General features: G+C 69.8%; 54 protein-coding genes and 1 riboswitch (1 of these 55 running past the window's edge). Of the genes, 39 read left to right on the forward strand and 15 right to left on the reverse strand.

Annotation, left to right across the window (positions count from 1 at the left end):
• Positions 1 to 89 precede the first annotated feature (89 nt).
• The 14 genes from ACHWVH_RS10975 (at position 90) to ACHWVH_RS11040 (ending at position 11102) form a co-directional block, all read left to right on the forward strand.
• A complete protein-coding gene (locus ACHWVH_RS10975) occupies positions 90 to 602 on the forward strand; it encodes a cytochrome b/b6 domain-containing protein (RefSeq protein ID WP_343229593.1) in 513 nt (170 codons plus the stop codon).
• Between the two features lie 65 nt (positions 603 to 667).
• A complete protein-coding gene (locus ACHWVH_RS10980; RefSeq protein ID WP_295925758.1) occupies positions 668 to 2032 on the forward strand; it encodes a cytochrome C in 1365 nt (454 codons plus the stop codon).
• Between the two features lie 23 nt (positions 2033 to 2055).
• Entirely contained in the window at positions 2056 to 2451 is a 396-nt protein-coding gene (locus tag ACHWVH_RS10985; RefSeq protein ID WP_017909882.1) for a cytochrome c family protein, read from the forward strand.
• A gap of 184 nt (positions 2452 to 2635) precedes the next feature.
• Positions 2636 to 3337, forward strand: a complete 702-nt coding sequence (locus ACHWVH_RS10990; protein ID WP_295925761.1) for a hypothetical protein — start codon at positions 2636 to 2638, stop codon at positions 3335 to 3337.
• A gap of 63 nt (positions 3338 to 3400) precedes the next feature.
• The gene (locus ACHWVH_RS10995; RefSeq protein WP_017913785.1) at positions 3401 to 3982 is read left to right on the forward strand and encodes an RNA polymerase sigma factor; all 582 of its coding nucleotides are present in this window, start codon (positions 3401 to 3403) and stop codon (positions 3980 to 3982) included.
• Entirely contained in the window at positions 3982 to 4623 is a 642-nt protein-coding gene (locus ACHWVH_RS11000; RefSeq protein ID WP_150409100.1) for a zf-HC2 domain-containing protein, read from the forward strand. Before ACHWVH_RS10995 ends, ACHWVH_RS11000 begins: the two co-directional genes overlap by 1 nt.
• Entirely contained in the window at positions 4620 to 5948 is a 1329-nt protein-coding gene (locus tag ACHWVH_RS11005) for a S8 family serine peptidase (RefSeq protein WP_295925764.1), read from the forward strand. Before ACHWVH_RS11000 ends, ACHWVH_RS11005 begins: the two co-directional genes overlap by 4 nt.
• 8 nt (positions 5949 to 5956) lie before the next feature.
• On the forward strand, positions 5957 to 6763 hold the full coding sequence (locus ACHWVH_RS11010; RefSeq protein WP_295925767.1) for a heme ABC transporter permease: 807 nt from the start codon (positions 5957 to 5959) through the stop codon (positions 6761 to 6763).
• On the forward strand, positions 6760 to 6972 hold the full coding sequence (gene ccmD / locus ACHWVH_RS11015; RefSeq protein ID WP_267085309.1) for a heme exporter protein CcmD: 213 nt from the start codon (positions 6760 to 6762) through the stop codon (positions 6970 to 6972). Before ACHWVH_RS11010 ends, ccmD begins: the two co-directional genes overlap by 4 nt.
• Positions 6956 to 7438, forward strand: a complete 483-nt coding sequence (gene ccmE, locus ACHWVH_RS11020; RefSeq protein ID WP_295925773.1) for a cytochrome c maturation protein CcmE — start codon at positions 6956 to 6958, stop codon at positions 7436 to 7438. The genes ccmD and ccmE overlap by 17 nt, the downstream gene beginning before the upstream one ends.
• A 37-nt stretch (positions 7439 to 7475) precedes the next feature.
• Positions 7476 to 9446 (forward strand): heme lyase CcmF/NrfE family subunit, encoded by a 1971-nt coding sequence (locus ACHWVH_RS11025; RefSeq protein WP_394687154.1) that lies wholly within the window; start codon positions 7476 to 7478, stop codon positions 9444 to 9446.
• Positions 9443 to 9985, forward strand: a complete 543-nt coding sequence (locus tag ACHWVH_RS11030) for a DsbE family thiol:disulfide interchange protein (RefSeq protein ID WP_394687155.1) — start codon at positions 9443 to 9445, stop codon at positions 9983 to 9985. The genes ACHWVH_RS11025 and ACHWVH_RS11030 overlap by 4 nt, the downstream gene beginning before the upstream one ends.
• Positions 9982 to 10452: a cytochrome c-type biogenesis protein gene (locus tag ACHWVH_RS11035; protein ID WP_267118165.1), complete on the forward strand. Its 471-nt coding sequence runs from the start codon at positions 9982 to 9984 to the stop codon at positions 10450 to 10452. Before ACHWVH_RS11030 ends, ACHWVH_RS11035 begins: the two co-directional genes overlap by 4 nt.
• The gene (locus ACHWVH_RS11040) at positions 10449 to 11102 is read left to right on the forward strand and encodes a tetratricopeptide repeat protein (RefSeq protein WP_295907252.1); all 654 of its coding nucleotides are present in this window, start codon (positions 10449 to 10451) and stop codon (positions 11100 to 11102) included. The genes ACHWVH_RS11035 and ACHWVH_RS11040 overlap by 4 nt, the downstream gene beginning before the upstream one ends.
• Positions 11103 to 11139: 37 nt before the next feature.
• Here ACHWVH_RS11040 and ACHWVH_RS11045 read toward each other — a convergent pair whose 3' ends face one another.
• Entirely contained in the window at positions 11140 to 11499 is a 360-nt protein-coding gene (locus ACHWVH_RS11045) for a response regulator (RefSeq protein WP_152181338.1), read from the reverse strand.
• Positions 11500 to 11814: 315 nt separating this feature from the next.
• Between ACHWVH_RS11045 and ACHWVH_RS11050 the strand changes: the two genes are divergently transcribed.
• Genes ACHWVH_RS11050 through ACHWVH_RS11060 form a run of 3 tightly spaced genes read left to right on the forward strand, consistent with a single transcriptional unit; the run spans position 11815 to position 14092 of the window.
• Positions 11815 to 12150, forward strand: a complete 336-nt coding sequence (locus tag ACHWVH_RS11050; protein ID WP_267085304.1) for a DUF3649 domain-containing protein — start codon at positions 11815 to 11817, stop codon at positions 12148 to 12150.
• Positions 12147 to 13763, forward strand: a complete 1617-nt coding sequence (locus ACHWVH_RS11055) for a PepSY-associated TM helix domain-containing protein (protein ID WP_394687156.1) — start codon at positions 12147 to 12149, stop codon at positions 13761 to 13763. The genes ACHWVH_RS11050 and ACHWVH_RS11055 overlap by 4 nt, the downstream gene beginning before the upstream one ends.
• On the forward strand, positions 13760 to 14092 hold the full coding sequence (locus tag ACHWVH_RS11060; protein WP_043091995.1) for a DUF3325 domain-containing protein: 333 nt from the start codon (positions 13760 to 13762) through the stop codon (positions 14090 to 14092). The genes ACHWVH_RS11055 and ACHWVH_RS11060 overlap by 4 nt, the downstream gene beginning before the upstream one ends.
• Positions 14093 to 14108: 16 nt before the next feature.
• Here the strand turns inward: ACHWVH_RS11060 and crcB are convergent, their stop codons facing one another.
• Both crcB and ACHWVH_RS11070 read right to left on the reverse strand, forming a co-directional pair.
• On the reverse strand, positions 14109 to 14528 hold the full coding sequence (gene crcB / locus ACHWVH_RS11065; RefSeq protein WP_017909551.1) for a fluoride efflux transporter CrcB: 420 nt from the start codon (positions 14526 to 14528) through the stop codon (positions 14109 to 14111).
• A gap of 110 nt (positions 14529 to 14638) precedes the next feature.
• Positions 14639 to 14708, reverse strand: a riboswitch (Fluoride riboswitch).
• Position 14709: 1 nt separating this feature from the next.
• The gene (locus ACHWVH_RS11070; RefSeq protein WP_150409089.1) at positions 14710 to 16083 is read right to left on the reverse strand and encodes a replication-associated recombination protein A; all 1374 of its coding nucleotides are present in this window, start codon (positions 16081 to 16083) and stop codon (positions 14710 to 14712) included.
• A gap of 104 nt (positions 16084 to 16187) precedes the next feature.
• On the opposite strand from ACHWVH_RS11070, the gene dmeF reads away from it, so the two are divergent.
• Positions 16188 to 17291, forward strand: a complete 1104-nt coding sequence (dmeF, locus tag ACHWVH_RS11075; protein ID WP_394687157.1) for a CDF family Co(II)/Ni(II) efflux transporter DmeF — start codon at positions 16188 to 16190, stop codon at positions 17289 to 17291.
• 51 nt (positions 17292 to 17342) lie between these two features.
• On the opposite strand, the gene lolA is transcribed toward dmeF, so the two are convergent.
• The 3 genes from lolA to ACHWVH_RS11090 form a co-directional block, all read right to left on the reverse strand.
• Positions 17343 to 17969 carry an outer membrane lipoprotein chaperone LolA gene (gene lolA, locus ACHWVH_RS11080; protein WP_394687158.1) on the reverse strand — a complete coding sequence of 209 codons (627 nt, stop codon included), beginning with the start codon at positions 17967 to 17969 and terminating at the stop codon, positions 17343 to 17345.
• 84 nt (positions 17970 to 18053) lie between these two features.
• A complete protein-coding gene (locus ACHWVH_RS11085; RefSeq protein ID WP_394687179.1) occupies positions 18054 to 19982 on the reverse strand; it encodes a DUF3857 domain-containing transglutaminase family protein in 1929 nt (642 codons plus the stop codon).
• 71 nt (positions 19983 to 20053) lie between these two features.
• Positions 20054 to 22411, reverse strand: a complete 2358-nt coding sequence (locus tag ACHWVH_RS11090; protein ID WP_017913921.1) for a DNA translocase FtsK — start codon at positions 22409 to 22411, stop codon at positions 20054 to 20056.
• A 287-nt stretch (positions 22412 to 22698) separates the two neighbouring features.
• On the opposite strand from ACHWVH_RS11090, the gene trxB reads away from it, so the two are divergent.
• The 4 genes from trxB to infA all read left to right on the forward strand — a co-directional run bounded on the left by trxB (position 22699) and on the right by infA (position 25977).
• Positions 22699 to 23667, forward strand: a complete 969-nt coding sequence (gene trxB, locus ACHWVH_RS11095) for a thioredoxin-disulfide reductase (protein WP_010341722.1) — start codon at positions 22699 to 22701, stop codon at positions 23665 to 23667.
• A gap of 114 nt (positions 23668 to 23781) precedes the next feature.
• The gene (locus ACHWVH_RS11100; protein WP_394687159.1) at positions 23782 to 24906 is read left to right on the forward strand and encodes a GNAT family N-acetyltransferase; all 1125 of its coding nucleotides are present in this window, start codon (positions 23782 to 23784) and stop codon (positions 24904 to 24906) included.
• A 22-nt stretch (positions 24907 to 24928) separates the two neighbouring features.
• Positions 24929 to 25666 carry a leucyl/phenylalanyl-tRNA--protein transferase gene (gene aat, locus ACHWVH_RS11105; RefSeq protein ID WP_152236882.1) on the forward strand — a complete coding sequence of 246 codons (738 nt, stop codon included), beginning with the start codon at positions 24929 to 24931 and terminating at the stop codon, positions 25664 to 25666.
• Between the two features lie 92 nt (positions 25667 to 25758).
• The gene (gene infA, locus ACHWVH_RS11110) at positions 25759 to 25977 is read left to right on the forward strand and encodes a translation initiation factor IF-1 (protein WP_004425677.1); all 219 of its coding nucleotides are present in this window, start codon (positions 25759 to 25761) and stop codon (positions 25975 to 25977) included.
• A gap of 130 nt (positions 25978 to 26107) precedes the next feature.
• Here the strand turns inward: infA and clpA are convergent, their stop codons facing one another.
• The gene (clpA, locus tag ACHWVH_RS11115; RefSeq protein WP_017908259.1) at positions 26108 to 28390 is read right to left on the reverse strand and encodes an ATP-dependent Clp protease ATP-binding subunit ClpA; all 2283 of its coding nucleotides are present in this window, start codon (positions 28388 to 28390) and stop codon (positions 26108 to 26110) included.
• Positions 28391 to 28513: 123 nt separating this feature from the next.
• Entirely contained in the window at positions 28514 to 28834 is a 321-nt protein-coding gene (gene clpS / locus ACHWVH_RS11120; RefSeq protein WP_010341728.1) for an ATP-dependent Clp protease adapter ClpS, read from the reverse strand.
• A gap of 76 nt (positions 28835 to 28910) precedes the next feature.
• Here clpS and ACHWVH_RS11125 point away from each other — a divergent pair, with 76 nt between their 5' ends.
• The 6 genes from ACHWVH_RS11125 (at position 28911) to ACHWVH_RS11150 (ending at position 33404) form a co-directional block, all read left to right on the forward strand.
• Positions 28911 to 29414, forward strand: coding sequence for a hypothetical protein (locus ACHWVH_RS11125; RefSeq protein WP_394687160.1), 504 nt, complete (start codon positions 28911 to 28913; stop codon positions 29412 to 29414).
• Positions 29414 to 29872 (forward strand): NUDIX hydrolase, encoded by a 459-nt coding sequence (locus ACHWVH_RS11130; RefSeq protein ID WP_394687161.1) that lies wholly within the window; start codon positions 29414 to 29416, stop codon positions 29870 to 29872. The genes ACHWVH_RS11125 and ACHWVH_RS11130 overlap by 1 nt, the downstream gene beginning before the upstream one ends.
• Positions 29869 to 31011: a tRNA 2-thiouridine(34) synthase MnmA gene (gene mnmA, locus ACHWVH_RS11135; protein WP_394687162.1), complete on the forward strand. Its 1143-nt coding sequence runs from the start codon at positions 29869 to 29871 to the stop codon at positions 31009 to 31011. The genes ACHWVH_RS11130 and mnmA overlap by 4 nt, the downstream gene beginning before the upstream one ends.
• Positions 31008 to 31622: a high frequency lysogenization protein HflD gene (gene hflD / locus ACHWVH_RS11140; RefSeq protein ID WP_017908264.1), complete on the forward strand. Its 615-nt coding sequence runs from the start codon at positions 31008 to 31010 to the stop codon at positions 31620 to 31622. Before mnmA ends, hflD begins: the two co-directional genes overlap by 4 nt.
• Before the next feature lie 161 nt (positions 31623 to 31783).
• On the forward strand, positions 31784 to 32974 hold the full coding sequence (locus ACHWVH_RS11145) for a methyl-accepting chemotaxis protein (RefSeq protein ID WP_017908265.1): 1191 nt from the start codon (positions 31784 to 31786) through the stop codon (positions 32972 to 32974).
• Between the two features lie 130 nt (positions 32975 to 33104).
• On the forward strand, positions 33105 to 33404 hold the full coding sequence (locus tag ACHWVH_RS11150; protein ID WP_295925802.1) for a hypothetical protein: 300 nt from the start codon (positions 33105 to 33107) through the stop codon (positions 33402 to 33404).
• A gap of 609 nt (positions 33405 to 34013) precedes the next feature.
• On the opposite strand, the gene ACHWVH_RS11155 is transcribed toward ACHWVH_RS11150, so the two are convergent.
• The 3 genes from ACHWVH_RS11155 to ACHWVH_RS11165 all read right to left on the reverse strand — a co-directional run bounded on the left by ACHWVH_RS11155 (position 34014) and on the right by ACHWVH_RS11165 (position 40419).
• Positions 34014 to 35333, reverse strand: coding sequence for an AAA-associated domain-containing protein (locus ACHWVH_RS11155; RefSeq protein WP_010341738.1), 1320 nt, complete (start codon positions 35331 to 35333; stop codon positions 34014 to 34016).
• Positions 35334 to 35349: 16 nt separating this feature from the next.
• Positions 35350 to 37107 (reverse strand): ABC transporter permease, encoded by a 1758-nt coding sequence (locus ACHWVH_RS11160; RefSeq protein WP_394687163.1) that lies wholly within the window; start codon positions 37105 to 37107, stop codon positions 35350 to 35352.
• A gap of 522 nt (positions 37108 to 37629) precedes the next feature.
• Positions 37630 to 40419, reverse strand: coding sequence for a bifunctional diguanylate cyclase/phosphodiesterase (locus ACHWVH_RS11165; RefSeq protein WP_026143349.1), 2790 nt, complete (start codon positions 40417 to 40419; stop codon positions 37630 to 37632).
• A gap of 163 nt (positions 40420 to 40582) precedes the next feature.
• Here ACHWVH_RS11165 and ACHWVH_RS11170 point away from each other — a divergent pair, with 163 nt between their 5' ends.
• Both ACHWVH_RS11170 and ACHWVH_RS11175 read left to right on the forward strand, forming a co-directional pair.
• Positions 40583 to 42685 carry a PAS domain S-box protein gene (locus ACHWVH_RS11170; RefSeq protein ID WP_394687164.1) on the forward strand — a complete coding sequence of 701 codons (2103 nt, stop codon included), beginning with the start codon at positions 40583 to 40585 and terminating at the stop codon, positions 42683 to 42685.
• Between the two features lie 4 nt (positions 42686 to 42689).
• Complete coding sequence (locus ACHWVH_RS11175; RefSeq protein WP_010341742.1) at positions 42690 to 44414, forward strand: EAL domain-containing protein; 1725 nt, start codon at positions 42690 to 42692, stop codon at positions 44412 to 44414.
• Positions 44415 to 44813: 399 nt separating this feature from the next.
• On the opposite strand, the gene ACHWVH_RS11180 is transcribed toward ACHWVH_RS11175, so the two are convergent.
• From ACHWVH_RS11180 to flgA, 4 genes are all read right to left on the reverse strand, one after another.
• On the reverse strand, positions 44814 to 45998 hold the full coding sequence (locus ACHWVH_RS11180; protein ID WP_153752804.1) for an ATP-binding protein: 1185 nt from the start codon (positions 45996 to 45998) through the stop codon (positions 44814 to 44816).
• A 124-nt stretch (positions 45999 to 46122) separates the two neighbouring features.
• Positions 46123 to 46461, reverse strand: coding sequence for a flagella protein (locus ACHWVH_RS11185; protein WP_026143350.1), 339 nt, complete (start codon positions 46459 to 46461; stop codon positions 46123 to 46125).
• 2 nt (positions 46462 to 46463) lie between these two features.
• Positions 46464 to 46781: a flagellar biosynthesis anti-sigma factor FlgM gene (gene flgM / locus ACHWVH_RS11190; protein ID WP_026143351.1), complete on the reverse strand. Its 318-nt coding sequence runs from the start codon at positions 46779 to 46781 to the stop codon at positions 46464 to 46466.
• Positions 46782 to 46847: 66 nt separating this feature from the next.
• Positions 46848 to 47492 (reverse strand): flagellar basal body P-ring formation chaperone FlgA, encoded by a 645-nt coding sequence (flgA, locus tag ACHWVH_RS11195; RefSeq protein ID WP_295925810.1) that lies wholly within the window; start codon positions 47490 to 47492, stop codon positions 46848 to 46850.
• A gap of 113 nt (positions 47493 to 47605) precedes the next feature.
• Here flgA and ACHWVH_RS11200 point away from each other — a divergent pair, with 113 nt between their 5' ends.
• The 9 genes from ACHWVH_RS11200 to ACHWVH_RS11240 form a co-directional block, all read left to right on the forward strand.
• Positions 47606 to 48556, forward strand: coding sequence for a chemotaxis protein (locus tag ACHWVH_RS11200; protein ID WP_026143352.1), 951 nt, complete (start codon positions 47606 to 47608; stop codon positions 48554 to 48556).
• A 156-nt stretch (positions 48557 to 48712) separates the two neighbouring features.
• The gene (gene flgB / locus ACHWVH_RS11205; RefSeq protein WP_152236878.1) at positions 48713 to 49111 is read left to right on the forward strand and encodes a flagellar basal body rod protein FlgB; all 399 of its coding nucleotides are present in this window, start codon (positions 48713 to 48715) and stop codon (positions 49109 to 49111) included.
• Positions 49112 to 49113: 2 nt separating this feature from the next.
• Entirely contained in the window at positions 49114 to 49521 is a 408-nt protein-coding gene (gene flgC, locus ACHWVH_RS11210) for a flagellar basal body rod protein FlgC (RefSeq protein WP_017908570.1), read from the forward strand.
• A 41-nt stretch (positions 49522 to 49562) separates the two neighbouring features.
• A complete protein-coding gene (locus tag ACHWVH_RS11215; protein WP_017908571.1) occupies positions 49563 to 50237 on the forward strand; it encodes a flagellar hook capping FlgD N-terminal domain-containing protein in 675 nt (224 codons plus the stop codon).
• A gap of 30 nt (positions 50238 to 50267) precedes the next feature.
• Positions 50268 to 51491 carry a flagellar hook protein FlgE gene (gene flgE, locus ACHWVH_RS11220; protein WP_043091976.1) on the forward strand — a complete coding sequence of 408 codons (1224 nt, stop codon included), beginning with the start codon at positions 50268 to 50270 and terminating at the stop codon, positions 51489 to 51491.
• 106 nt (positions 51492 to 51597) lie between these two features.
• Positions 51598 to 52353, forward strand: a complete 756-nt coding sequence (locus tag ACHWVH_RS11225; protein WP_394687165.1) for a flagellar basal body rod protein FlgF — start codon at positions 51598 to 51600, stop codon at positions 52351 to 52353.
• A gap of 102 nt (positions 52354 to 52455) precedes the next feature.
• The gene (flgG, locus tag ACHWVH_RS11230; RefSeq protein WP_017908574.1) at positions 52456 to 53241 is read left to right on the forward strand and encodes a flagellar basal-body rod protein FlgG; all 786 of its coding nucleotides are present in this window, start codon (positions 52456 to 52458) and stop codon (positions 53239 to 53241) included.
• A gap of 23 nt (positions 53242 to 53264) precedes the next feature.
• Complete coding sequence (flgH, locus tag ACHWVH_RS11235) at positions 53265 to 53966, forward strand: flagellar basal body L-ring protein FlgH (RefSeq protein ID WP_017908575.1); 702 nt, start codon at positions 53265 to 53267, stop codon at positions 53964 to 53966.
• A gap of 8 nt (positions 53967 to 53974) precedes the next feature.
• On the forward strand, positions 53975 to 54853 hold the 5' portion of the coding sequence (locus ACHWVH_RS11240; protein WP_295840868.1) for a flagellar basal body P-ring protein FlgI. The gene runs 240 nt beyond the window's last position; the window shows 879 of its 1119 coding nt (coding positions 1-879); its start codon is at positions 53975 to 53977; its stop codon lies off the right edge, out of view.

Raw genomic sequence — 54853 nt, forward strand, 5'->3', positions numbered from 1 at the left:
CACCGCGTACCGCCATGACCTCGCCCACGCCGGCCGCTCCGAAACCCCCTGTGTCCCCTGCCGCCGCGCAGGCCGCCTTGCCGCGGCCGATGGTGTGGCTGCACTGGCTCACCGTGCTGTGCCTGGTGCTGGCGGCGGGGCTGATCCTGCTGCGCGAAGAGGTCGAAGGCCGCATGTGGCGGCAGTGGCTGCTGGAAGGCCACCGCCACTTCGGTCTGTTCGTGCTCGGCCTGTTCTGCCTGCGCGTCGTGCTGCGGATGCGCCTGGGCAAGCGCCACGACCCGGAGGCCGGTTCGGCGCTGATGCGCCTGCTGGCCGGCGCCACCCACGTGGTGATGTACGCGCTGCTGCTGACCCTGCCGGTGCTGGGCTGGGCGCTCAGCCAAACGATGGGCAAGCCGGTGCATCTGTTCGGCGCGACGCTGCCGGAGCTGGTCGCGCCCGATCCCGATCTCGCCGACACCCTTGGCGCCTGGCACGTGGACGCGGCCTGGCTGCTGCTCGGCCTGATCCTGCTGCACATCGGCGCGGCGCTGTGGCACCACCTCGTCCGCCGCGACGCGGTGCTGCAACGGATGCTGCCGTTCCTGCGCCGCCGCTGAGCCGCGTCTTCCTTCCCCGTTTGCGTCCGTCGCCGCCCCCACCCGCCCGCCAAAGGACTTTCCGCATGCACCAGGCCCCGTCGTCCCCCTCCACCTTCTCCCGCAGCGACAGGACGCGCGGCGCCGAGCAGGCGCTGCTGTGGTCGGCGCTCGGTTCGCTGCTGCTGGTGCTGAGCCCGCGCGCGGCCGCGGTGCCGGCATTCGCGCGGCAGACCGGCTCGTCCTGCGCCGACTGCCACATCGGCGCCTACGGCCCGGCGCTGACTCCGTACGGCATGCGCTTCAAGCTCGGCGGCTACACCGACAGCGACGGCAACGGCACCAAGATCCCGGTCTCCGCACAGCTCACCGCCACCCGCAGCGTGCCGGCGCGCGGCGAGAGCCGCACCCGCTTCAGCGAAGCCGACCTGTACCTGGCCGGACGCATCACCGACAACGTCGGCGGCTACGTCAAGGTCGCCAGGACCAACAACGGCAAGAACGACTACACCACGCGCCTGGACAACGTGGACCTGCGCGCGGTGGTCAAGAGCTTCCAGCTCGGCGGCAAGGACACCCTGCTCGGCGTCAGCGTCAACAACAATCCCGGCAGCCAGGATCCGATCGGCATGCTGCCCAACGCCTCCGGCCTGGGTCCGGCCTCGGCCTATGCCAGTTCGACCACCCTGCTCAACCAGTCGTCGCTGTCCAACCGGGTGATCGGCACCAGCGTCTACGGCCTGTACGACCGCAACTGGTACGGCGAACTCGGCACCTACACCGCACTGCCGCTCTCGACCCAGGACGACCTGGGCTACGCCATCGGCGGCGATCCCGGCAAGCTCAGCGACACCGGCTACCTGCGGCTGAGCTACATGAAGGACCTCAAGCGGCAGTTCTTCTCCGCCGGCGTGGTTGCGCTGACCACGCGCCGGCAGCTGCCGCGCAGCACCGGCCCGCGCGACGACTTCACCGACCTCGGCTACGACCTCAACTACCAGTTCCTGGGCACCCGCGAGCACATCCTCAAGCTCGGCTACCTCAACATCTACGAGCGCCGCCGCTACGGCAGCGCACTGATCGACCCGACCAACCCGGCCCTGGCCGGCCCGCGCCGGGCCAGCGTGCGCGACCAGTCGATCAGCCTCAACTACACCTACAAGCAGAGCTACAGCCTGCTGCTGGCGCACTTCATCAACACCGGCTCGGACGATCCGTTCCGTTACCGCCCGTACGGCGCGCCGGACACCACCAGCAACCTGATCAGCGCCTCGTGGGCACCGTTCGGCAAGGACGACAGTTACTCGTCGATCTCCAACCTGCGCCTGTCCGCGACCTGGTTCCGTTTCAGCAAGTTCAACGGCAGCACCGACAACGTGTTCGGGGCCACCCCGGTCACCCGCCCGCGCGACCTCAACCAGTTCGCGCTGAGCCTGAGCCTCGCTTTCTGATTCCCCCGCACGGAGCTTCCCCCATGAAACGCACCCATGCCCTCCCCCTGTGCACCCTGCTGGCCGGCCTGCTGCCGCTGGCCGCCGTGGTGGCGCCGTCCGCACGGGCCGCCGGCGGCATGCCCGGCGCCGGCGTGTTCGCCAGCGAATGCGCCGAATGCCACAGCGCCGCGCCGGCCAAGAACAAGAAGGGCCCGACCCTGTTCGGCGTGGCCGGGCGCCGCGCCGGCAGCGTGCCGGACTACGCCTACTCCGACGCGATGAAGCAGAGCCAGTGGACCTGGAGCGACGACAAGCTGCGCAGCTACCTCTCGCAACCGGCGTCCAAGGCCCTGCCCGGCGGCAAGATGAAGTACGACGGCCTGGACGATGCCAAGCAGTTGCAGGACCTGATCGCCTACCTGCACAGCCTGCATTGAACTCGCTGCCCGATCCGGTCATATTCGGCGCCCGACGGGCCGGCCAGCGTGCCGCGCCCGTGCCCGATTCCTGACCTGCGAGCATCGAGTCACCGTGCGTTTTTTGCCTGCCGTCCGCGGTGCCTCGTCCCGGCCACCCGCCGTCGCCCAGCGTTGCAGGACGGGCACCGCGGCCCGGCGGTCAGTGCATCCGTGCGCCGGCGCCGCGCTGGCCCTGGCGCTGGCCGCCCTGCATGCACCGGCGGCGATGGCCGGCGATGTCGGCGGCGCCGCCGGGATCAGCTCGCAACTGGTCGACCGCGGCATCGCCGTGACCCGCGCTACCCCGACCTTGCAGGGCGCGCTGTTCTGGCTGCCGGCGCCGGGCTGGTCGCTGAGCGGCTCGGCCAGCGTGGCGCTGGACGCGCCGGGCACGGTGCTGATGAGCAGCCTCGGCCTGTCGCGCAGCTGGACCGTGTCCGACAGCTGGCAACTGCAGGCCGAGGCGCTGCTGTACCGCTACCCCGGCGCGCGCGCCAACCGCCTGTTCAACCGCGACGAGGTCAGCCTGGGCTGGAGCTACCGCGACCGCCTGAGCCTGTCGCTGGCCGCCTTCCGCATGCCCGACAGCGGCCTGCAGCAGCGCTGGTACGGGGCGCTGGACCTGACCGCGCACCAGCCACTGACCGGCCCGCTGTCGCTGTCGGCCGGGGTCGGCGTCAGCCAGGCACCGCCGGCGCTGTACGGACTGGAGTACACGGCGCACTATCGCTACGGCCACGCCGGACTGATCTGGAACGCCGGGCGCTGGAGCCTGGAGGTGGACCGTGTGTTCAGCAACGCCCGCACCGGCTATGCCGACCGCGGCCTGTGGCCGTGGGTGGCCAGCGTCTCCCGCAGCTTCTGAGGCGAGCGCAACCTTTCCGTGCCGCCCCGGCACATACCGGTGCCCGTTGCCACACCTGCCCCCATGAACGACACCGACCTGCTCGGCGATGCCACCGACCGCATGCTGCTCCGGCGCATGGCCGCCAGCGACCGCGAGGCGCTGACCCGCCTGTACCGCGCCTACCACGGGCGCCTGTGCCGGTTCCTGTCGCGGCTGACCCGGCGCCCGGACATCATCGAGGAAGCGATCAACGACTGCTTCTGGATCGTCTGGCAGAAGGCCGGCGACTTCCGCGGCGATTCGCAGGTCTCGACCTGGATCATGGGCATCGCCTACCGCTGCGGGCTCAAGGCGATCCGCCACCACAGCGACGACGCCATCGACGACGGCGTGGCCGCCGAGGACCACGCCGCGGCGGCCGACCCGGACGAGGACCGCGAGCTGCGCGACTGGCTGGGCAAGGGCCTGGAACGCCTGTCGGCCGACCAGCGCCTGGTGGTGGAACTGGTCTACGGCCTCGGCCACAAGCTGGAAGAGGTCGCCGCGATCATGCAGTGCCCGGTGGGCACCATCAAAGCCCGGTTGTTCCATGCCCGGGTCAAACTTCGCAACGTGTTGCCGGGATTGGCCGGCGATGCGTCCACGCTGACGGAGAGCGCGTGATGAAAACGGGCTTCAACGAGCCGGGCAACGAGTGCGCGCATGCCTGGGACCTGATGCCGTGGGTGCTGCAGGACAGCGCCACGGAAGCCGAAAACGAGTGGCTGGTCGCGCACCTGGCCAAATGCCGGCACTGCAGCGCCGAGTTCGCCCAGCAGAGCCGCCTGCGCATGGCCATGACCCTGCCCAGCGACGTGCCGGTGGACGCCGAGGCCGGGCTGCAGCGCCTGCTGCAGCGCCTGGACGCGCCGGTTCCGCAGGCGCCGCCGCAGCGCGGCCGCGCCAGCTGGACTACGCGGGCGCTGGTCGCCGCCGCGCTGCTGCAGGCGGTGGGCCTGGGCGTGCTGGGCATGCGCCTGTCCGCCGAGCACGAACGCAGCACCGCCTACCGCACCCTTAGCGATGCCGCGCAGCCGCTGGCGGCCGACGCGATCCGGGTGGTGCCGGACGCGCGTATGACCCTGGCCGACTGGGACGCACTCTTGCGCAAGCTGCAGCTGCGGGTGATCGGCGGCCCCAACGCGGCCGGCGCCTACACCGTGGTGCCGACCCAGGCCGGGTCGCCGGCGCAGCCGCAGCGCAGCGTGCAGCAGTTGCGCGCCACCGCCGGCATCCGCCTGGCGGAGCCGATCGCCGCGCCATGAAGCTGCATCTCGCCAGCCTGCTCCTCGCCTGCCTGGGCCTGGGCGCCTGCGCCCATGCCGCGCCGGCGGCCGTCGCCGATCCGGCGCCCGCCACGCACGCCAAGGCGCCCAGCCTGGATCCGTCGCCGGCGCTGGACAGCCAGCGCCAGATCGTCCTCGCCGTGGCCAACCCGATGGCCGCGCCGAGCCGCCACGCCGGCTCCAACCTGCTCGGCTACGCCTCCGCCCGCTACTACGGCGCCGGCACCCAGGCGGTGGCCACCCTGGACGCGCTGAACAAGCGCTACGGCCTGCGCCAGGTCGCCGGCTGGCCGATCAAGGCGCTGGGGCTGTACTGCGTGGTGCTGGAGCCGGCGCCGGGCAGCGACCGCGCCGCGCTGCTGGCGCAACTGGCCAAGGACGACCGGGTGGCGCTGTCGCAGCCGCTGCAGGACTTCGGCACCTATTCGACCGACAGCCAGGCTGCGGCCGCACCGGCGCAGCCGCTGCGCTACAACGATCCCTACGTGGACATGCAGCGCGGCTTCGCCGCGACCAACGCGGCCACCGCGCAGGCGCTGAGCCAGGGCCAGGGCGTGGACGTGGCGATCGTCGACACCGGCGTGGACACCGCGCACCCGGACCTGCGCGGGCGCCTGCGCAACACCCGCGACCTGGTCGCCGCCGACCCGGGCGCGTTCAACCGCGACCACCACGGCACCGAGGTCGCCGGCATCATCGCCGCCGGCAGCAACAACCACCTGGGCATCGTCGGCATCGCGCCGAAGGCGATGCTCGACGTGTACAAGGCCTGCTGGTATCCGCAGCGCCCCGGCGCCGGCGCCGGCTGCAACTCCTTCACCCTGGCCAAGGCGCTGGCGGCGATCGGCGACACCCGCACCCGCATCATCAATCTCAGCCTCGGCGGCCCGGCCGACCCGCTGCTGCGCAAGCTGCTGGAACAGCTGCTGCGCGATGGCCGCATCGTGGTCGCGGCAATGCCGCCCAACGGCCGCCTGGACGGGTTTCCCGACGGCATTCCCGGGGTGATCGTGGTGCGCAGCAGCGCCACCGCCCCGGCGCCGGCGGGCGTGCTCAGCGCGCCGGGCGAGGACATCCTCACCACCCAGCCCAACGGCGGCTACGACTTCACTTCCGGCTCGTCGATGGCCACTGCCCACGTCAGCGGCGTGGTCGCGCTATTGCTGGCGCTGGCGCCGCAACTGGATGCGCGCAGCGTGCACGAGCTGCTGCTGCGCACCAGCCGCACGCGCGACGGCCTATTGCAGGTCGACGCCGCCGCCGCGGTACAGGCGTTGCCGCGCAGCGCTCCCCTCGCCCGCTGAAGGCCCCCATGCGTTCCTGGATTCCGCTCTGGTTGCACCGGCTCGGCGCGCCGCCGACCTTCTACCGCGTGGCCGGCGCGGTGCGCCCGTGGAGTCTGGCCGCGGCCGTGCTGCTCGGCGCCGTGGCCTGTTACGGCGGGCTGGTGCTGGCGCCGCCGGATTACCAGCAGCATGACGCCTACCGCATCATGTTCGTGCACGTGCCATGCGCGTGGATGAGCCTGTTCGTCTACGCCGCGATGGGGGTGGCCGGCCTGGTCGCGCTGGTGTGGCGGGTGAAACTGGCCGAAATCGCCTGCATGGCCTCGGCGCCGATCGGCGCGGCCTTCACCTTCGTCACCCTGTGCACCGGCTCGCTGTGGGGCCGGCCGATGTGGGGCACCTGGTGGACCTGGGACGCGCGGCTGACCTCGGAACTGGTGCTGCTGTTCCTGTATCTGGGCGTGATCGGCCTGCACCGTGCCATCGACGATCCGCGCCAGGGCGCGCGCGCCGCCGCGCTGCTGGCGCTGGTCGGACTGATCAACCTGCCGATCGTGCATTACTCGGTGGTGTGGTGGAACACCCTGCACCAGGGCTCCACGGTGCGCGTGCTGGGCCCGTCGACGATGCCGCTGTCGATGCTATGGCCGCTGCTGACCGGCGTGGTCGCCAGCAAGTGCTACTACGTCGCCAGCCTGTGCGGGCGCATGCGCAGCGACCTGCTGGCGCTGGAGCGCGGCAAGGCCTGGGTGCGTGCGATCGCGCTGCAGGCCGCGCCGGTGCCGGCGACGCCCGCCGATGTCGTGCCGCTGCCCGCGGAACACGCGGCATGAACGCGTTCTGGGCGATGGGCGGCTACGCCGTCTACGTATGGAGCGCGTACGCGCTGGCCTTGCTGGTGCTGATTCTGGACAGCCTGCTGCCGCGCCGCCGCCAGCGCCGCCTGCTCGCCGACATCCGTGCGCAAGTGGCGCGCGAACAGGCACGCCGTGCCCGCGGCAACGTTGCGACCAATGGAGCGCACGATGCATCCCACCCGTAAGCGCCGCCTGCTGCTGGTGCTGCTGTTGCTCGGCGCCGCGGCGCTGGCCACCGGCCTGTTCGTGCTGGCCCTGCAGCACAACGTCAGCTACCTGTTCACCCCCAGCCAGGTGCAGGCCGGCGCGGCCCGGGACTACCGGGTGTTCCGGCTCGGCGGCATGGTCAAGGCCGGCTCGATCACGCGCAGCGCCGATGCGCTACAGGTGCAGTTCACCGTGATCGACAAGGCCGGTGCCACCGCGGTCGCCTACACCGGCATCCTGCCCGACCTGTTCCGCGACAACCAGGCGGTGATCGCCACCGGCTCGATGCAGGGCGCGCGCTTCGTCGCCACCGAAGTGCTGGCCAAGCACGACGAGACCTACATGCCGCAGGAACTGAAGGACGCGATGGCGCAGGCGCATGCCGATCGCGCCCACGTCGGCAGCAACACCGCGGCGGCCGCTGCGGCGACGGCACGGCCATGAGGCCGATCGCGCCCCACCGCGCCGGGAACGACGCGCGATGAGCGCCGAACTCGGCCAGTGCGCGCTGATCCTGGCCCTGCTGCTGGCATTGGTGCAGGCCGTATTGCCGCTGCTCGGCGCCTGGCGCGGCCAGCGCGCCTGGATGGCGGTGGCGCGGCCGGCCGCCTACGCCCAGGCCGGCTTCGCCTGGCTGGCCTTCGGCCTGCTCGGCAACGTGTTGCTGCAACTGGATTTCTCGGTGCGCTACGTCGCCGCCAACGCCAACCTGGCGCAGCCCTGGTACTACCGGCTGGCCGCGGTGTGGGGCGCGCACGAAGGCTCGCTGCTGCTGTGGATCGCCATCCTCAACCTGTGGACGGTGGCGCTGGCACGCAGCGGCCGGCATCTGCCCGAGGCCTTCGCCGCGCGCGTGCTCGGCGTGCTCGGGCTGATCTCCAGCGGCTTCCTGGCCTTCGTCCTGTTCACCTCCAACCCGTTCGTACGGCTGTCGCCGATGCCGCGCGACGGCAGCGAGCTCAATCCGGTGCTGCAGGATCCGGGCATGGTGCTGCATCCGCCGGTGCTGTACACCGGCTACGTCGGCTTCTCGGTGGCCTTCGCCTTCGCCATCGCCGCCCTGCTCGGCGGCGAACAGCAGCAGGCCTGGGTGCGCTGGGCGCGGCCGTGGACCAACGTCGCCTGGGGCTTCCTCAGCGCCGGCATCGTTGCCGGCAGTTGGTGGGCCTACGCCGAACTGGGCTGGGGCGGCTGGTGGTTCTGGGACCCTGTGGAGAACGCCAGCTTCATGCCGTGGCTGGTCGGCGCCGCGCTGATCCACACCCAGGCGGTCACCGAGAAGCGCGGCGCGCTCGGCGCCTGGACCCTGCTGCTATCGATCCTGGCGTTCTCGCTGTCGTTGCTGGGCACCTTCCTGGTGCGCTCGGGCGTGCTGACCTCGGTACACGCCTTCGCCGCCGACCCGCGTCGCGGCCTGTACATCCTCGGCTTCCTGGTGCTGGTGGTCGGCGGCTCGTTGCTGCTGTACGCACTGCGTGCGCCGCGCCTGGCCGCGGGCAAGCCGTTCGCCGCGCTGTCGCGGGAGACCGCGATCCTGGTCGGCAACCTGATGCTCAGCGTGGCCGCCGCGATGGTGCTGCTGGGCACGCTGTTCCCGCTGCTCGGCGATGCGCTGCGGCTGGGCAAGATCTCGGTCGGGCCGCCCTACTTCGGCCTGCTGTTCCCGCTGCTGATGCTGCCGGTGGTGCTGCTGTTACCGTTCGGTCCCTACCTGCGCTGGGGCCGCACCGAACCCGGCGCACTGCGCGCGGTGGCCGCGCGCGCCGGTCTGGCCGCACTGGCCTGCGCGCTGCTGGCGTGGCTGTTGAGCGCGGGCACGCTGCGCGCGGTGGCCGGCGTCGCCGCCGCGGTCTGGGTCGGCGTCGGCACCGCGTTGTATGCACTCACCCGCTGGCGCAGCGCGCCGCGTGGCCGGCGCTTCCCCGCCGAACTGGCCGGCATGCTGCTGGCGCATGCCGGGGTCGCGGTGTTCGTGGCCGGCGTGCTGCTGTCGGACAGCCTGTCGGTGGAACGCGACGTGCGCCTGGATCCCGGCCAGAGCGCGCAGATCGGCGCGCACAGCTTTCGCTTCGATGGCGTGCAGTTGATCGATGGCCCCAACTGGAAGGCCGAGCAAGGCACGGTGAGCGTGCTGCGCGACGGCGCCGTGGTGGCGGTGCTGCATCCGCAGAAGCGCCTGTACAGCAGCGAGCGGATCCAGACCGAGGCGGCGATCGACGCCGGCGTGCTGCGCGACCTGTACGTCGCCCTGGGCGAACCGGTCGACGACCAGCACATCGAGTACGGCTGGACCCTGCGCCTGTACGACAAGCCCTTCATCCGCTGGATCTGGGCCGGCGGCCTGCTGATGATGCTCGGTGGCTTCGTCAGCGCCGGCGCGCGCCGCTTGCGTGCGCAGCCGGCCGCGACAAGCGCTACCGCGCCGGCCGCGCTCGCCGGAGCCGTACCATGAGCCGGTTGCTGCCGCTGGCCGCGTTCGTGCTGCTGGCCGCGTTGTTCGGGTTCGGCCTGTGGTGGAGCCGCAGCCACGACCCGCGCGAGGTGCCCTCGCCGCTGCTGGGCAAGCCGGTGCCGGCGTTCGCGCTGCCGCGCCTGGACCGCCCTGACCTGCGCAGCGGCAGCCAGGAACTGCGCGGCCGCCCGTATCTGCTCAACGTGTTCGGCAGCTGGTGCATGGCCTGCAGCGAGGAGCATCCGCTGCTGATGGCGCAGGCCCGGCAATTGGGTGTGCCCCTGGTCGGCTACGCCTACCGCGACGCGCCGCAGGACACCGGCGCCTGGCTGGCGCAGCGCGGCAATCCGTATGCGCTGGTGCTGGTGGACGCCGATGGCCAGCGCGCAATCGACCTGGGCGTGTACGGTGCGCCGGAGACCTTCCTGATCGATGCCGACGGCGTGGTCCGCTACAAGCACGTCGGCGTACTGACGCCGCAGGTGCTGGCCGACGAACTGCGTCCGGCGATTGCCGCGCTCGACGGAGCACGTCGATGAGCGTGCTGGTCGCACGGACGCGCAGGCGCACGCCGTGGTGGCGGCTGTTGGTGCTGCTGTGGCTACTGGGCGGTGCAGTGCCGGCCTTCGCCCAGGCGGTGGACCCACTCCCCTTCAAGGACCGCGCGCAGGAACAGCGCTTCCAGCAACTGACCGCGCAGTTGCGCTGCCTGGTGTGCCAGAACGAGAACCTGGCCGACTCCGACGCGACGCTGGCGCGCGACCTGCGCCACCAGGTGTTCGCGCAACTGCAGGCCGGGCGCAGCGATGCGCAGATCAAGCAGTACATGGTCGATCGCTACTCGGCCTTCGTGCTGTACGACCCGCCGCTGGCGCCGGGCACCTGGCTGCTGTGGTTCGGGCCGGCGCTGTTGCTGCTGGGCGGCGCCGCGATAATGCTGGCGACGCTGCGGCAACGCCGCCGCGCCCTTGGCGCCGTCACGACGGAAGCGGAGGACGCCTGGTGACGCCCGGCTTTCTGCTCGCCGCCGCCGCGATGCTGGGCATTGCCCTGTTCGCGGTGTTGCGCCCGTTGCTCGTCCAGCGTTCCGGCGCGGGTCGGCAACGCGGCGTCGCGCTGCTGCTTGCGCTGCTGCTGCCGTTGCTGGGCGCCGGCCTGTACTGGCGCGTCGGCACACCTACGGCCCTGGCCGGCGTCCCGCTGCAACCGCTGCCGCCGCCCGCGCCGGACCAGACCGCGCAACTGCTGCAAGGCTGGCTGCAGCAGGCCTGGGATGCGCAACAGGCGCAGCGCCCGCACGAAGCGCAGCAGGCCTATGCGCAGGCGCTGCGGATCGCCCCGGACAACGTCGAGGCCCTGCTCGGCTGGTCCGAGACCGACATGGCGCAACGCGCCGATCTCACGGTGGGCAGCGCCGCACGCGCCATGCTCGACCGGGTGCTGGCGCAGCAGCCGGACAACCAGCGCGCCCTATGGATGCACGGCATCGCCGCCTTCCAGCAGCAGCGCTATGCCGATGCAGCCGGCGACTGGCACCATCTGTCTACCTTGCTGCCGGCGTCGTCGCCACTGCGCGAGGCGGTGACGCAGAAGATCGCCGCTGCAGAAGCGATGGTCACCACGCCCGTCCCAGCGGCTAGCACCGAGCCGCGTTGAAATCGTCGCATCGACCGAATGGACGCCGGCGGTCCGTTCAAACGAAATAGTCCAGGGTCTGCTTCAACGTGTCCGCCGTGAACGGCCTGACAAGATACGCGCTCACTCCGGCCTCGCGGATTGAGATAATTTTCTCGCTGCGATCGTCCATTACTAGCATCACGAACGGCGTGTCTTTCAGTCCTGCGTCGTAGCGAACCCACTGCAACAACTCTAGGCCGCTCATCGGCTCCGTATTTGCGTCGGCAATGACCAAATCAATCCGTTGCGCGCGCATTGCCGCCAGCGCTGCCTCGCCATCGCTCACTTCCACCACGTCCTCGTAGCCGAGCTGGCGCAATAGATGGCGAGTGATGCGCCGCATCGTTCGGTTTTCATCGACTATCAAAATCTTCATGACATGCGCCCGTTTGGTAAATGGCGTTGTCGATGGTGCAGAAGTCCGGCGGACACCGCCATCGTCAACTGGCTGGTCGCCCGTGCATATGCGCCGCACGGGCGCATCAGCGAGGCGCGATCACGGGACATGCAACGATGCATCCCTGCCCGGCGGCGTACCGCGACCTCTGTGTTGCCGCATTCGCTACCGGGACGGTGTTCACTCCACATTTGCGCCGCAATAATAAGAATGAGTATCATTAACCAACTGCCATCCACCACCGTCGCCACGCGCTGCCTCGCTGCCCAGCCGGTGCCTTTACCACGGGCCTGCATGTCTTCTTCCACTTCGCTTCGCGATCTTGACGCTTCGGCCAAGCCGCCAGGGCGCACCTGGCCGCCCTGGCTGGGCGTGCTGGCGCGGACCCTGGCCGCGATCGTCGGCGGCTATGCGCTGGCCGCGGCCACGTCCGTGCTGCTGCCATTGCTCTGGCCATCGGTGCGTGCGCAGGCGGTGTTGAGCGGCATGATGCTGGGCATCCTGGTCTGCGCCTGCACCGCGCTGTGGGCGTTCGCCGCGCGCAGCGCCGGGCGCGCCTGGCTGGGCATCGCCGCGCTGCTGGCGCCGATGGCGCTGGCCATCGCCTGGCTGCAGCAGCACGCGCCATGAAGCAGGGATTCCGCCAATCGATGGCCTGGCTGCACACCTGGAGCGGCCTGCTGGTGTCGTGGGTGCTGCTGCTGATCTTCATGGCCGGCACCGCCAGCTACTTCCGCAACGAGATCAGTCGGTGGATGCGTCCGGAACTGCCGCGTGCGCAGCCGAGCACCGACGTGGTCGCCGCCCGCGCGGTGGCGCTGCTGCAGCGCGAGGCGCCACGGTCGCCGCAGTGGTTCGTATCGCTGGCCAACCCGCGCGCGCCGTTCACCGACCTGTTCTGGCGCAATCCGCCGCCGGCCGACGGCAGCCGCCCGGGCCGCAAGGAACTGTTCGGCAACGCACTGCTCGACCCGGTCAGCGGCGAGGCCAGCCAGACCCGCGAGACCCGCGGCGGCGACTTCTTCTACCGCCTGCACTTCGACCTGCACTACATCCCGGCGCTGTGGGCGCGCTACATCGTCGGCTTCTGCGCGATGTTCATGCTGGTGGCGATCATCAGCGGCGTGATCACCCACAAGAAGATCTTCAAGGACTTCTTCACCTTCCGCCCCGCCAAGGGCCAGCGCTCGTGGCTGGACTTCCACAATGCCAGCGCGGTGCTCGCCCTGCCCTACCACGCGATGATCACCTACACCGGGCTGGTCACGCTGATGCTGATGTACCTGCCCTGGGGCATCCAGACCGCCTATCCCGACGCCGAGCAGGCGTTCTATGCCGACGCCTTCCAGGAGCCGCAGAACCTGCGCGAGGCCAGCGGCACGCCGGGGCACATGCTGCCGATCGCGCAACTGCTGGACGTGGCCCGCCGCGAATGGGGCGCGCAGGCGCCGATCGCCGGCTTCACCGTGTACAACGCCGGCGACGCCGCCGCGGCGATCCAGATCCGCCAGGGCGACGGCCAGCGGTTGGGCTACAGCACACCGTCGCTGCTGCTGGACGCGGCAAGCGGGCAGATCCTCGGCCGCAGCGGCGAACTCGGCGTCGCCGCGGAAACCCGCAGCACCCTGTACGGCCTGCATCTGGCGCACTTCGCCGGTCCCTGGCTGCGCTGGCTGTTCTTCGGCTGCGGCCTGCTCGGCTGCCTGATGGTGGCCAGCGGCGCGATCCTGTGGGCGGTCAAGGAGCGGCCCAAGCACGCCAAGGCCGGCCGCATCGGCATGGGCATGCGTCTGGTCGACGCACTCAACATCGGCACCGTGGCCGGGCTGCCGATCGCCTTCGCCGCCTATTTCTGGGGCAACCGGCTGCTGCCGCTGCACCTGGAATCGCGCCCGGAAAGCGAAGCGGCGGTGTTCTTCCTGGCCTGGGCCGCGGCCCTGGTCGCCGCGCAGGTGTGGCCGAAGCGCGCGATGTGGGCCTGGCAACTGTACGCGGGCGCGGCACTGTTCGGCCTGCTGCCGCTGCTCAACGCCGTCACCACCGATGCGCACCTGGGGGTGAGCCTGCTGGCCGGCGACTGGGCGCTGGCCGGATTCGACCTGGTCTGCCTGTTCCTCGGTATCGCGCTGGCGCTGGCCGCGCGGCGCATGCAGCGCTGGCAACCGCCGCTGTCGGCGGCCGAACGCCGCGCCCGCGACCGCGGCGGATCCGGCAAGCCGGTCCTGGCAACGGAGGCCGCATGACCGTCCTCGGCCTGTGCCTGGCCTTCTCCGGCTTCGTCGCGCTGTGCCTGGGCATGGAGAAGCACCAACTCGACCTGTACGGCGCACGCCGCGCCACCGCGCCGCGCCTGCGGCAACTGCAGGCCGCCGGCTGGCTGCTGCTGGGCACGGCGTTCGCCTGCTGCGTGGCCGCGCGCGGCTGGGGCATCGGCCCGGTACTGTGGGTGGGCTCGCTCAGCGCCAGCGCGGCGCTGCTGACCCTGGGCCTGCTGCCGTACCGGCCGCGGCTGATCGTGCCGCTGGCGTTGCTGGCGCCGCCGCTGGGCGTGGGCGCCGCGTTGTTGGGATAAGCGCGCGCCCGGCTGTTCAGCGGTCGGCGGTCACCGTCGGTGCCCGCAGTTCGGCCGCGGTGCGCGCGCCGGCGAACACCAGCACCAGCCCCGCCGCCAGGGTGATCGCCAGGTACAACGGCACCATGCCGAGGCGGCCGTTACGCACGAACACCATGCTTTCCATCATCAGCGAGGAGAACGTGGTCAGCCCGCCGACCAGGCCGACGATCAGCAGCGCCCGCCAGTACGGCGCGCTGGCGCCGCGGCCTTCGATCCACACCAGCAGGAAGCCGCCGACGAAGGCGCCGGCCAGGTTCACCGCCAGCGTGCCCCACGGGAAGCCGGCGCCGTAGCGCTGCAGCAGCGCACTGCCCACCGCGAAGCGCAGACCGGAGCCGACCGCACCGCCGGCCATCGCCAGCAGCAATTGCTGCCACCACAGGGTCAGGTTCATGCGCGCCTCCGCGAAACGAACGCGGGAGCGGCAGCAGAAAAAAGAGAAGGAACGGGCATCGGATTCTCCACAAGGACGATGCCGGGGCGCACGCCTGCCACCCCGGCGGGGATTGGGCAGGCATCATCAGCGCGCAATGCTGCGGGCGGTTCGAGGAGGAATGCCATCTCCTGTGCGCCGATTATGAAGCCGATCGCCCGGCCTTGTCAGCCCGCGCCTGCTCGCGCGCGGCGCGCAGGCGATCCAGCTTGTCCTTGAGCTTGATCTCCAGGCCGCGTTCCACCGGCCGGTAGTAGACGCGCTCGCCCATCGCATCGGGAAAGCCGGTCTGGTCCAGGGCGATGCCGCCCTCGGCATCGTGGTCGTACTGGTAGTCGGCGCCATAACCCAGGGTCTTCATCAGCTTGGTCGGCGCGTTGCGCAGATGCAGCGGCACCTCCTGGGTGCCGGTCTCGCGCACTTCGGCCTTGGCCTGGTTGAACGCGGCATAGCCGGCATTCGACTTGGCAGTGCTGGCCAGGTACAGCACCAGTTGCGCGAAGGCCAGTTCGCCTTCGGGGCTGCCCAGGCGCTCGTAGATATCCCAGGCTTCCAGCGCCATCGACTGCGCGCGCGGATCGGCCAGGCCGATGTCCTCGATCGCCATGCGGGTCAGCCGCCGCGCCAGGTAGGACGGATCGCAGCCGCCATCGAGCATGCGCGTGAGCCAATACAGCGCCGCGTCCGGATTGGAGCTGCGCACCGACTTGTGCAGCGCCGAGATCTGGTCGTAGAACTGCTCGCCGCCCTTGTCGAAGCGGCGGGTGCGGTCGGCCAGCACCTGCTGCAGGGTCTGCGCGGTGATCTCGCCGCCCTCGTCCTGGGCCAGTTCGGCGGCGATTTCCAGCAGGGTCAGCGCGCGCCGCACGTCGCCATCGGCGGCGCCGGCGATCTCCAGCAGCGCCGCATCGGACACCCGCAACGGCTCGGCGCCGAGCCCGCGTTCGGGATCGTGCAGCGCCCGCTGCAGCGCCTCGGCGATGTCCTGCGGCGACACCGCCTCCAGCACGTGCACGCGGCAGCGCGACAGCAGCGCCGAATTCAGCTCGAACGAGGGATTCTCGGTGGTGGCGCCGACGAACAGGATGGTGCCGCGCTCGATGTGCGGCAGGAACGCGTCCTGCTGCGCCTTGTTGAAGCGGTGCACCTCGTCGACGAACAGCACGGTGCGGCGGCCATCGGCGAAACGCTGCGCGGCCTCGGCCAGCACCCCCCGCACCTCCGGCAGGCCGGACAGCACCGCCGAGATCGCCTTGAACTCGGCTTCGGCGTACTGCGCCAGCAGCAGCGCCAGCGTGGTCTTGCCGCAGCCCGGCGGCCCCCACAGGATCATCGAGTGCACCCGGCCGGACGCGACCGCACGGCGCAGCGCACTGGTCGGCGCCAGCAGGCGCTTCTGCCCGACCATCTCGTCGAGCGTGCGCGGACGCATGCGCTCGGCCAGCGGGCGCATGGCCTCGCGGTCGACGCTCAACAGGTCGGGGGTATCGGAAGCGAAGGGTCTGCGTTTGGCCATCTGCCCATTCTATCGCCGAGGCCCGTATACGCCGTGCCGCAATCCTGCGTGGCACCGACGCCAGCGCTAGAATCGCGGCGCCTCCCTGCCCGGCCGACCCCGCCATGAGCCACCACGACACCCTGGACGCGTTCACCCATCAGCACGACTTCCTCGGCACCCGCCACGAGCGCAATGCGCGCCGGACCTGGTCGGTGGTGGCGCTGACCGCCGCGATGATGCTGGTGGAGATCGTCGCCGGCTGGTGGACCGGCTCGATGGCGCTGCTGGCCGACGGCCTGCACATGGCCACCCACGCCGGGGCGCTGTCGCTGGCGGGCTTCGCGTACTGGTTCGCGCGCCGGCACCGGCACAACCCGCGCTTCACCTTCGGCACCGGCAAGGTCGGCGACTTGGCCGGCTTCTCCAGCGCGCTGATCCTGGCGCTGATCGCCCTGGGCATCGGCGTGGAGTCGGCACTGCGCCTGGCGCAGCCGGTGCACATCGCCTACGACGAGGCGCTGTGGATCGCGGCGCTGGGCCTGCTGGTGAACCTGCTCAGCGCCTGGATGCTCGGCGCCGATCACCACCACGATCATGGGCACAGCCATGGCCACGGCCACGGCGATCATCACGACCACGATCACGGCCATGCCCACACCGCGCACCGGCATCACGAGCATGCGCACGCGCACCATGATGACCATGATCATGCGCACGGTCACGGCCATCACCACCCGCACGATCACCACGGGCACGCGCACGCCCATGCCGCGCCCGCGCACAGCCACGACCGCCACGCGCACGCCGATCACAACCTGCGCTCAGCCTACATGCACGTGCTGGCCGACGCGCTGACCTCGGTGATGGCGATCGTCGCCCTGTTGCTGGCCAAGTACCTGGGCTGGACCTGGACCGATGCGTTGATGGGCATCGTCGGCGCCATCGTCATCGCCCGCTGGTCGCTGGCGCTGCTGCGCGACACCGGCGCGGTGCTGCTCGACGCCTCGGCGCCGGCGGCGCTGCAGGCGCAGATCCGGGACCGCCTGCAGCAGGACGACGAGCGCATCGCCGACCTGCACGTGTGGCGGGTCGGCCCCGGCCAGCATGCGGCGATCGTGTCGCTGGTGACGCACAAGCCGCGGCCGGCGGCGTTCTACCACGCACGCCTGCAGGGCGTGGCCACGCTGGGCCACGTCAGCATCGAAGTGCAGACCTGCCCCAACTGAGCGGAAAGGCCGCCGCGCACCGACCCGGCGCGCGGCGGCGGGGCGGCTGGCTCAGCGGTCGCCGACCACGTCCACGTCCTTGTCCGGGACGTAGCGGAAGGTGCCGGCGGCGAAGGCCGGATTGCGCTTCCAGTCGCTGAAGCTGATGTCGGTGCGCTGGCCGACCGGATCGACCACTTCCATACGCGCCAGGCCGTTGCGGTCGAAGCCGAGCTTGGCCATCTGGAAGCTGGCCTCGGTGTCCACCTTCGGGGTCATGGTCAGCCACTGCAGCCCGTCGCGGGCCACCGCCTCCTCGCTGACGTCGTACTGGCGGTCGAGCTTGCCTGGGTCGATCAGCGCGGTCAGCGGGCTGTTCTGCTCCTCGCTGCCCTGTGCGCGCACCGTGGCCTGCTTCAGGTCCGGGTCGTAGACCCAGACCTTGCTGCCGTCGGCGATGATCAGCTGGGTATAGGGCTTGCGGTACTCCCAGCGGAACAGGCGCGGCGCCGACAGCGCGACGCGGCCGCTGGAGCTTTCCTTCAGCGTGCCCTTGCCGTCGTAGACCTTCTGCGCGAACTGGCCGTCCAGGCCCTTCAGCCCGCGGGTGAAGGCGGTGAGGTCCTCGCGGGCGCCAGCGAAGGCGGAGCCGGCCAGCAGCGCGGTGGCGAGGACGGTGTAGCGGAGTGTGCGAAGCATGCGGATGGGTTTCCGGATGGAGTGTGGGAAGTGTGACGCGCCGCGCCTGAATAGGCGATCAGAGGATGGCCGGCCGCGCCAGGTCTACGGCCCGGTCTGCATCCGGCCGAGGTCGCCGTACAGGATCTGGCCGCGGAAGCCGCGCCGCACCTGCTGGTACAGCTCGCGGAAGGCGGCGTAGTCCTGCGGCTGGCACAGCGCCGCCGGGCCGTGGATCGCGCGGCGGTGCAGCGTATGCGTGGCGGTCACGGTCTGCCCTTCGCGCACCCAGGTCGCGGCATACTCGCCGGCGGCGTTGCGGAAATGGGTGTCGGCCGGAATCGCGATGATCGGCACGCTGTCCGGGAAGGTCAGCCGGTAGGTCTCGCTGCGCGCGTTGTCGTTGCAGTAGAACGGGGTCAGGTTGCGCTCGGCCGAGGCGGTGCTGTAGACCCCGCGCACCGAATCGGCGCCGGGCATCAACGGCAGGCTCATGCCGCCAACCACGCCGAAGTCGACGTAGTCGTGGGCCTGGAAGCGGTAGGCGTAGCCGAACGGCCGGCTCAGGTCCTGCGGCGTGCCCTGCAGCAGCAACTCGCCGCTGCCGTCGAAGCCGGACGCGGCGACGATCGATTCCTCGATGCGGGTGCGGTTCTGCGCGTTGAGCTGCACGAACATCGTGCGCAGGCCGACCTCGCCGACGTCGCCGCTATCCAGCCGGGTGATGCCGCTGACGCCGCCGTCGGCGTCGAAGCGGTAGTCGGTCTCGGCCAGGTAGCGGTTGCGCTTGGCGTCGTCCGGCGGCGTGCGCGCCACGGTGCCGTCGGCCGTGTGCAGCACCGGCGCGCCCAGATCGCCGGCAGGCAACTGGCCGAAACGCGCGTATGGGCTGGTCGAATCCACGTACAGCTTGAACTCGGGCAGATAGGTGATGGCGTGGTTGAACCGGCCCAGCACCGGCACCTCCGGCAGGGTCGGCCCGCCCTGCGCGCCGATCAGCACCGGCGTACTGGCGATGCCCTTGGCCGCCAGCAGCGCTTCCAGCACCACGGTGTGGTCCTTGCAGTCGCCGTAGTGGTTGTCGAGGATGCTGTCGGCGCTGTTCGGCTGCAGCCCGCCGTTGCCCAGGTACACCGCCACGTAGCGGATGTTGCGCGCCACCCACTCGTACAGCGCCGCGGCCTGCGCGCGGCGATCGACGATGCCGGCGGTGATCTGCTCGGCGCGGGCGCGCACCTTGGGCGTGACCTGCGCGGCGGCGGCACTGCTGTGCTGGTAGGCCTGGGCCATCTGCGACCAGCGGCGGAAACTGCTGGCCATGATGGTCGGGCTGAATTCCCAGGTGGCCGCCGACCAGTTCTGGCTCTTCATCGGCTCGCGGCGGCTGTAGCGCCACTCCCAGCGGGCCTGTTCGCCGTCGATCGTCGGCGTATCGCTGCCCTGCACGCCGCGCGTGTACAGGTGCATCTGCAGGCGCCGCGGCGCCACCAGGGTCACCGTGGCGTCGTCGTACTGGGAGAACACGCTGAAGGTCTCCCACAGGCTGAAGTAGCCGGGGAAGTACGGCACGTTCTGGGTGCGCCGCACCCGGTACACCAGGCGCGCGCCGGGCATCAGGTTGGGGAACACCACCACCTTGACCTTGCGGTCGGCGTACATCGCCGCCGTCGCGCTGGAATAGCTCTCCTGGGTATAGATCTTGTCGGCCGGCACGTCGTGGCGCAGCCCGTCCGGGGTCAACGTGTAGGCGGCCAGCACCTCCAGCGTCTCCAGCTTCTCGCTGTAGCCCAGCCGCACCTGGCTGAACTGGTCGACGCCGGCCTTGGTCTTGAGCAGCAGCTCGTACTCGTCGGTCTCGACGCTGGTGGCGTCCTCGCGCACCTCGTAATCGGCACGGTAGCGCACGTAGCTGTAGTTGTTGCTGACCACGGGGGCAGTCGCCGCGCCCGCGGTCTGGTCGGCATTGGAATGCGCGGCCGGCGCCGGTTGCGCGCCGGCGAGGCCGGACAGCGCCAGCAGCGCCGCGCCGAACAGCCAGCGCGAGGCGCGCGCAGGCCTCCGGTCAGGCAGACGCCGGCCACGGCCGGCGGACGGCGCGGTGCGCGTCACTTCGGCGGCGGCGGCGCCAGCACGCTGCGGTCGCCGTTGTGTTCGGGCGGGCTGACCACGCCGGCGGCTTCCATCGCCTCGATCAGCCGCGCGGCGCGGTTGTAGCCGATCTTCAGCCGCCGCTGCACGCCGGAGATCGAGGCGCGGCGGGTCTCGGTGACGATGCGCAGGGCCTCGTCGTACAGCGGGTCGGATTCGTCGCCGCCACCGCCGCCGGCTTCGGGCAGTCCGGTGGCGCCGATCACGGTGCCGTCGCCCATGGTCTGCACTTCGTCGAGCACGCCCTCGATGTAGTCGGCCGGGCCGCTGGCCTTGAGGTGCTCGACCACCCGGTGCACTTCCTCGTCGCTGACGAAGGCGCCGTGCACGCGGTCCGGCATCGCCGTGCCCGGCGGCAGGTACAGCATGTCGCCATGGCCCAGCAGGGTCTCGGCGCCGGACTGGTCGAGGATGGTGCGCGAGTCGATCTTGGAGCTGACCTGGAAGGCGATGCGGGTCGGGATATTGGCCTTGATCAGGCCGGTGATCACGTCCACCGACGGGCGCTGGGTGGCCAGGATCAGGTGGATGCCGGCGGCGCGGGCCTTCTGCGCCAGGCGCGCGATCAGCTCTTCGACCTTCTTGCCGACGATCATCATCATGTCGGCGAATTCGTCGATGAAGATGACGATGAACGGCAGTGTGTCCAACGGCCTCGGCGCCTCGGCCAGGTCCGGGTTGGGCTTGAACAGCGGGTCCATCAGCGGCTGCCCGGCGTCCTGCGCATCCTTGACCTTCTTGTTGAAGCCGGCCAGGTTGCGCACGCCGACCGCGCTCATCAGCTTGTAGCGGCGCTCCATCTCGGCCACGCACCAGCGCAGGCCGTTGGCGGCCTCCTTCATGTCGGTGACCACCGGCGCCAGCAGATGCGGGATGCCCTGGTAGACGCTCAGTTCGAGCATCTTCGGGTCGATCATCAGCATCCGCAGGTCCTTGGCCGAGGCCTTGTACAGCAGGCTCAGCACCATGGCGTTGACCGCCACCGACTTGCCCGAGCCGGTGGTGCCGGCGACCAGCAGGTGCGGCATGCGCGCCAGGTCGGCCACGGTCGGACGCCCGGCGATGTCCTTGCCCAGGGCCAGGGTCAGCGGACTGGCCGACTTGTCGTATTCCTTGGAGCGCAGCAGCTCGCTGAGATAGATCATCTCGCGGCTGACGTTGGGGATCTCCAGGCCGATCACCGACTTGCCGGGGATCACGTCGACCACGCGCACCGACTTCACCGACAGGCCGCGGGCGATGTCCTTGTCCAGCGAACTGATCTGGCTGACCTTGATGCCCGGCGCCGGTTCGATCTCGAAGCGGGTGATGACCGGGCCCGGATAGGCGCCGACCACCTGCGCCTCGATGCGGAAGTCCTTCAGCTTGAACTCGATCTGCCGCGACAGGGTTTCCAGGGTCTCCTCGGAATAGCCCTTGGCCTGCGGCTTGGGGTCGTCCAGCAGGGCCAGCGGCGGCACCCCGGACGGGTCGCTGCCGGTGCCGTGGAACAGCGGGATCTGCTGCTCGCGCTTGGCGCGCTCGCTCTTCTCCACCACCGGCGCCGGCGGCGGCTCGATCTTGACCGGCTCGCGCTTGGCGCGCTGCACCGCGTCGACCTTGCGCACTTCCTCGCGTTCCTCGCGCATGGCGCGGGTCTGCTGCCATTCGTTGGCCTGCTGGGTGCCGCGCCGGGCCAGCGCCGGCAGGGTCATCACCGCCTTGCCGATGCGCTCCATCACCGCGAACCAGGACAGCCCGGTGGCCAGGGTCACCGACACCAGCAACAGCACCAGCACGAACAGGTTGGCGCCGAGCGCGCCGAACCCGGCGCCCAGCGAATTGCCGACCAGCTTGCCGAGGATGCCGCCGGCGCCGGCCACGTCGCCGGCGAACAGGCGCAGGTGCAGCAGCCCGGTGGCGGCGATCAGGAAACCGACGATGCCGACCAGGCGCAGCGCCGGGCCGAGGTCGGCCTCGCCATCGCCGTCCTGGTCCATGCCGAACAGCGCGATCCAGGAGATCGCGCCGATGACCACCGGCAGCAGGAAGGCCACGTAGCCGAACAGTTGCAGCAGAACGTCGGCGATCCAGGCGCCGAACTTGCCGCCCATGTTGTGCACCGGCGCGACCACGCTGCCGGTATGCGACCAGCCCGGATCGGTCGCCGAGTACGTGGCCAGGCTGGCCAGCAGGTACAGCAGCAGCGGCGCGATCGCGATCAGCGCCAGATCGCGCCACAGCTTCTGCCGGCGTGGGTTGGGCGCGGCGCCCTGCTTGCGTGCCGCCGCATTGGCGCCCTGGGTTTTGCCGCGTTCCGGAACCTGCTTCGCCACGCTATGACCAGACCTTAGAAATGCATCGTTAGTGATTGATAATAAACGACTCGCCCTTGCATTTCAGCAGGCGGTACCTGAATCGTCCGGTCTTTCGCAGACCTGGCCCGGCAGCGCCCAGTGAAGGCGGGCAACGACACACGCGGGAAGCCGGTGGTGGCGACGGGCCGCAGCGTTTCCGCCACGCGGCTTGATTCGTTCCAGGCCGGCCGCCACTCTATGCGCCTTCGCCGGAACCCGCGCAATGCCGCGTTTCCGCCGCCATTTCACCCTGTTCGCGAGTATACATGAGCCCCTCTGCCGCCAATTCCGCCAAGCATTCCCGCCTGCTGATCCTGGGTTCCGGCCCGGCCGGCTGGACCGCCGCGGTCTACGCCGCGCGCGCCAATCTCAAGCCGGTGGTGATCACCGGCCTGCAGCAGGGCGGCCAGCTGATGACCACCACCGAGGTCGACAACTGGCCCGGCGACCCCCACGGCCTGATGGGCCCGGACCTGATGGCGCGCATGCAGGCGCATGCCGAGCGCTTCGAGACCGAGGTGATCTTCGACCACATCCACACCGCCGACCTGTCGCAGCGCCCGTTCCGGCTCAGCGGCGACAGCGGCGACTACACCTGCGATGCGTTGATCATCGCCACCGGCGCCACCGCCAAGTACCTGGGCATCCCCTCGGAAGAGGCGTTCAAGGGCCGCGGCGTGTCCGCCTGCGCCACCTGCGACGGCTTCTTCTACAAGGACCAGGACGTGGTCGTGGTCGGCGGCGGCAACACCGCCGTGGAAGAGGCGCTGTACCTGTCCAACATCGCCCGCAAGGTCTATCTGGTGCACCGCCGCGACACCCTGCGCGCGGAAAAGATCATGCAGGACAAGCTGTTCGCCAAGGTCGCCGCCGGCAAGATCGAGACCGTCTGGCATCACCAGGTGGACGAGGTGCTGGGCAACGAGGCCGGCGTCACCGGCGTGCGGGTCAAGTCGGTGCAGGACGGCAGCACCCGCGACCTGGAGGCGCACGGCTTCTTCGTCGCCATCGGCCATCACCCGAACACCCAACTGTTCGACGGCCAACTGGCCATGCACAACGGCTACCTGGAGATCCGCTCCGGCCTCGGCGGCGCCGCCACCGAGACCTCGGTGCCGGGCGTGTTCGCCGCTGGCGACGTCGCCGACCAGCACTACCGCCAGGCGATCACCTCGGCCGGCTTCGGCTGCATGGCCGCGCTGGACGCCGAGCGCTATCTGGATAAGGGTGCCTGAGTCCGCGCACGCCTTGAACTGCCGGCGTCAGGCCGGCAGCGGCCGTGCGCCCGCGCGCGCGGCCGGTGGCGCCGGCGGCCGCTGCGCCGCCTTCCACCGCGAGCAGCGCCGGCGATGAGCCGGATCCGCTGGCTGCACCAGCTCGATGCGGTCGCCGCCGCCGACTGGGACGCCCTGCACGACGGTCGCAATCCCTTCGTCGCCCACGCCTTCCTGGCCGGCCTGGAACAGCACGGCTGCCTGCGCCCGGACTGGGGCTGGAGCCCGCTGCATCTCACCGTGTGGGACGGCGCGGCGCTGGTCGCGGCGGCGCCCGGCTACGTCAAAAGCAACTCGCACGGCGAATTCGTGTTCGACCATGCCTGGGCGCATGCCTATGCGCGCTACGGCCAGGACTACTTCCCAAAGTGGCTGTGCGCGGTGCCCTACTCGCCGGTGACCGGGCCGCGGCTGCTCGCCCGCGACCTGGCGGCGCAGCAGGAACTGCTCGCGGCCATGCGGGCGCTGACCGAGCGCACCGGCCTGTCCTCGGCCCACGTCAATTTCCACCGCGCCGACGAGGACGCCGCGTTCGGCGCCGACTGGCTGGAGCGCAACGACGTGCAGTACCAGTGGCACAACGAGGCCGGCTGGACCGGCTTCGACGATTACCTGGGCGCGATGGACCACAAGCACCGCAAGAACATCCGCCAGGAGCGGGCCAAGGTGCAGCGCGCCGGCATCGGCTTCCGCGTGCTGCACGGCGACGAGGCCAGCGCCGCCGACCTGCAGGCGATGTACGGCTTCTATCTGCGCACCTTCGACGACTACGGCAATTCGCCGGCGCTGACCCTGGACTTCTTCTCGCATCTTGCGCGCACGATGCCGCGCAACCTCTTGATCTTCCTCGCCATCCATGACGGCACGCCGGTGGCCGGGGCGTTCTGCCTGCGCGGCGGCGACACCTTGTACGGCCGGTACTGGGGCGGCGAGCCCCTGCCCGGGCTGCACTTCGAGACCTGCTACTACCAGGGCATCGAGTACTGCCTGCGCGAGGGCCTGACCCGCTTCGAGCCGGGCGCGCAGGGCCAGCACAAGATCGCCCGCGGCTTCCTGCCGCGGCTGGTGCGCAGCCGCCACTGGATCGCCGACCCGGGCTTCCGCGTGCCGTTGGCCGAGTGGTGCGCGCAGGAGCGCGCCGAGGTGCGCCAGCACGCGGCGGCGCTGCAGCGCCACTCGCCGTTCCGCCACGACGCCTGAGGCATCGGCTACGCTGCCGGCGATGCGTCGTCTCCCTGCCCTGCTCGCGGCCGATCCCGCCGCCCCGTTCCCACCGCCGTCCAGCGCCCTGCGCGAGCCGGACGGCCTGCTCGCGGTCGGCGGCGACCTGTCGCCGACGCGCCTGCTCGCGGCCTACGCCCAGGGCATCTTCCCCTGGTACTCCGACGGCGAGCCGATCCTGTGGTGGAGTCCGGACCCGCGCACCGTGTTCCGCAGCGACGGCGTGCGCCTGTCCTCGCGCTTCCGCCGCAGCCTGCGCCACTGTCCGTGGACCGTGCGCGCCGACACCGCCTTCGCCCAGGTCATCGATGCCTGCGCGCAACTCCCCCGCCGCGGCCAGGACGGCACCTGGATCACCGCGCCGATGCGCGACGCCTATCTGGCCCTGCACCAGGCCGGCCACGCGCATTCGGTGGAAGTGTTCGACGGCGACGAGCTGGTCGGCGGCATCTACGGGGTGGCCCGCGGGCGCATGTTCTTCGGCGAGAGCATGTTCAGTGCCCGCAGCGGCGGCTCCAAGGTCGCGCTGGCGGCACTGGCGCGGCGCCTGCACGGCTGGGGCTGGCCGCTGATCGACGCGCAGGTGGAGAACGACCACCTGCTCAGCCTGGGCGCCGAGCGCTGGCCGCGTGCGCGGTTCCTGGACACCATCGCGCCGCTGGTGGCCGCGACTGCCGAGACCGCGCCGTGGACGCTGCGCTTCGGCACCCTGGCGGCCGCGGAACTGGCCCAGGGCTGAGCGGGATTAACGCAAACTTTGCATGGCGCGGCCCAGGCGAGTAAAATCCTCGCTCTTCAGGCCTTTGGCCGTTCCGAATCGCACAGGATTACATGTCGAAAGACGACTCCATCGAATTCGAAGGCACCGTCAGCGAGACGTTGCCCAATACCACGTTCCGGGTCAAGCTGGAAAACGGGCACGAAATCATCGCCCACATCTCCGGCCGCATGCGCAAGAACTACATCCGCATCCTGACCGGCGACCGGGTGAAGGTCGAAATGACCCCGTACGACCTGACCAAGGGTCGCATCACCTACCGCATGAAGTAATCCGCCACGGGCGGACATGAAGAAGGCGGCCACTGGCCGCCTTTCGCGTCTGCAACGATGGAACGACGGTGACCTCGCCAGGCGGCTGCAGCCTCTGCAGCCGCCTTTCGTCGTGCCTGTCGGCCCGGCCTCAGTCCACCGTGGCCGGCAGCAGGCGCTCCGGCTCGGCCTGGGTATCGACCACCAGCTCGCCGTCGCGCACGTCGATGGTGACGCGGCCGCCGTTGACCAGCTTGCCGAACAGCAGTTCGTCGGCCAGCGGACGCTTGACCTTGTCCTGGATCACCCGCGCCATCGGCCGCGCGCCCATCAGCGGGTCGAAGCCGTGCTGGGCCAGCCAGTCGCGCGCGGTCGGGGTCGCCGACAGCGACACGTGCTTCTCCTGCAGCAGCATCTCCAGCTCGATCACGAACTTGTCGACCACGCGCAGGATGTGGCTGAAGGCCAGCGGCTGGAACTGCACCACCGCGTCCAGGCGGTTGCGGAACTCCGGAGTGAAGCTGCGGCGGATGATCTCCATCGCATCGGTGGAGTGGTCCTGCTGGGTGAAGCCGATCGAGCGCCGCGAGGCCTGGGTGGCACCGGCATTGGTGGTCATCACCAGGATCACGTTCTTGAAGTTGGCCTCGCGCCCGTTGGTGTCGGTGAGCACGCCGCGGTCCATGACCTGCAACAGGATGTTGAAGATGTCCGGATGCGCCTTCTCCACCTCGTCCAGCAGCAGCACGCAGTGCGGGGTCTTGACGATCTTCTCGGTCAGCAGGCCGCCCTGGTCGAAGCCGACGTAGCCCGGGGGCGCGCCGATCAGGCGGCTGATCGAATGCGGCTCCATGTACTCGGACATGTCGAAGCGCACCAGCTCGATGCCCAGCTGCAGCGCCAGCTGCTTGGTGACCTCGGTCTTGCCGACGCCGGTGGGGCCGGCGAACAGGAAGTTGCCGATCGGCTTCTCCGGGTTGGCCAGGCCCGAGCGCGCCAGCTTGATCGACGAGGCCAGCGTCTCGATGGCCGGATCCTGGCCGAAGATCACCATCTTCAGGTTGCGCTCCAGGTGCTGCAGCACGTCCTTGTCGGTGGCGCTGACCTGCTTGGCCGGGATCCGCGCCATCTTGGCGACGATGGTCTCGATCTCCTCGATGTCGATCAGCTCCTTGCGCTGGCCTTCCGGCAGCAGCCGCTGGCGTGCGCCGGCCTCGTCGATCACGTCGATCGCCTTGTCCGGCAGCAACCGGTCGCCGATGTGCTTGACCGACAGGTCCACCGCCGCCTGCAACGCGTCGTCGGCGTAGGTCACGCCGTGGTGCGCCTCGTACTTGGGCTTGAGGCCCTGCAGGATCTCGAAGGTCTCGCCCACGGTCGGCTCGACGATGTCGATCTTCTGGAAGCGCCGCGCCAGGGCGCGGTCCTTCTCGAAGATGCCGCGGTACTCCTGGAACGTGGTCGAGCCGATGCAGCGCAGCTCGCCCGAGGACAGCGCCGGCTTGATCAGGTTGGAGGCGTCCATGGTGCCGCCGGAGGCGGAACCGGCGCCGATGATGGTGTGGATCTCGTCGATGAACAGCACCGCGTTGGGCACCTTCTTCAGCGAGGTCAGCACGCCCTTCAGGCGCTTCTCGAAGTCGCCGCGGTACTTGGTGCCGGCGACCAGCGCGCCCAGGTCGAGCGAGAAGATCACCGCGTCGGCCAGCACCTCCGGCACCGTGCCCTCGACGATGCGCTTGGCCAGGCCCTCGGCGATGGCGGTCTTGCCGACACCGGCCTCGCCCACGTACAGCGGGTTGTTCTTGCGGCGGCGGCACAGCACCTGGATGGTGCGCTCGATCTCGTCGGCGCGGCCCACCAGCGGGTCGATGCGGCCATTGCGGGCCTGCTCGTTCAGGTTGGTGGCGTACTCGGCCAGGGCATCGCCCTTGGGCTCGCCCTCGCCCGCCTCGCCCTTGGGCTCGCCATCGGACGGCGCGGCGTGCTCGCCGTCCTCGCCCATCTTGGCGATGCCATGGGACAGGTAGTTGACGATGTCCAGGCGGGTGATGTCCTGCTGATTCAGGAAGTACACCGCATGCGAGTCCTTCTCGCCGAAGATCGCCACCAGCACGTTGGCGCCGCTGACTTCCTTCTTGCCCGAGGACTGCACGTGGTAGACGGCCCGTTGCAGCACCCGCTGGAAGCCCAGGGTGGGCTGGGTGTCGCGGCCATCGTCGTCGGCCAGGCGCGCCACCGAGGCTTCGATGGCCTGTTCCAGGTCGCCGCGCAGGCGGTCGACGTCGGCGCCGCAGGCCTTGAGCACGGCCTGGGCGGAGGGATTGTCGAGCAATGCCAACAGCAGGTGCTCCACCGTCATGAACTCATGACGGGCTTCCCGGGCGCGCTTGTAGCACTGGCCGATGGTCTGCTCGAGATCTTTGCTGAACATGGTGTACTCCGACGTCTGTTGCCGACAATATGTGGCTTGAGTTGCGAATTTCCACAACCCTATCGGATCAGTGTGTTCACACCGCGTTAGTCCGGGCAAACCGGTGACCGACGCCTCCCACTATCAGGCTTTTTCCATCGTGCACAACAGGGGATGCTGGTTCATCCGCGAGAACTCGTTCACCTGAGCCACCTTGGATTCAGCCACCTCGCGGGTATAGACCCCGCACACCCCGCGGCCGCGGGTATGCACGTGCAGCATCACCTGGGTGGCGCGCTCCAGGTCCAGGGAGAAGAACTGCTGCAGCACGGTCACCACGAAGTCCATCGGGGTGTAGTCGTCGTTCAGCAGCAGCACTTGATACATGGGCGGGCGGGCGACTTCCGGCTTGCCGGTCTCCACCATGACGCCATGATCGTGCTCGGGGGAATTCTTGCGGGGCATCCGCCCATTATATACGGGGGCCGCCGGCCAGGATTGGACGATCGCCGGCCCTGCCCGCACAATTCCCCTCCTTTCGATGGCGCTCCGCATGCATTCGACGATGTTCCCCAAGCTTCCGCTGCTCGCCGCGCTGCTCGCCGCCGCCCTGCCGGCCGCCGCCGAGACGCCGGATGCGGCGCTGGGCAAGCGCCTGCTGGCGCTGGGCTACGACGTGCAGGCGGACGAGGACGGCGACTACCAGGTGCTGTTCGGCCTGCGCGACCACGGGCAGGAGCGCAAGCAGCTGACCTATGTGCGCTCGCCGGTGGAGACCTTCGGCAGCTACCGCATCCGCGAGGTGTGGTCGCCGGCCTACCAGGCGCAGGGCGACAGCCTGCCCGCCAAGGTCGCCAACCGGCTGCTGGAGGACGCGCAGTCGGACATCCTCGGCGGCTGGGTGCGCCAGGGCGGCACGGCGGTGTTCGTGGTCAAGATCCCCGCCGATGCCGACGATGCGGCGCTGCGCGAAGCACTGGAGGCGGCCGCGCGTGGCGCCGACGCGATGGACGCCGAACTGAACGGCGGCAAGGATCTGTTCTGATGACGGCGGCCGCGGAACCCTGGCAGCCGGACGTGACCGTGGCCATGGTGGTGGTGCGCGACGGGCGCCTGCTGCAGGTCGAGGAAGCCATCGCCGGCGCGCTGGTGTTGAACCAGCCGGCCGGCCACCTGGAGCCGGACGAGAGCCTGATCGAGGCCGCGGTGCGCGAGACGCTGGAGGAAACCGGCTGGCAGGTGCAGCCGACCGCGTTCATCGGCGCCTACCAGTGGAAGGCCGACACCGGCCGCCACTATCTGCGCTTCGCCTTCGCCGCCGATCCGGTCGCGCACGATGCGCAGCGGCCATTGGACACCGGCATCGTGCGCGCGCTGTGGATGACCCCGGCCGAACTGGAGGCCGAAGCGCCGCGCTGGCGCAGCCCGCTGGTGTGGCAGGTGGTGGCCGACTACCTGGCCGGGCGCCGCTACCCGCTGGATCTGCTGCGGCAGGTGGCATGAGCGGTGCAGCGGTCATGGTCGGGGTCTCCGGCGGCGTGGATTCGTCGGTGGCGGCCTGGCAGCTGGTCCAGCAGGGCGCGGCGGTGTCCGGCCTGTTCATGCAGAACTGGGCCGACGACGGCAGCGGCGACTGCCGTGCCGACGACGACCGCCGCGATGCGGTGGCGGTGTGCGGGCGACTGGGCATCCCCTTCCATTTCCGCGACTTTTCGCAGGAGTACTGGCAAGGCGTGTTCGCGCACTTCCTGGCCGAATACGCCGCCGGGCGCACGCCCAACCCGGACGTGCTGTGCAACCGCGAGGTCAAGTTCAAGCATTTCCTGGACGCGGCGCGCGAGCTCGGCGCCGAGCGCATCGCCACCGGCCACTATGCGCGGGTGGACAACCTCGGCGGCCGCTGGCGGCTGCTGCGCGGACTGGACCGCAACAAGGACCAGAGCTACTTCCTGCACCAGCTGGGCCAGGCGCAACTGGCCGCGACCCTGTTCCCGGTCGGCGAACTGCCCAAGGAACAGGTGCGCCGCATCGCCCGCGAAGCCGGCCTGCCGACCCACGCCAAGAAGGATTCCACCGGCATCTGCTTCATCGGCGAACGCGATTTCCGCGAATTCCTCGGTCGCTACCTGCCGGCGCGGCGCGGCGAGATCCGCGACCCGCACGAGCAGGTCGTGGCCGAGCATCCGGGGGTGTTCTACTTCACCCTGGGTCAGCGCGAGGGCCTGAACATCGGCGGGGTGCGCGGCCGCGCCGCGGCGCCGTGGTACGTGGTCGGCAAGGACGTCGCCCGCAACGTGCTGTACGTCGACCAGGACCGCGACAGCCCCTACCTGATGGCCAACGGGCTGCAGTCCGAGGCCGCCCACTGGATCGCCGGTGCGCCGCCGGCACGGCGCTTCGAGTGCACCGCGCAGACCCGCTATCGCCAGGCCGACGAGCCCTGCACGGTCGAGGTCGGCGACGACGGCACCCTGTCGGTCCGCTTCGCGCGCCCGCAGCGCGCCGTCACCCCCGGGCAGTCGCTGGTGCTGTACCAGGGCGAGGAATGCCTGGGCGGCGCCGTGATCGCCACCACCGATGCCCCGCTGGAGCGCCGCCTGGCGCAGCAGGCCCCCGCCGTACACGAGGACCCGATTCGATGACCGATTCCATGGACGCGCGCATGCTGGCGCTGGCGGGCATGGCCCAGGCCCTGCAGCAGGTGCGGCGCATCGCCGAGACCGGCCAGTCCGAGGCGTCGCTGGTGCGCACCCTGCTCGACAGCGTGTTCCGCATCGACGCGCCCAGCCCCGAAGCGGTCTACGGCCGCCGCGCCGACCTGGCGCCGGGCCTGCGCCTGCTGCACAACTACTTCCGCAACCAGGGCCAGGACGAGGTGCTGCCGCGGCTGGCGCTGGCGGTGATCCAGCTGGAACGGCGCTTCGCCGGCGATGCCGAGACCGACGCCAAGGTCGATGCCGGCCTGGCCCGGATCGCGCCGCTACTGGAGCGCCATGCCGACAGCACCCACCCCGAGGTGATCGCGGCGTTGGGCCAGCTCTACGCCGACACCATCAGCCATCTGCGCCCGCGGGTGATGGTGCAGGGCAACCCGCATTACCTGGGTCAGGCCGGGGTGGTGGCGGAGATCCGCGCACTGCTGCTGGCGGCGGTGCGTTCGGCGGTGCTGTGGCGGCAGATGGGCGGCAGCCTGTGGGATTTCCTGCTGGCCAAGCGGCGCATGCGCGAGACCGTGGACCGCGCCTTGCGCTGAGTCCCCGGGGTGCCGGCGCCGGGCCGGCAGCGCGCCGCCCGCGGTGGTTCTGCGACGCGGATCGTACGAATGTCGGCAGGTTTCGATGATCCGCGCACCGCGTTGCTAAAGACCCGGGGGGGGCGGCCGATACAGCAATCGTGAATCTGCCGAGAACTTCCATGTACTCACGCCTCCTGATCCGTCTGGCCGCCCCGCTCGCCCTGACGCTGCTGTTCCCCATCGCCGCCGGCTTCGATTGGCCGGCCCCGGTCCGTTGGGCCATCCTCACCACCATGACGCTGAGCTGGCTCGGTTTCGCCGGCTGGACCGCGTACAGCCAGAGCCGGCGCTCGCCGGAGCAGGCCAAGGTCATGCGCGAGCAGGACCACCTGCTGACCGAGCTGCGCAGCTTCGTCGGCAACGAGATCGAGGGCTCGCGCTCGGAGATCGAACGTGCCCGCGAACTGATCCGCCAGGCGGTCAGCGGCCTGGGTGGCAGCTTCGAGGCGATGAACCGCAAGTCGCGGCAGCAGAGCGTGGCGCTGGCCCGCATCGTCGACCGCGCCGGCGAAGACGGCGGCGCCGGGGTGGACGTGGCCCGCTTCGCCCAGCATGCCAGCCAGCGCATGGAGCAGCTGGTGGAGGCGCTGGAGCAGGTCAGCGGCCAGAGCAGCACCACGGTGCACTACATCGACGACATGTCCCAGCACCTGGACGGCATCTTCGCCCTGCTGGAGGACGTCAAGTCGATCGCCGACCAGACCAACCTGCTGGCACTGAACGCGGCGATCGAAGCGGCGCGCGCCGGCGAGGCGGGCCGCGGCTTCGCGGTGGTGGCCGACGAGGTGCGCAACCTGTCCGAGCGTTCGACCACCTTCAACGAGCAGATCCGCAAGCTGGCGCACAGCTCCAAGGACGCCATCGCCAAGGTCCGCGAGACGGTCTCGAACATGGCCTCCCGCGACATGGACCGCTCCCGCGAGGCGCGGGCCGAGGCCGCGGCGATGCTGGACAACGTGGCCGCGATCAACCACTCGCTGGGCGACGGCATGCGCGAGATCTCCGAGTGCGGCCGCGCCATCGACAGCAGCGTCGCCGAAGCGGTGCGCGCCCTGCAGTTCGAGGACATCGCCACCCAGGCCCTGGGCGGCGTGCACACCCACCTGGACCGCCTGACCGCGATCAACCGCGAGGCCGTGGCGCTGCAGGAACTGCTGCACCGCAATGGCGGCGTGTTCGACCACGAACTGCTCGACGCCCTGCAGCGGGTCGGCAACCGCCTGCGCGACATGCGCACCGAGTGGGAGCGTCCGCCGCACAAGCCGGTGGCGCAGCAGAGCATGGGTGCCGGCACGGTCGAGTTGTTCTAAGTCCGCCTTGTCGCGCTCCGCGCCATGAACCGACGAGTCCCCGGCCCCTGCCGGGGCTTGTCGTCTCTGCCCTTCCCGTCCGGCCCCGTCGATGTCGATGCATCTCCAGTCCCTGTCCCGAGTTGCGGCCATGTCCTGCGATGACAGCAGCAGCGCGCACGTGCCTGCGTCCGAGCCGGTGGCCGATCCCGGCATCCGGCCGGCGGCCACACCGCGCCAGCCCGGCCACGCCCTGCGACGGCTGGAGACGCTGGCCCAGGCCGAACTGCGGCAATTGCTGATCGCGCGCGCGCCGGCACCGCAGGACGCACGCATCGCCGACCCGGTCTGGGCCGGCCTGGCGTGGGACATGGGCCTGAACGGCAGCGCGGTCGCTGCCGCCGGCACGCCGGCGCCGCTGGTGCACTTTCCGCTCTACGACGGCGACTGAGTCGATAGCGGCGGTTGCGTTGGCATCGCGCGGTGCCTGATGTGGCAGCGCGTTCGGGGCGCCGCGCTAGAGAGTCACCCGGCCCCATCTCTCGATTTCGCTTGCTGCAGGAGGCCGGGCAGCCCGTGCATTCTTCGCGGCTGCAGGAGCGGCTTCAGCCGCTAAAGGCGGTACCGGAAATGCTCCTGTCGCGGCTGAAGCCGCTCTTGCGAGGCGACGGCTGGTTTCACTGAACCACGGCAACAAGCAGCGATGCGCGATGCCATTCGGTCGCGGAACGCGAGCGACACATGCTTGGCCGGCCGCCTGCAGTCGGGACTGAAGTCCCTCCCACAACGACTCCGGCCAGATCGCGACATCGTTGCTGCAAAGGCGCATTCGGCGGCGAGCTACGACACATCGACCGACCGGCGTCGCATCCAGGCGCGCGCCTGAACCCTTCTCCCACCGGCCGTGGGCAAGCGTCACTGTGGGAGCGACTTCAGTCGCGACGCGTGATGCCGTCCGGCGCTTCGATGTGCCTGCAGTCGGGACTGAAGTCCCTCCCACAACGACTCCGACCAGATCGCGACATCGTTGCTGCAAGGCGCATTGAGCGGCGAGCAAGGTTCAGCTCGGATTCTCCAGCGAGAACAGGTCCGCCTGCTTGTCGTAGGCGAAGTACTCGGCGTAGCGCGCCCAGCTGGTGACCGCCTGGACCGTCTCCGCCGCGTAGGCCTCGGACATGTGGTCTTCCAGTTCGTCGCGGAAGCGGCGCGCCGGTGCGTGATGCGCCGGGCGTTCGTCGAGCACGCGGCGGATGTGCGCGGCCAGCGGCACGTAGGTGGCCAGGTGCTGGGCGAACAGTTGCTTGCGCGCGTCGGTCCCGAGTTCGGCGAAGCGCTGCCCGGCCGGGGTCAGCTGCAGGTCGCCCTGTTCGAACACGGCGAAACGCAGCAGTTGCAGGGTCTCGGCGATCGGGAACAGTTCGTCCACTTCCAGCTGCAGGCCGGCCGCCAGCGGCGGCAGGTCGGCGCGGCCATGGTAGGGCTCGGCCGCCACCGCCTCGATCAGGCCGGCCAGCAGGTTGCTCGAGACGCGCGGCAGGACCATGGCAATGCCGCTGCCCGGGAACACGCCCTCGCGGGTCTGCGGCCGCTGCGGGCTGGCGGTCATGCGCGCATAGATGTCGTCGACCAGGGCGCGGAACGCCGGCGCCAGGCGATTGCGCGGCTGCGGCAGGGTCACTTCGATCTCGCCGATCACCCGCCCCGGATTGGCGCCGAAGATCACGATGCGATCGCACATCAGCACCGCTTCTTCGATGTTGTGGGTGACCATCAGGATCGATTCGATCGGCATGCGCCCTTCCGACCACAGGTCCAGCAGGTCGGTACGCAGGGTCTCGGCGGTCAGCACGTCCAGCGCCGAGAACGGCTCGTCCATCAGCAGCAGCTTCGGCCGTACCACCAGCGCCCGCGCCAGGCCCACGCGCTGACGCATGCCGCCGGACAGTTCCTTCGGGTAGGCGCCCTCGTAGCCGTCCAGGCCGATCAGGTCGATCGCCGCCAGGGCGCGCCGGCGGCGCTCGTCGGCGGCCACGCCGCGCGCCTCCAGGCCCACTTCCACGTTCTGCAGCACGGTCAGCCATGGGAACAGGGCGAAGCTCTGGAACACCATGGCGATGTCGTCGGCGACCTGGCCCGGCGCGGCATCGCGGAAGGCGATGCTGCCGGCGCTGGGCTGCAGCAGCCCGGCGATGGCGCGCAGCAGGGTCGACTTGCCCGAGCCGGAACGGCCGAGCAGGCCCACGATCTGACCCGAATGCAGGGTCAGGTCGACGTCCTCCAGCACCACCAGCGGCGTCGCCCCGCCCTTGTCGTAGGTCTTGCGCACACCCTGCACGCGGACCAGCGGGGCGCGCTCGGGCACGCTTGCGGAATAGCTCATGGTCGGTCTCCAGGAATCAGTCGAAACGCAGGCGGCGTTCGGCGAAGACGTACAGACGTCGCCAGACCGCACGGTTGAAGAGGGTCACGAACAGCGACATCACCGCCACCCCGAGCAGGACCCGCGGGCCGTCGCCGGCGGCGGTGGCGCGGGCGATGTAGGCACCGAGGCCGTAGGCCTGCACGTGGGTGTGGCCCCAGCTGGCCAGTTCGGCCACGATGCTGGCGTTCCACGAACCGCCCGACGCGGTCAACGCACCGGTGATGTAGTACGGGAAGATGCCGGGCAGGATCACCCGCCGCCACCAGGTCCACGAACGCAGGTGGTAGATCGTCGCGGCCTCGCGCAGATCGGTGGGGAACGCGCTGGCGCCGGCGATCACGTTGAACAGGATGTACCACTGGGTGCCGAGGATCATCAGCGGCGACAGCCAGATGTTGGGATCGGCGCCGGTGCTGACGATGGCCAGCACCGCGAACGGGAACAGCACATTGGCCGGGAACGCGGCCAGGAACTGCGCCAGCGGCTGCACCCGCTGCGCCACCTTCGGGCGCAGCCCGATCCACACCCCGATCGGCACCCACACCAGGCTGGCCAGGGCGATCAGCACCACCACCCGCAGCAGCGTGGCCAGGCCACCGCCGAAGGCCTCGGCCAGGTCGTGCAGGCCCAGGTGGCGGCGGCCGTAGTCGTAGGCGAACCACGCCGCGGCCGCACCGGCCAGGGCCAGCGCCGCGCTCCACAGCCGATCGCCCCACACCCCGCTGCGGCCGGGTGCCTGCGGCGCAGCCTGCAGTTGCGGCTGGCGCCGCGGCGTCCAGCGCACCAGCATGGCGCGCTGCCAGACCCAGGCCAGCGGCGCGACCAGCCGCTTGGCCAGGCGCGTGCGCCGTAGCAGGTCGTACAGCCACGACTGCGGCTTGTCCTGCGAGGCGGTAAGTTCGGCGCGGAACTTGTCCGACCAGGCCACGATCGGGCGGAACAGCAACTGGTCGTACAGGGCGATCAGCACCGCCATCGCCACCACCGCCCAGCCGACCGCGGCGAAGTTGCGCTGCGCGATCGCCAGCGCCAGGTACGAGCCGATGCCGGGCAATTCCAGGGTGTGGTCGCCGACGCTGATCGCCTCGGAAGCGACCACGAAGAACCAGCCGCCGGACATGGACATCATCATGTTCCAGATCAGCGAGGGCGTGGCGTACGGCGCCTCCAGCCGCCAGAAACGCTGCCAGGCGCTGAGCCCGAAACCGCGCGACACCTCGTCCAGGTCGCGCGGCACGTTGCGCAGCGACTGGTAGAACGAGAACGCCATGTTCCAGGCCTGGCTGGTGAAGATGGCGAAGATCGAAGCCAGTTCGGCGCCGATCTGCCGGCCGGGGAACAGGCCCAGGAAGAAGGTCACGGTGAAGGTGAGGAAGCCCAGCACCGGCACCGACTGCAGGATGTCCAGCGCCGGCACGATCACCCGCTCGGCGCGCCGGCTCTTGGCGGCCAGGGTCGCCACCACGAAGGTGAACACCAGCGAGGCGGCCATCGCCGCGAACATGCGCAAGGTGGTGCGCAGGCCGTATTCGGGGAGCTGCCACAGGTCCAGCGACACCGCGGCGGTGCCGGCCGGCGGCAGCGGCGCGCGCATGTCGGATGCGCCATGCAACAGCAACGCACCCAGGCCCAGCAGCAGCGCGAACACCGCAAGATCGTGCAGGTTGGGCAGCACGCCGGGGCGTGCGGCGAGCTGTCCGGGCGCGGAGCGGTCGCGGGCGAATGGCAGCATGGGAAGATCCGGCAGGAGCGGCAGCGAACGCCGCAGGAAAAAGGACGCTGGCGCGGGTCGCGAAGCGGACCGCCCAGTGTGACCGGGGAAGATGTACGCCGTGCGTCAGCCGCTGCCGGCCGCGCGGGTGTCCCCAGACAATGCGGTGCACGCACGCCGTCGCCACACGACGCAACCGCGCAGCGACGAACGGCTCAGGGAGGATGGCGATGGCAGGCGCATGGGCGGCTCCGACGATGGGCAACGCCAGGGGCTACGCTCGGAGTCCTCGCGGATCGGGCTTGCGCACTTTCGGAATCAAGGCCAGCACCGCGCGGGGCTGGCGAACGATCCCGTCCTGAGCGGACGGGACCCATCTGGGACGACCCAGACCGTGGCGGTCCTGTCAGCTCTGTCGCTGCAGCGTCGGTCTAGGATGACTGTCCAAGGAAGGTGGCCTCTGGCCGGAAAACGATGGGCGCGCGCAGTATAGCCAGCTGCTGCGTCGCCGCAAGCCCGTGCGGCGCACGCGGCGCCGCACATTCACTGCGCAGCCAGCACCAGCCGCGGGTGCGTGGCCGGCGCCACCTGCTGGCGCGCGCGCAACCAGGCGGCCAGCTCGCGCGGCGGCAGCGGCCGCGAGTGCAGATAGCCCTGGATCTCGTCGCAGCCCTGCTCGCGCAGCAAGGCCTCTTCCTGCACCGTTTCCACGCCCTCGGCCACCACCTGCATGCCCAGCGCGTGGCCGAGCTGCACGATCGCCTGGGTGACCTTGGCGGTGCCGCTGTCGTGCAGCATGTCCTGCACGAAGCTGCGGTCGATCTTCAGGCGCTGCACCGGGAAGCGATTGAGGTAATGCAGGTTGGAGAAGCCGGTGCCGAAGTCGTCGACCGCCAGCAGCACGCCTTCCTGCTCGAACAGTTCGAAGCAGCGGCGCAGCGATTCGCTGTCGCGGATCAGCGCCGACTCGGTCAGTTCCAGTTCCAGCCGCTTCGGCGACCAGCCATTACGCTGGCACAGCTCGATGACCCGTTCGGCGAAGCCGCGGTCGCGCAACTGCATCGCCGAGACGTTCACCGAGACCCGGTCGAAGCTCAGCCCCGCCGCATCCCAGGCCGCGGCCTGGCGGCAGGCCTCGCCGATCACCCAGTCGCCCAGGCGCACGATCTCGCCGCATTCCTCGGCGATCGGAATGAACTCGGCCGGGTTGCAATGGCCGTGGCCGGGGCGGTGCCAGCGCAGCAGCGCTTCCACCGCCGGCGCGCGCTCGCCCGCCGCGTGCACCAGCGGCTGGTACACCAGCGAGAACTCCTCGCGGTCCAGCGCGCCATGCAGCGCATGCTCGATCTCCAGGCGCCGCTGCGCGCGCAGCAGCACGTCCTGGCTGTAGTAATGGCAGGTGTTGCGTCCGGACTCCTTGGCCGCGTACATCGCCGCGTCGGCGGCGCGCAGCAGGCCGTCGAAGTCCTGGCGCCCCTCCTCCATCAGCGCGATGCCGATGCTGGCGCCGATCTTGATCACGTTCTCGCCGCTGTGCAGCGGCTCGGCCAGCGCCGCGATCAGCTTGCGCGCCACATGCCCGGCGTCGCCCGGCTCGGCCAGGTCGCGCAGCACCACCACGAACTCGTCGCCGCTGAAACGGCCGAACAGGTCGCTGGTGCGCAGCTGCTGGTGCATGCGGGTGGCCGCCAGCTTCAGCAGCGCGTCGCCGGTGGCGTGGCCGAAGGAATCGTTGATGCTCTTGAAGCCGTCCAGGTCGACGAACAGCATCGCCAGCGTGGTGCCGCGCTCCACCGCCTCGTGCATCGCCTTCTCGGCCTGCTCGCGCAGCAGCTGCCGGTTCGGCAGGCCGGTCAGCAGGTCGTAGTGGGCCAGCAGCTCGATGCGCTCGCTGGCCTCGCGTTCGCGGGTGATGTCGCGGAACAGCACCACGAAGCGCGGCGGCAGGCCGTCGCGTTCGTCCAGCTCGATCAGCACCTGCACCCAGATGCGCTGCCCGGACGGGCGGTGGAAGCACAGATCCAGTTGCTCCGGCAGGCCGCCCTCGGTGATGCGCACCAGCGCCGACTCGAACGCATCGCGCGAGTCCTGGGTGTACAAGGCCAGCGCGTGATCCAGATCGATGGCCTCCTTGCGCAGGCCATGGATGCGGTAGCACTCCTCGGTCCACTGCATGCGCCGGGTGCCGACCTCGATCTCGCAGCCGCCGATCTTACCCAGCGCCGAGACGCGGTTGAGCAGTTCGGTGCGCCAGCGGATCAGGGCGTCGGTCTGGCGCTGCTCGGTGATGTTCTGCACCTGGCCGAGCACGCGCTGGATGCGGCCGTCGGCCTCCACCTGCGGCTGCGCCCACACCCGCAGGTGCAGCGGCGACTCGCTGCCACACACCAGCTCGACCTCGAAGTTGGCCGGCTTGGCCTCGCGGGCCATGCGCCGCCACACCGAGATCAGCTGCGCCATCGAATCGCGGCTGAGCAGGCGCAGCCATCCGCGGCTGCTCGGCGCCTGCTGTTCGTCCAGCCCGGTGACGCGCAGGAATTCGCGCGAGCACCACACCCGGTCGCGCAGCGGATCCCAGGACCAGCTGCCCATGCGGGTCATGCGCTGCGCCTCGCGCAGCAGGGTCTGCTGGTCGCGCAGGCGCTGCTCGAGCAGCTTCTGCTCGTGGATGTCGGTGTGCGTGCCGATCATGCGCAGCGGGCTGCCGTCGGCGGTGCGCGCGACGATGCGGCCGCGGTCCAGGATCCAGTGCCACTGCCCGTCCTGCCGGCGCAGGCGGAACTCGCACATATAGGTTTCGGTGCGGCCCTCGAAATGCGCGCGGATCGCCTGGCGCAGGCGCTCCTGGTCGTCGCCGTGGACCAGCGGCAGCAACGCGTTCAGGCCGTCGGCCGGGGCATCGCCGGCGTAGCCGAGCATCCGCTTCCAGCGCTCGGAGCGGAAGATGGTGTCGCTGGGGATGTCCCAGTCCCACAGCCCGTGCTCGGCGCTGTCCAGGGCGATCTCCCAGCGGGTGGCGCCATCGCTGCCGACCGGTTCTGGCACGCTGAGGGTATAGGCCAGCAGGCCGCCGCTGTCGTCGCGCACCGCGCGCAGCCAGCCGTCCAGGCGTCGCCCGGCGGTGCCGGGCAAGGCGCAGGCCAGCATGGTCTCGCCGCCGAACAGGCGCTCGCGGGCCGCACGCAACAGTTCGGCGTACGCCTCCACGGTGCGCGGCAGCTCCAGTGCCTGCGCTGCCCGGTTCGCCGCCAGCGGCCTGCCATCGGCGTCCAACAGGACGAGCGCCGAGGTGAGCGGGTGCTGCAGCAAGCTTGCGATGACGCCTTGATCCACGCCGAGATGCTCCGTTTCGCCGCCCTGAAGGCCAGCGGTCGAAGGTGATAACGGCACCCGGCGGCATTAATTGAGCGCCCGCACCGCCCGACCATGGGCCGCGGCGGCCGTCAGCGGCTAAGATGTCCGCCGGACACGGACCACCGCAGCAGGCTGCCGGGGCATGCAACCACAACGCGACAGCTCCCTGCCCCATCAGGCGACCTCCGGCATGCGCCTGGCGCAGCGCCTGGACCGCGGCATCTGGAGAGTGGTGCTGCTGTACGTGCTGCTGGGACTGGCGCTGTCGATCGGCAGCGACCTGGTTTTGGCGCATTTCGTAGACGATCCCCGCACGTTGATCGTCCTGCAGCTGGTCAACGACGCCCTGTTCCTGACCCTGACTGCGATCGCCCTGTACTACCTGCTGCGCCCGCTGGTGCGGGCCGCCGTGCAGGCGCACACCCGGCTGGCGCTGTCGGAGGCCGGCTACCGGCAGATGTTCCACGCCAATCCCAGCCCGATGCTGGTCTACGACCTGGAAAGCCTGCGCATCCTCGACGTGAACCCTGCCGCGGTCGCCTTCTTCGGCTGGTCGCATGACGAGTTCGTCGGCCTGGAGCTGGCGCGGCTGTGGCCGCCCAGCGCCAGCGCCCGCCTGGCCGAGGTGATCGAGACGATCCGGCAGACCCCGTCCAAGACCTGCGTGGTGGCCGAGCCGCTGCGCCTGCGCGACGGTAGCCAGTGCATGGCCGAGGCCCGCAGTACCAGCCTGGACTACCACGGCCGGCAGGCGCGGCTGGTGGTCATCAGCGACCGCAGCGCCGAGTACGACGCGCAGCGCCGCCGCGACCAGGCCCTGCAGCATCTGCAGGAGGCGCAGTCGATCGCGCGGCTGGGCTCCTGGCAACTGGACCGGGCCAGCGGCCTGGGCAGCTATTCCGAGCAGGTCTACCGGATGCTCGGCCGGCGCGTGCCGGACCAGCCGCGCCAGCACCGCCTGGAAGAGCTGCTGGTCCCGCCCGACGTGGCCTCGCAGGCGCGCATCCAGCGGGTGATCGAGGACCTGTGCGGCAGCGCGCCGCTGCAACTGGACATGCTGCTGCCGGTGCTGGCCGCCGACGGCCAGGCGCGCATGCTGCATCTGCGCGCCGAATCGTCCAGCGACGACGCAGGCGGCGCCTGCGTGCACGGCACCCTGCAGGACGTGACCGAGCACGAGCGCTCGCGGCGCCTGCTGCACGAGCGCGAGGAGCAGTTCCGCGAACTGGTGCGGGTGCTGCCGGACGGCGTGGCGATCCTGCACCAGGAACACGTGCTGTACGCCAACGCCGCCTGCGCCGGGCAGTTCGGCTTCGAGGGCGAGAACCTGCTCGGCGAGCCGCTGCAGGGCCTGGTCGACAGCGCCGACCTGGCGCTGGTACGGCAACGGATGGGCGCGGCCGGGGCCAAGGGCGAACGCGGCGCCACCGCACGCATGTGCCGCCGCGACGGCTCGCTGTTCCATGCCGGGCTGTCGTTCGGCAACGTCCGCTACAGCGGCCGCGACTGCAAGCTGCTGATCGTGCGCGACCTCAGCGAACCGGAGCGCATGCGCGACGCGCTGGCGCAGAGCAACCGCGAACTGCAGGCGATGGCGCGGCGCCTGTTCTCGTTGCAGGAAGACGAGCGGCGGGCGATCTCGCGCGACCTGCATGACGACATCGGCCAGGCGATCACCGCGATGAAGCTGTCGGCGCACGCGGCGCTGGACGAGACCGACGCCGAGCGCCGCCGCGAGGACCTCAGCGAGATCGTGAGCCTGGCCGACAGCAGCATCACCAAGCTGCGCAACCTCTCCACCCTGCTGCGGCCGCCGCAACTGGACGCGCTGGGCCTGGAAGCGGCGTTGCGCTGGCAGGCCGGCATGCTGTTCCGCGCGTCGCCGGTACGCCTGCACCTGGACATCGCCACCCTGCCCGAGCGCCCCAGCGGCGAGGTCGAACAGGCCTGCTTCCGCATCGCCCAGGAGAGCCTGACCAACGTGCTGCGCCATGCCAGCGCCGGCGAGGTGCGGATGACCCTCGGCGACGAGGAACGCCAGCGCCTGCGCCTGGAAGTGGTCGACGATGGCGACGGTTTCGATCCGGCCGGGCCGCGCGGCCTGGGCCTGATCGTGATGCGCGAGCGCGCGCAGAGCGCCGGCGGTACCCTGCAGATCGACACCGCGCCCGGCGCCGGCACCCGGGTGACGCTGTGCCTGCCCTACACCACCGCGGCACCACCGTCGCCCCCGCCTGGAACCTGAGCCGATGTGGAATCCCGCCAGCGCCGTACCCGTGGACGACGAACTGCCGTCGCGCCTGGGTGCGGGCCATCCCGCCCTGACCGGCATGATCGCCGAGGCGCTCGCCGGTGGGCCGGGGGTGATGCTGCTGCACATCGACATCGACCACTTCGCCTCGATCAACGAGAACATGAGCCCGGAGGTCGGCGACCAGGCGCTGGCGCTGCTCGCGCACCGGCTGCAGGCGCACCTGCGCGGCCGCGGCCTGCTGTGGCGCCATGGCAGCGACGAACTGGTGATGGCGGTACCGCGCACCGCCGACGTGCCGCCGCCGGAAGCCTTCGCCGAGGAGATCCGGCAGCAGATCGAGCTGCCGCTGTCGGTGCTGCCGTACACCCTGTTCATGACCGGCAAGATCGGCGTGAGCCTGTGCCCGGAGCATTCCACGCGGTTGTCGACCCTGCTCGACTTCGCCGAGGACGCGGTCTACCAGGCCGCGCGCGAAGGCGGCAACCTGGTGCGCCTGTACGCCGCCGACGGCCCGCCCAGCGCGCACAGCGAGAGCATCATCTCGCGGCAGATCGTCGACGCCATTCCCAACGGCGAGCTGCGCCTGCGCTACCAGCCGATGGTCAGCGCCCGCGACGGCCGCGTGGTCGGCATGGAATCGCTGCTGCGCTGGCAGTCGCCGACCCTGGGCATCCTGGTGCCGGAGCGCTTCATGCGCACCGCCGAGCGCCTGGGCGTGATCGTGCAGATCGGCACCTGGGTGATGGAAGGCGCGCTGCGCCAGGCGCGGTTGTGGCGCGATCAGGGCTTCGACGACTTCACCATCGCGGTCAACGTCTCCACCCTGCAACTGCTGCGCCCGACCTTCTTCAACGAGGTGATGTCGGCGCTGCAGGCGGCCGGGGTACCGCCGCAGATGGTGGTGCTGGAGATCAACGAGAGCGCGTTGACCAACAACGTCAACTTCGTCCACGAGACCCTGGCTAATCTCTGCCGCGAAGGCATCAGCCTGAGCCTGGACAACTTCGGCACCGGCGATTCCAGCCTCAGCGCACTGGTGCGCTACCCGGTGGACAAGCTGAAGATCGACCGCAGCTTCATCAAGAGCGCGCCGGCCGGCAACCGCGAAGCGGCGATCGCCCGCGCGATCATCGCCATGGGCCACCAGCTGGGCATGGTGGTGATCGCCAACGGCGTCGAGTCGCAGGCGCAGCTCGGCTTCCTGCGCCGTAACGATTGCGACATCTTCCAGGGCTACCTGTTCGGCGAACCGATGTCCGCCGAAGCCGCCGGCATGGCCCTGCGCCGGCGCTACCTGCGCCCGGAATCGTTCACCGAGACCCGACCGGACCGCACCCTGCTGCTGCTCGACGACGAAGAGAACGTGCTGCGCTCGCTGGTGCGCCTGTTCCGCCGCGACGGCTACCGCATCCTCGCCGCCGGCAACGTCCGCGACGCCTTCGACCTGCTCGCCACCAACGACGTGCAGGTGATCCTGTCCGACCAGCGCATGTCCGACATGAGCGGCACCGAGTTCCTGGGCCGGGTGAAGATGCTCTACCCCGACACCATCCGCCTGGTCCTGTCCGGCTACACCGACCTGGCCACCGTCACCGACGCGATCAACCGCGGCGCGATCTACCGCTTCCTGACCAAGCCGTGGAACGACGACGAACTGCGCGAACACATCCGCCAGGCCTTCCGCACGCACGACGAACAGCGGCGGGATGCGGGGCCCTGAGGGGCCGGGAATCGGGAACGGGGAATCGGGAATGCGAAAAGCCGCATTGCGGCTTTTCATTTTTCAGGTCAGGTCACTGAGGCGAGATCGGCGACACGGAAAGCGAACAGCGTCAGCGCTCCCGCTTTTCCTACTCCCCATTCCCGATTCCCCATTCCCCATTCCCAGCTATTAGGGCTGCCTAACAGGAATCACGATCCGGACCGTCGAGCCTTGAACAGCGGCGGGATTCGGGGTCCTGAGGGGCGGGAATCGGGAACGGGGAATCGGGAATGGGAAAAGCCGCATTGCGGCCTTTCGTTTTTCAGGTCAGTTCATTGAAACGACATCGGGTGCGGAAAGCGGCAGCGTCAGTGTTCCCGCTGTTCCGATTCCCCATTCCCGACTCCCCATTCCCAGCTACTTGGGCTGCCTAACCGGAATCACGATCCGGAACGTCGAGCCCTCGCCCACGACGCTGCTCACGTCGATGCGGCCGTGGTGCTTGTTGACGATGCCGTAGGAGATCGACAGGCCCAGGCCGGTGCCGCTGCCGACCGGCTTGGTGGTGAAGAACGGGTCGAAGATGCGTTGCAGCAGGTCCGCCGCAATGCCGGCGCCGGAGTCCTTGAACTCGATCCACACCTCCTCGCCGTCCTGGCCGGTGCTGACCACGATGGTGCCGCGCTCGCCGATCGCCTGGCCGGCGTTGAGCAGCAGGTTCATGTACACCTGGTTGAGCTCGGACGGCAGGCACTCCACCAGCGGCAGGTTGCCGTAGTGGCGCTCCAGGGTGACCTTGTACTTGAGCTCGTTCCAGATGATGTTGATCGTCGATTCCAGGCCCGAATGCAGGTCCACCAGCTTCCACGACTCCTCGCGGCCGGAATAGGAGAAGTCCTTGAGGTCGCGGACGATGCGGGTCACGCGCTCGATGCCTTCGCGCGACTCGGCCATCAGTTGCGGCAGGTCGCGGCTGATGAAATCGATGTCGAAACGGTTGCGGATGTCGTCGATTTCCGGGATCAGCGCCTTCGGATCCGGCGCGCGCAGGGCGCGCTCGTAGGCCTCGATCAGGGTGAACAGGCTGCGCAGGTATTCCTGCAGGCTGCCCAGGTTGGAATGGACATAGCCGATCGGGTTGTTGATCTCGTGGGCGACGCCGGCGGCGAGCTGGCCGATCGAGGCCATCTTCTCCGACTGCAGCAGTTTTTCCTGGGCGCCGTTGAGGCGCAGGTAGGCCTGGCGCAGCTCGGCGTGGCGTTGCTGCAGTTCCTGCTCGTAGTCCTGCTGGCCTTCGATGCCCTGGATCAGCATCAGGTAATGGCCGCCGTCCGCGTCGGCGTGGAAGTACAGGTGCGCCAGCACCACGTGCTGTTCGGTCGGCAGGCTGCCGCTCCAGCGGCCACTGCTGCGCGCCTGCGACAGCGCGTCGCCCGGCAGCCACTGCGCCAGATGCGAGGCCAATGCGCCGGTGTCGGCGCTGGAGGAGAGATGGCGGCGCGCGGCGCTGTTGGCGAGCAGCAACTGGCCGTCGGCGCGGAACAGCACCACGCCTTCGTACAGCAGTTCGCTCAGGGCGAGCAGGTTCTCGCGTGCGGGCAGGACGAGCGGTGCGTTGGGATTGATTTCGGCGAAATTCACGACAGGCGGCGGGCGATCGATGGATGCCCAATATACGCCGTTGCCGCCGGCGGATGCGCGTCCCGCAGTGGGAGTGCGCCGCGGCTTAGGCGACCGCCAGCGGACGCTGGGAGAGCGGCGTGCTGGACTCGCCGTTGGCGTCGTAGGACGACGCGCTCTCGCTGCGGCCGAGGTGGCGCAGCGCCCAGTTGACCTCGCGTCGGCGCCGCGACAGCAGCGCGCCGTTGGCGCGATTGGCGTCGGCCAGCTCACGCAGCCGCAGTTCGGCCTCGGCGCCGGCGGGCACGTCCGCCTCCAGTGCGCGCAGTGCCGCCAGTTTGGCGCTGGTCGCCTGCATGAGGCCTTCCACGTTGTGATCCAACAACGCCTGGCGCTCGCCGGCGAGCGCGTCGCTGAGCTGCTGCAGGGGGTTGGTCACGGACATGTTCATGCGCCGAGTTGCCGATCCATGTCGATCATGCGGCTGGCGATCGCGTCGGGGTTGATCTTGTAGCTGCCATTCTGCAACGCCGAGCGCACCGCATCGACGCGGCTGCTGTCCACCGCCGGCGCGGCCGACAGTTGGCGTTGCAGGGTCTGCAGGCCGGACGCTTCGCCGGTCAGGCGCAGGCTATCGGTGGCCGCGGCCGCACCGACCGCACGCTCTTTGCCTTCCTCGGACGCGCCGGAGGCGGCCTTGGTCGAGACGGACGACGTGCGAAGGGTGGCCGGGCTCGGCAAACTCCCTTCAATTTTCTGGGTCATGACGGACATCCTGTTACGGGTTCGGTGTAGGTAACGGCACAGCGTCGGAGAACTTTAGCCGGATTCTTAGCGCGTCACTAAAACGTCGCCATTTTGTGACACAGTTCCCTGAACGATGCGCTTGGACGACAGGTTTTCGACGGTCACCCGCTCGTTTTCGCCCGCATCGCCCAGTGCACGCCCGGACATGCGCACTTCCAGGCCGCCGCTGCGTGCCACCAGCGCCACATTGTCGCCGCGCCGGACCAGCCGCGGCGCGACCAGGTCGGTGGCGGACAGCAGGGTGCCGGCCGGCAGGGTTCGCCGCACCACCTTGCCGATCGCCGCTTCCGGCTCGGTCATCGCGGCGCCGACGATGCGCGCCGCGTCGCGCTTCTCGGGGACGATATCGGCCGCGCCGATGGTTTCTCCAGCGGACAGGCCGCGCGCCAGCACCAGCACATGCTGCATGCGCCGCACCTTGACCGGCACGAACAGCCGCCAGCCGGTGTCGCGCGGGCAGCTCACCTCCACGGTGGTGGTACCGGTCGGCTGCGCCTGCAACGGCACCGGGCACAGCGGCACCCGCACCGACGGGTCCAGGGTCGCCTCGGCATCGGCGTCGGCCCCGGCCAGGGACAGCGCCGCGGCGCGGATCGACTCCACCGACTGGAAGTCCGCGGCCCAGGCCGGCGTCGCCGCCAGCAGGACCAGCAATAGGATCGGGCGCATGGCCGTCTCTCTGGGAAAGGTCGCCGGCACCATGCAAAGGCCGTGCCGCAAACCGCACGACCGATCCGGACCGCGCCCTCAAGTTCCGCCGCGCAGGCGCCGATATGAACGCCATGAGTCATGACCTTCTCAACCGAATCGACCAGCGCACCCGCTTGGCGGGCCACAACCGGCTTGCCCTGCTGCTGTTCCGGCTGGGCGGTCGTCAGCTTTTTGGCGTGAACGTCTTCAAGGTGCAGGAAGTGCTGCGCCGGCCGGAGCTGTTCCAGGTGCCGGGGCTGCCGCTGCAATTCTCCGGCGTCGCCGACGTGCGCGGGCGCTCGGTGCCGGTGCTCGACCTGGGCCTGGCCATCGGCCATCCGGAGCGCGAGCCGAACGCGGACACCGCCCCAGGCTATCTGGTGGTGACCGAGTTCAACCGCTCGGTCCAGGGCTTCCTGGTCAGCGGCGTGGAACGCATCGTCAACATCGCGGTGGAGGACATCCATCCGCCGCCGGAACTGGGCGCCGAGTCCAGCTACCTGACCGCGGTGACCCGTTTCCAGGGCGAGTTGATCCAGGTGATCGACGTGGAAAGCGTGCTGGCCGACATCGCCCAGACCCGGGTCGAGGCCAACCTGGACCCGTCGCTGGCGCTCACCGGCCCGCAGCTGCAGGTGCTGGTGGTCGACGACTCGCGGGTGGCGCGGCAGCAGATCCGCAGCGTGCTGGACCAGCTCGGGGTCGGCGCGACCCTGCTGTCGGACGGCCGCCAGGCCCTGGACCATCTCTTGCAGATCCACGCCGCCGGCGAGAATCCGGCTGAACGCTACGCCATGGTGATCTCGGACATCGAGATGCCGGCCATGGACGGCTACACGCTGACGACGGAAATCCGCCGTCACCCCGGGCTGGCCGGCCTGTACGTGCTGTTGCACACCTCGCTGTCGGGCGTGTTCAACAATGCGATGGTCGAGCGCGTGGGCGCCAATGCCTTCGTGGCCAAGTACAGCCCCAACGAGCTGGCCGAGTACGTGCTGACCCGGCTGCGGGTGGTCGCCGCGGCAGCGCAAGCGGCCGCCTGACCCGGGCGCCGCGTCTCGCTGCGCGGCCTGCCTGACGTTCTAATAGAGCGCGGGCGTCCCCCGCCTCCCAAGCCCCCCCCTGATCTCCCGGGCCCCGCGCCCGCCTTTGGCACGCGCCTTGCCTATGGTTTCGGCAACGAACCGCGGGATCGTGCCATGTCCAATCCGATCACAGCCTACTTCGGCGTCCATGGCGACGCCCTGCCACTGCGCGAGCAGCGCATGAAGCTGATCGCCAGCAACCTCAGCAACGTCGACACGCCCGGGTACAAGGCCCAGGACCTGGATTTCGACGCGGCGATGCGTGCCGCGCAGGGACAGCGCGAAGGCACCCAGCTCACGGTCGACGACAGCCGCCACATCGCCGTCGGCGGCGATGGCCTGAATCCATTCCAGATCACCCGGGCCGCCAGCCAGCCCAGCATGGACGGCAACACCGTCGATCCGGACGCCGAACGCGCCGCCTACGGCCGCGCCGCGCTGGAGTACCGCGCCTCGCTGAGCTTCCTCGAATCCAAGGTGCGCAGCATGCTCACCGCGATCACGGGCCAATAAGCATGAGCAACCTGCCGATCTTCGACGTCGCCGGCTCCGCGCTGCAGGCGCAGTCGGTGCGCATGAGCACCATCGCCAGCAACCTGTCCAACGCCGATTCGGTGGCCGGTTCGGCGGAGGCGGCCTACAAGCCGATCGAGCCGATCTTCCAGGCGGTGCGCAACCCGCACGACAGCAGCCTGACCTCGGTCAACGTCAAGGAAATCGCCCAGACCAACGCACCGCCGATCAAGCGCTACGAACCCGGCCATCCGCTCGCCGACGCCGAGGGCTACATCTATTCGCCCGATGTGGACCCGGTCTCGCAGATGGTCAACCTGATCTCCGCCTCGCGCAACTACCAGGCCGGCGTGGAGGTGCTCAACACCGCCAAGGAACTGGCGCTGGCCACTCTGACCATGGGCCGCTGATCCGCCCTCCTTCCGCCGCGTCACGTCCCAGGACCGCTTTCATGAGCAGCGTCACCACCTCCACCGACACCTATTCCAGCCTGGGCCTGAGCGCCTCGGCCAACACCAGCACCACCAAGAACAAGGCGCTGCAGCAGGCGGACTTCCTGAAGCTGATGACCGAGCAACTGCAGCACCAGGATCCGCTCAAGCCGATGGACAACAGCCAGATGGTCGCGCAGATGGCGCAGCTGTCCACCGTGCAGGGCATCGGCGACCTCAACAAGACCGTCACCGCGCTGTCCTCGTCGATGAGCACTGACCAGGTGCTGCGCGGCGCCAACCTGATCGGACACAAGGTGCTGGTGCCGTCGGCGACGCTTCCGCTGGGCGCCGAGGGCAGCACCGGCGGCCTGGTCGCGGCCAAGGCCGCCGGCGTGGTCGACGTCACCGTCAGCGACGCCACCGGCCAGCCGATCAAGAAGATCAGCCTCACCGCCGACAAGGCCGGCCAGCTCGATTTCGCCTGGGACGGCACCGACGCCAGCGGCAAGCGCATGCCGGCCGGCAGCTACAGCATCACCGCTGGGCAGACCGATGCCCAGGGCAACCAACTGTCCCTGTCCACCTACGTCCAGGCGCCGGTCGAGAGCGCCATCATCGGATCGGACGGCATCTATCTCGATCTGACCGGGCTCGGCACCACGCCGCTGACCAACGTCCTCCGCGTCAGCTAACGCCACGCCGACAATCCACAGGAGTCCACCATGGGTTTCAATACATCGCTGTCCGGCCTCAGGGCGGCCAATACCGACCTCAACGTCACCGCCAACAATATCGCCAACGCCAACACCACCGGCTTCAAGGGCTCGCGCGCCGAGTTCGCCGACCAGTTCACGCTCAACGGCTACGGCCTGGCGCGCAACGCGGTGGGTTCGGGCGTGCGCGTCAGCAACGTCGCCCAGCAGTTCTCGCAGGGCACCATCGATCCGACCGGACGCAGCCTGGACCTGGCCATTTCCGGCTCCGGCTTCTTCACCCTGTCCAACAACGGCGCCCGCGTGTACTCGCGCGCCGGCAACTTCCAGACCGACGCCAACGGCTATGTGGTCAATCCGCAGGGCGCGCGGCTGCAGGTGTTCCCGCCGGCGAGCAACGGCAACGGCTTCGCCGCCGGCACCTTGACCGACCTGCAGCTGCTGACCACCGACAGCCCGCCCAAGCAGACCAGCACGGTCAACCTGACCTTCACCCTGCCCGGCAACACCCAGCCGCCGACGGTGACCACGTTCGATCCGAACGACGCCAACAGCTACAACAACTCCAGCGGCGGCACCACGGTGTACGACTCGCTGGGCGTGGCCCACGTGCAGACCTCGTACTTCGTCAAGACCTCCACGCCCAACCAGTGGACCGTCTACAACTACGTGGACGGCGTCGCCGCCGGCGGTGCCAGCACGCTGCAGTTCTCCAACAGCGGCGCGCTGGTCAGCCCGGCCGACGGCAAGATCGCGCTGGGCACCTTCACGCCCTCCACCGGCGCCGGCACCCTGTCGCTGACCCTCAACGTGTTCGGGTCGACCCAGTACGGCGAAGCCTTCGCCCTGCGCGGCGCGACCCAGGACGGCTACGCCAGCGGCAAGCTCAACTCGATCAGCATCGACGAGAAGGGCATCGTCTACGCGCGCTACTCCAACAACGCCGACAAGGCGCTGGGCCAGATCGCAGTGACCAACTTCGTCAATCCGCAGGGCCTGAGTTCGCTCGGCGACAACGCCTGGGCGGAAAGCTCGGCGTCGGGCATCGCCCGCACCGGCTCGCCGGCGACCTCGGACTTCGGCAGCGTGCAGTCCGGCGCACTGGAATCCTCGACCGTCGACCTGACCGAGCAGCTGGTCAACATGATCGTGGCCCAGCGCAACTTCCAGGCGAACTCGCAGGTGATCTCGACCCAGGATCAGGTCACGCAGACCATCATCAATATGCGTTGATGACCACCGGGAATCGGGAATGGGGAAACGGGAATCGTAAACGCGGTTCCCGCCACCGACCTCCCGCTTTCCGCCATTCCCGATTCCCCATTCCCGGTTCCCTCCAATGGACAAAGCCCTCTACGTCGCCATGACCGGCGCCCGCGCGTCGCTGCAGGCGCAGGCCACCGTGTCGCACAACCTGGCCAACGTCGAGACCTCCGGGTTCAAGGCGGCGCTGGCCAATACCGAGGCCTATCGGATTCCTGGCGCCGGTTATCCGTCGCGGATCGATGCGCTGCACATCGACCAGGGGTTCAACCGCGACGTCGGCGCCCAGCACCAGACCGGCAATCCACTGGATCTGTCGCTGGATGCCGATCGCTGGCTGGCGGTGCAGTCCGCCGACGGCAAGGAGGCCTATACGCGCGGCGGCGAATTGGCGCTGACCCCGAACGGTCAACTGGTCACCGCCAGCGGCCATGCGGTGCTCGACGACCAGGGCAATCCGGTGGCGATTCCGCCGCACCAGTCGCTGGAGATCGGCAACGACGGCACGGTGTCGATCGTGCCGCTGGGCGAAGCGCCCACCGCGATGAGCACCATCGCCACGCTGAAGGTGGTGCAGGCACCGGCGAACCAGCTCACGCGCAGGCCCGACGGCCTGATGCGCAATGTCAGCGACGATCCGGCCAAGGCCTTTGCGCCGGCCACCGGCAATTCGCTGCGAACCGGGGTACTCGAGGGCAGCAACGTCGATGCCGCCGGCGCGCTGGTGCAGATGATCCAGTTGCAGCGCCAGTTCGAAATGCAGGTGAAGGTCATCAAGAACGGCGACGAGAACGCGCAGTCGGCCAACACCCTGCTGCGTCTGAACGGCTAAGGCACGCCGCGGCGCCAGCGGCGCCGGTTTGGCACGGCACGTGCATCACTCCCTGCGCCCCCGGCGCGTCGTGCCGGGGCCACCATCAGAGGAACTCGGGTCATGAATCAGGCTTTGTGGGTCGCCAAGACCGGACTGGATGCGCAGCAGACGCGCATGTCGGTCGTCTCCAACAACCTGGCCAACACCAACACCACCGGTTTCAAGCGCGACCGCGCCAACTTCGAGGACCTGCTGTACCAACAGCTGCGGCAGCCAGGCGGCGCCAGCTCCTCGCAGACGCAGCTGCCCTCGGGCCTGCAGGTGGGTACCGGCGTGCGCGTGGTCGCCACCGCCAAGGATTTCGAGCAGGGCAGCCAGCAGCAGACCGATCGCGCCCTGGACGTGATGGTCAACGGCCGCGGCTTCTTCGAAGTGCAGATGCCGGACGGCACCTCGGCCTACACCCGCGACGGCAGCTTCCAGATCGATGCGCAGGGCCAGCTGGTCACCAACAGCGGCTACCCGATCCAGCCGGGCATCCAGATCCCGGAAGGCGCGCAGTCGGTGACCATCGGCTCCGACGGCACGGTGAGCGTGCAGGTCGCCGGTACCGCCGCGGCGCTGCAGGTCGGCGCGCTGACCCTGACCGACTTCATCAATCCCTCCGGCCTGCAGGCCCAGGGCCAGAACCTGTATGTGGAAACCGCCGCCTCCGGGCCGGCGACGAACGGCACGCCCGGCCTCAACGGCCTCGGCAAGATCGCGCAGGGCGCGCTGGAAGGCAGCAACGTCAATGTGGTGGAAGAGCTGGTGAGCATGATCGAGACCCAGCGCGCCTACGAGATGAACGCCAAGGCCATCTCCACCACCGACTCGATGCTCGGCTATCTGAACAACAACGTCTGATCCCCTCGCCTCCGGAATCCGCCATGTCGCGCCTGTCCTCTCTCTCCTTCTCCGCCGCGCTGCTGCTGCCGGTCCTGCTCGGCGGTTGCGCCGGTCTGGGCGTGGCCGCCGGCGACGTGCGTCCGTACGCGCCGATGGCGCCGATCGTGCCGGTGATGGCGCCGCAGGCGCAGCCGACCGCGGGTGCGATCTACGCCGCCGGCCCCGGCCTGCAGCTGTACTCCGATCGCCGCGCCCGCGACGTCGGCGACCTGCTGACCATCACCCTGGTCGAAAGCACCAACGCCAGCAGCACCGCCAACACCAGCATCAGCAAGAAGGACGCGGTGACCATGGCCACGCCGACCCTGCTCGGCGCGCCGCTCACCGTCAACGGCACCAACATCCTCAACAACTCCACCAGCGGCGACCGCAGCTTCGCCGGCAAGGGCAACACCGCGCAGAGCAACACCATGCAAGGCAGCATCACCGTGACCGTGATGCAGCGCCTGCCCAACGGCAACCTGGTGATCCAGGGCCAGAAGAACCTGCGCCTGAACCAGGGCGACGAACTGGTGCAGGTGCAGGGCGTGGTCCGCGCCGCCGACATCGCCCCGGACAACACCATTCCCTCCAGCAAGGTGGCCGAAGCGCGCATCGCCTACGGCGGCCGCGGCGCGGTCGCGCAGTCCAACGCGATGGGCTGGCTGAGCCGCTTCTTCAACTCGCGCATCTCGCCGTACTGAGGCCCGCCATGACTCTCCTGTCCCTGCCCTGCCGCCTGATCGCTGCCGTCGCCCTGTGCGCCGGCCTGGCCGCGCCGGCCGCGGCCGAACGCATCAAGGACCTGGCCCAGGTCGGCGGCGTGCGCAACAACGCGCTGGTCGGCTACGGCCTGGTGGTCGGCCTGGACGGCAGCGGCGACCGCACCAGCCAGGCGCCCTTCACCGTGCAGAGCCTGAAGAACATGCTCGGCGAGCTGGGCGTCAACGTGCCGGCCAACGTCAACCCGCAGTTGAAGAACGTGGCCGCGGTGGCGATCAGCGCGCAGCTGCCGGCGTTCGCCAAGCCGGGCCAGACCATCGACATCACCGTCTCCTCGATCGGCAACGCCATCTCGCTGCGCGGCGGCACCTTGCTGATGGCGCCGCTGAAGGGCGCCGATGGCCAGGTCTATGCGGTCGCACAGGGCAACCTGGTGGTCGGCGGCTTCGGCGCGCAGGGCAAGGACGGTTCGCGGATCTCGGTGAACGTGCCCAGCGTCGGCCTGATCCCCAACGGCGCGACGGTGGAACGTGCGCTGCCGGACGTGTTCGGCAACACCGGCGAGATCACTCTCAACCTGCACCAGCCCGATTTCACCACCGTCTCTCGCATGGTCTCGGCGCTGGAAAGCACCTTCGGCCCCGGCAGCGCGCATGCGGTGGACGGCTCCACCGTGGCGGTGCGTTCGCCCACCGACCAGAGCGCACGGATCGGCCTGCTGGCACGGATCGAGAACGTCGAGCTGTCGCCGGGTGCGGCACCGGCCAAGGTGGTGGTCAACGCCCGCACCGGCACGGTGGTGATCGGCTCGCAGGTCCGGGTCAGCCCGGCGGCGATCTCGCACGGCTCGCTGACGGTGACCATCAGC

This window comes from uncultured Xanthomonas sp. (assembly GCF_964278005.1).
Taxonomy (GTDB): Bacteria; Pseudomonadota; Gammaproteobacteria; order Xanthomonadales; family Xanthomonadaceae; genus Xanthomonas_A; species Xanthomonas_A sontii.

What these genes read in the sequence shown, in the direction of transcription:
- ACHWVH_RS10975 (WP_343229593.1), top strand. Translation starts at nt 90, where the DNA reads ATGGTGTGGCTGCACTGGCTCACCGTGCTGTGCCTGGTGCTGGCGGCG.
- ACHWVH_RS10980 (WP_295925758.1), top strand. Translation starts at nt 668, where the DNA reads ATGCACCAGGCCCCGTCGTCCCCCTCCACCTTCTCCCGCAGCGACAGG.
- ACHWVH_RS10985 (WP_017909882.1), top strand. Translation starts at nt 2,056, where the DNA reads ATGAAACGCACCCATGCCCTCCCCCTGTGCACCCTGCTGGCCGGCCTG.
- ACHWVH_RS10995 (WP_017913785.1), top strand. Translation starts at nt 3,401, where the DNA reads ATGAACGACACCGACCTGCTCGGCGATGCCACCGACCGCATGCTGCTC.
- ACHWVH_RS11000 (WP_150409100.1), top strand. Translation starts at nt 3,982, where the DNA reads ATGAAAACGGGCTTCAACGAGCCGGGCAACGAGTGCGCGCATGCCTGG.
- ACHWVH_RS11005 (WP_295925764.1), top strand. Translation starts at nt 4,620, where the DNA reads ATGAAGCTGCATCTCGCCAGCCTGCTCCTCGCCTGCCTGGGCCTGGGC.
- ACHWVH_RS11010 (WP_295925767.1), top strand. Translation starts at nt 5,957, where the DNA reads ATGCGTTCCTGGATTCCGCTCTGGTTGCACCGGCTCGGCGCGCCGCCG.
- ccmD (WP_267085309.1), top strand. Translation starts at nt 6,760, where the DNA reads ATGAACGCGTTCTGGGCGATGGGCGGCTACGCCGTCTACGTATGGAGC.
- ccmE (WP_295925773.1), top strand. Translation starts at nt 6,956, where the DNA reads ATGCATCCCACCCGTAAGCGCCGCCTGCTGCTGGTGCTGCTGTTGCTC.
- ACHWVH_RS11025 (WP_394687154.1), top strand. Translation starts at nt 7,476, where the DNA reads ATGAGCGCCGAACTCGGCCAGTGCGCGCTGATCCTGGCCCTGCTGCTG.
- ACHWVH_RS11030 (WP_394687155.1), top strand. Translation starts at nt 9,443, where the DNA reads ATGAGCCGGTTGCTGCCGCTGGCCGCGTTCGTGCTGCTGGCCGCGTTG.
- ACHWVH_RS11035 (WP_267118165.1), top strand. Translation starts at nt 9,982, where the DNA reads ATGAGCGTGCTGGTCGCACGGACGCGCAGGCGCACGCCGTGGTGGCGG.
- ACHWVH_RS11045 (WP_152181338.1), bottom strand. Translation starts at nt 11,499, where the DNA reads ATGAAGATTTTGATAGTCGATGAAAACCGAACGATGCGGCGCATCACT.
- ACHWVH_RS11050 (WP_267085304.1), top strand. Translation starts at nt 11,815, where the DNA reads ATGTCTTCTTCCACTTCGCTTCGCGATCTTGACGCTTCGGCCAAGCCG.
- ACHWVH_RS11055 (WP_394687156.1), top strand. Translation starts at nt 12,147, where the DNA reads ATGAAGCAGGGATTCCGCCAATCGATGGCCTGGCTGCACACCTGGAGC.
- ACHWVH_RS11060 (WP_043091995.1), top strand. Translation starts at nt 13,760, where the DNA reads ATGACCGTCCTCGGCCTGTGCCTGGCCTTCTCCGGCTTCGTCGCGCTG.
- crcB (WP_017909551.1), bottom strand. Translation starts at nt 14,528, where the DNA reads ATGAACCTGACCCTGTGGTGGCAGCAATTGCTGCTGGCGATGGCCGGC.
- ACHWVH_RS11070 (WP_150409089.1), bottom strand. Translation starts at nt 16,083, where the DNA reads ATGGCCAAACGCAGACCCTTCGCTTCCGATACCCCCGACCTGTTGAGC.
- dmeF (WP_394687157.1), top strand. Translation starts at nt 16,188, where the DNA reads ATGAGCCACCACGACACCCTGGACGCGTTCACCCATCAGCACGACTTC.
- lolA (WP_394687158.1), bottom strand. Translation starts at nt 17,969, where the DNA reads ATGCTTCGCACACTCCGCTACACCGTCCTCGCCACCGCGCTGCTGGCC.
- trxB (WP_010341722.1), top strand. Translation starts at nt 22,699, where the DNA reads ATGAGCCCCTCTGCCGCCAATTCCGCCAAGCATTCCCGCCTGCTGATC.
- ACHWVH_RS11100 (WP_394687159.1), top strand. Translation starts at nt 23,782, where the DNA reads ATGAGCCGGATCCGCTGGCTGCACCAGCTCGATGCGGTCGCCGCCGCC.
- aat (WP_152236882.1), top strand. Translation starts at nt 24,929, where the DNA reads ATGCGTCGTCTCCCTGCCCTGCTCGCGGCCGATCCCGCCGCCCCGTTC.
- infA (WP_004425677.1), top strand. Translation starts at nt 25,759, where the DNA reads ATGTCGAAAGACGACTCCATCGAATTCGAAGGCACCGTCAGCGAGACG.
- clpA (WP_017908259.1), bottom strand. Translation starts at nt 28,390, where the DNA reads ATGTTCAGCAAAGATCTCGAGCAGACCATCGGCCAGTGCTACAAGCGC.
- clpS (WP_010341728.1), bottom strand. Translation starts at nt 28,834, where the DNA reads ATGCCCCGCAAGAATTCCCCCGAGCACGATCATGGCGTCATGGTGGAG.
- ACHWVH_RS11125 (WP_394687160.1), top strand. Translation starts at nt 28,911, where the DNA reads ATGGCGCTCCGCATGCATTCGACGATGTTCCCCAAGCTTCCGCTGCTC.
- ACHWVH_RS11130 (WP_394687161.1), top strand. Translation starts at nt 29,414, where the DNA reads ATGACGGCGGCCGCGGAACCCTGGCAGCCGGACGTGACCGTGGCCATG.
- mnmA (WP_394687162.1), top strand. Translation starts at nt 29,869, where the DNA reads ATGAGCGGTGCAGCGGTCATGGTCGGGGTCTCCGGCGGCGTGGATTCG.
- hflD (WP_017908264.1), top strand. Translation starts at nt 31,008, where the DNA reads ATGACCGATTCCATGGACGCGCGCATGCTGGCGCTGGCGGGCATGGCC.
- ACHWVH_RS11145 (WP_017908265.1), top strand. Translation starts at nt 31,784, where the DNA reads ATGTACTCACGCCTCCTGATCCGTCTGGCCGCCCCGCTCGCCCTGACG.
- ACHWVH_RS11150 (WP_295925802.1), top strand. Translation starts at nt 33,105, where the DNA reads ATGTCCTGCGATGACAGCAGCAGCGCGCACGTGCCTGCGTCCGAGCCG.
- ACHWVH_RS11155 (WP_010341738.1), bottom strand. Translation starts at nt 35,333, where the DNA reads ATGAGCTATTCCGCAAGCGTGCCCGAGCGCGCCCCGCTGGTCCGCGTG.
- ACHWVH_RS11160 (WP_394687163.1), bottom strand. Translation starts at nt 37,107, where the DNA reads ATGCTGCCATTCGCCCGCGACCGCTCCGCGCCCGGACAGCTCGCCGCA.
- ACHWVH_RS11170 (WP_394687164.1), top strand. Translation starts at nt 40,583, where the DNA reads ATGCAACCACAACGCGACAGCTCCCTGCCCCATCAGGCGACCTCCGGC.
- ACHWVH_RS11175 (WP_010341742.1), top strand. Translation starts at nt 42,690, where the DNA reads ATGTGGAATCCCGCCAGCGCCGTACCCGTGGACGACGAACTGCCGTCG.
- ACHWVH_RS11185 (WP_026143350.1), bottom strand. Translation starts at nt 46,461, where the DNA reads ATGTCCGTGACCAACCCCCTGCAGCAGCTCAGCGACGCGCTCGCCGGC.
- flgM (WP_026143351.1), bottom strand. Translation starts at nt 46,781, where the DNA reads ATGACCCAGAAAATTGAAGGGAGTTTGCCGAGCCCGGCCACCCTTCGC.
- flgA (WP_295925810.1), bottom strand. Translation starts at nt 47,492, where the DNA reads ATGCGCCCGATCCTATTGCTGGTCCTGCTGGCGGCGACGCCGGCCTGG.
- ACHWVH_RS11200 (WP_026143352.1), top strand. Translation starts at nt 47,606, where the DNA reads ATGAGTCATGACCTTCTCAACCGAATCGACCAGCGCACCCGCTTGGCG.
- flgB (WP_152236878.1), top strand. Translation starts at nt 48,713, where the DNA reads ATGTCCAATCCGATCACAGCCTACTTCGGCGTCCATGGCGACGCCCTG.
- flgC (WP_017908570.1), top strand. Translation starts at nt 49,114, where the DNA reads ATGAGCAACCTGCCGATCTTCGACGTCGCCGGCTCCGCGCTGCAGGCG.
- ACHWVH_RS11215 (WP_017908571.1), top strand. Translation starts at nt 49,563, where the DNA reads ATGAGCAGCGTCACCACCTCCACCGACACCTATTCCAGCCTGGGCCTG.
- flgE (WP_043091976.1), top strand. Translation starts at nt 50,268, where the DNA reads ATGGGTTTCAATACATCGCTGTCCGGCCTCAGGGCGGCCAATACCGAC.
- ACHWVH_RS11225 (WP_394687165.1), top strand. Translation starts at nt 51,598, where the DNA reads ATGGACAAAGCCCTCTACGTCGCCATGACCGGCGCCCGCGCGTCGCTG.
- flgG (WP_017908574.1), top strand. Translation starts at nt 52,456, where the DNA reads ATGAATCAGGCTTTGTGGGTCGCCAAGACCGGACTGGATGCGCAGCAG.
- flgH (WP_017908575.1), top strand. Translation starts at nt 53,265, where the DNA reads ATGTCGCGCCTGTCCTCTCTCTCCTTCTCCGCCGCGCTGCTGCTGCCG.